This window comes from Porticoccus sp., assembly GCF_041592135.1.
Classification (GTDB): Bacteria; Pseudomonadota; Gammaproteobacteria; order Pseudomonadales; family Porticoccaceae; genus Porticoccus.
In genome coordinates, this window is record NZ_JBFHQR010000003.1 from 1 (window position 1) to 48,371 (window position 48,371).

49 protein-coding genes and 1 other RNA gene are annotated in these 48,371 nt (G+C 58.2%); 25 read left to right on the forward strand and 25 right to left on the reverse strand.

What is annotated here, in order from left to right; all coding sequences use genetic code 11:
* Window positions 1-323: 323 nt before the first annotated feature.
* Window positions 324-712, reverse strand: an RNA gene (gene rnpB, locus ABY948_RS00535) — RNase P RNA component class A.
* Between the two features lie 156 nt (window positions 713-868).
* Here rnpB and ABY948_RS00540 point away from each other — a divergent pair.
* Window positions 869-1,576: a ParA family protein gene (locus ABY948_RS00540; protein ID WP_461480543.1), complete on the forward strand. Its 708-nt coding sequence runs from the start codon at window positions 869-871 to the stop codon at window positions 1,574-1,576.
* Between the two features lies 1 nt (window position 1,577).
* Here ABY948_RS00540 and rsmI read toward each other — a convergent pair whose 3' ends face one another.
* Window positions 1,578-2,411, reverse strand: coding sequence for a 16S rRNA (cytidine(1402)-2'-O)-methyltransferase (gene rsmI, locus ABY948_RS00545; protein ID WP_461480544.1), 834 nt, complete (start codon window positions 2,409-2,411; stop codon window positions 1,578-1,580).
* A 15-nt stretch (window positions 2,412-2,426) separates the two neighbouring features.
* Here rsmI and ABY948_RS00550 point away from each other — a divergent pair, with 15 nt between their 5' ends.
* Window positions 2,427-4,265 (forward strand): penicillin-binding protein activator, encoded by a 1,839-nt coding sequence (locus ABY948_RS00550; protein WP_461480545.1) that lies wholly within the window; start codon window positions 2,427-2,429, stop codon window positions 4,263-4,265.
* On the opposite strand, the gene ABY948_RS00555 is transcribed toward ABY948_RS00550, so the two are convergent.
* The gene (locus ABY948_RS00555) at window positions 4,262-4,783 is read right to left on the reverse strand and encodes a hypothetical protein (RefSeq protein WP_461480546.1); all 522 of its coding nucleotides are present in this window, start codon (window positions 4,781-4,783) and stop codon (window positions 4,262-4,264) included. The two genes, ABY948_RS00550 and ABY948_RS00555, sit on opposite strands and share 4 nt — an antisense overlap.
* 171 nt (window positions 4,784-4,954) lie before the next feature.
* Here ABY948_RS00555 and ABY948_RS00560 point away from each other — a divergent pair, with 171 nt between their 5' ends.
* Genes ABY948_RS00560 through ABY948_RS00570 form a run of 3 tightly spaced genes read left to right on the forward strand, consistent with a single transcriptional unit; the run spans window position 4,955 to window position 6,516 of the window.
* Window positions 4,955-5,350 carry a YraN family protein gene (locus ABY948_RS00560; RefSeq protein WP_461480547.1) on the forward strand — a complete coding sequence of 132 codons (396 nt, stop codon included), beginning with the start codon at window positions 4,955-4,957 and terminating at the stop codon, window positions 5,348-5,350.
* Between the two features lie 6 nt (window positions 5,351-5,356).
* The gene (locus ABY948_RS00565; RefSeq protein ID WP_461480548.1) at window positions 5,357-5,944 is read left to right on the forward strand and encodes a D-sedoheptulose-7-phosphate isomerase; all 588 of its coding nucleotides are present in this window, start codon (window positions 5,357-5,359) and stop codon (window positions 5,942-5,944) included.
* Window positions 5,944-6,516: a BON domain-containing protein gene (locus tag ABY948_RS00570; RefSeq protein WP_461480549.1), complete on the forward strand. Its 573-nt coding sequence runs from the start codon at window positions 5,944-5,946 to the stop codon at window positions 6,514-6,516. Before ABY948_RS00565 ends, ABY948_RS00570 begins: the two co-directional genes overlap by 1 nt.
* 72 nt (window positions 6,517-6,588) lie before the next feature.
* On the opposite strand, the gene ABY948_RS00575 is transcribed toward ABY948_RS00570, so the two are convergent.
* The 8 genes from ABY948_RS00575 to zapE all read right to left on the reverse strand — a co-directional run bounded on the left by ABY948_RS00575 (window position 6,589) and on the right by zapE (window position 13,938).
* The gene (locus tag ABY948_RS00575; RefSeq protein WP_461480550.1) at window positions 6,589-7,767 is read right to left on the reverse strand and encodes an acetyl-CoA C-acyltransferase; all 1,179 of its coding nucleotides are present in this window, start codon (window positions 7,765-7,767) and stop codon (window positions 6,589-6,591) included.
* An 11-nt stretch (window positions 7,768-7,778) separates the two neighbouring features.
* Window positions 7,779-8,210 (reverse strand): ClpXP protease specificity-enhancing factor, encoded by a 432-nt coding sequence (locus ABY948_RS00580; protein WP_461480590.1) that lies wholly within the window; start codon window positions 8,208-8,210, stop codon window positions 7,779-7,781.
* Window positions 8,211-8,305: 95 nt separating this feature from the next.
* On the reverse strand, window positions 8,306-8,938 hold the full coding sequence (locus tag ABY948_RS00585) for a glutathione S-transferase N-terminal domain-containing protein (RefSeq protein WP_461480551.1): 633 nt from the start codon (window positions 8,936-8,938) through the stop codon (window positions 8,306-8,308).
* Window positions 8,939-9,009: 71 nt separating this feature from the next.
* Window positions 9,010-11,043 carry a ubiquinol-cytochrome c reductase gene (locus ABY948_RS00590; RefSeq protein ID WP_461480552.1) on the reverse strand — a complete coding sequence of 678 codons (2,034 nt, stop codon included), beginning with the start codon at window positions 11,041-11,043 and terminating at the stop codon, window positions 9,010-9,012.
* Window positions 11,043-11,645 (reverse strand): ubiquinol-cytochrome c reductase iron-sulfur subunit, encoded by a 603-nt coding sequence (petA, locus tag ABY948_RS00595; protein ID WP_461480553.1) that lies wholly within the window; start codon window positions 11,643-11,645, stop codon window positions 11,043-11,045. Before petA ends, ABY948_RS00590 begins: the two co-directional genes overlap by 1 nt.
* Window positions 11,646-11,830: 185 nt before the next feature.
* Window positions 11,831-12,223, reverse strand: coding sequence for a 30S ribosomal protein S9 (gene rpsI / locus ABY948_RS00600; RefSeq protein ID WP_461480554.1), 393 nt, complete (start codon window positions 12,221-12,223; stop codon window positions 11,831-11,833).
* Between the two features lie 13 nt (window positions 12,224-12,236).
* Window positions 12,237-12,665, reverse strand: coding sequence for a 50S ribosomal protein L13 (rplM, locus tag ABY948_RS00605; protein ID WP_461480555.1), 429 nt, complete (start codon window positions 12,663-12,665; stop codon window positions 12,237-12,239).
* Window positions 12,666-12,801: 136 nt separating this feature from the next.
* Window positions 12,802-13,938, reverse strand: coding sequence for a cell division protein ZapE (zapE, locus tag ABY948_RS00610; RefSeq protein WP_461480556.1), 1,137 nt, complete (start codon window positions 13,936-13,938; stop codon window positions 12,802-12,804).
* Between the two features lie 188 nt (window positions 13,939-14,126).
* On the opposite strand from zapE, the gene ABY948_RS00615 reads away from it, so the two are divergent.
* Window positions 14,127-14,639, forward strand: coding sequence for a Z-ring associated ZapG family protein (locus ABY948_RS00615; protein WP_461480557.1), 513 nt, complete (start codon window positions 14,127-14,129; stop codon window positions 14,637-14,639).
* A gap of 118 nt (window positions 14,640-14,757) precedes the next feature.
* Entirely contained in the window at window positions 14,758-15,909 is a 1,152-nt protein-coding gene (locus tag ABY948_RS00620; protein WP_461480558.1) for a trypsin-like peptidase domain-containing protein, read from the forward strand.
* A gap of 6 nt (window positions 15,910-15,915) precedes the next feature.
* Here ABY948_RS00620 and hisC read toward each other — a convergent pair whose 3' ends face one another.
* From hisC to ABY948_RS00650, 6 genes are all read right to left on the reverse strand, one after another.
* On the reverse strand, window positions 15,916-16,986 hold the full coding sequence (gene hisC / locus ABY948_RS00625) for a histidinol-phosphate transaminase (RefSeq protein ID WP_461480559.1): 1,071 nt from the start codon (window positions 16,984-16,986) through the stop codon (window positions 15,916-15,918).
* Window positions 16,987-16,995: 9 nt separating this feature from the next.
* Window positions 16,996-18,306 carry a histidinol dehydrogenase gene (hisD, locus tag ABY948_RS00630; RefSeq protein WP_461480560.1) on the reverse strand — a complete coding sequence of 437 codons (1,311 nt, stop codon included), beginning with the start codon at window positions 18,304-18,306 and terminating at the stop codon, window positions 16,996-16,998.
* Window positions 18,307-18,309: 3 nt separating this feature from the next.
* Window positions 18,310-18,936 carry an ATP phosphoribosyltransferase gene (hisG, locus tag ABY948_RS00635; RefSeq protein WP_461480591.1) on the reverse strand — a complete coding sequence of 209 codons (627 nt, stop codon included), beginning with the start codon at window positions 18,934-18,936 and terminating at the stop codon, window positions 18,310-18,312.
* 28 nt (window positions 18,937-18,964) lie between these two features.
* Complete coding sequence (gene murA / locus ABY948_RS00640) at window positions 18,965-20,230, reverse strand: UDP-N-acetylglucosamine 1-carboxyvinyltransferase (protein ID WP_461480561.1); 1,266 nt, start codon at window positions 20,228-20,230, stop codon at window positions 18,965-18,967.
* Between the two features lie 74 nt (window positions 20,231-20,304).
* A complete protein-coding gene (locus ABY948_RS00645; RefSeq protein ID WP_461480562.1) occupies window positions 20,305-20,535 on the reverse strand; it encodes a BolA family protein in 231 nt (76 codons plus the stop codon).
* Between the two features lie 8 nt (window positions 20,536-20,543).
* Window positions 20,544-21,179, reverse strand: coding sequence for an MlaC/ttg2D family ABC transporter substrate-binding protein (locus ABY948_RS00650; RefSeq protein WP_461480563.1), 636 nt, complete (start codon window positions 21,177-21,179; stop codon window positions 20,544-20,546).
* Window positions 21,180-21,481: 302 nt separating this feature from the next.
* Between ABY948_RS00650 and ABY948_RS00655 the strand changes: the two genes are divergently transcribed.
* The 12 genes from ABY948_RS00655 to yjgA all read left to right on the forward strand — a co-directional run bounded on the left by ABY948_RS00655 (window position 21,482) and on the right by yjgA (window position 30,289).
* Window positions 21,482-22,453, forward strand: coding sequence for a KpsF/GutQ family sugar-phosphate isomerase (locus ABY948_RS00655; RefSeq protein ID WP_461480564.1), 972 nt, complete (start codon window positions 21,482-21,484; stop codon window positions 22,451-22,453).
* Window positions 22,454-22,455: 2 nt separating this feature from the next.
* Window positions 22,456-22,989, forward strand: coding sequence for a KdsC family phosphatase (locus tag ABY948_RS00660; RefSeq protein ID WP_461480565.1), 534 nt, complete (start codon window positions 22,456-22,458; stop codon window positions 22,987-22,989).
* Between the two features lie 27 nt (window positions 22,990-23,016).
* The gene (gene lptC, locus ABY948_RS00665; RefSeq protein ID WP_461480566.1) at window positions 23,017-23,562 is read left to right on the forward strand and encodes an LPS export ABC transporter periplasmic protein LptC; all 546 of its coding nucleotides are present in this window, start codon (window positions 23,017-23,019) and stop codon (window positions 23,560-23,562) included.
* Window positions 23,552-24,058 (forward strand): lipopolysaccharide transport periplasmic protein LptA, encoded by a 507-nt coding sequence (lptA, locus tag ABY948_RS00670; RefSeq protein WP_461480567.1) that lies wholly within the window; start codon window positions 23,552-23,554, stop codon window positions 24,056-24,058. Before lptC ends, lptA begins: the two co-directional genes overlap by 11 nt.
* Entirely contained in the window at window positions 24,058-24,783 is a 726-nt protein-coding gene (gene lptB, locus ABY948_RS00675) for an LPS export ABC transporter ATP-binding protein (RefSeq protein ID WP_461480568.1), read from the forward strand. The genes lptA and lptB overlap by 1 nt, the downstream gene beginning before the upstream one ends.
* 120 nt (window positions 24,784-24,903) lie before the next feature.
* Window positions 24,904-26,358 carry an RNA polymerase factor sigma-54 gene (locus ABY948_RS00680; protein ID WP_461480569.1) on the forward strand — a complete coding sequence of 485 codons (1,455 nt, stop codon included), beginning with the start codon at window positions 24,904-24,906 and terminating at the stop codon, window positions 26,356-26,358.
* A 26-nt stretch (window positions 26,359-26,384) separates the two neighbouring features.
* Complete coding sequence (gene hpf, locus ABY948_RS00685; RefSeq protein WP_461480570.1) at window positions 26,385-26,672, forward strand: ribosome hibernation-promoting factor, HPF/YfiA family; 288 nt, start codon at window positions 26,385-26,387, stop codon at window positions 26,670-26,672.
* Window positions 26,673-26,678: 6 nt separating this feature from the next.
* Entirely contained in the window at window positions 26,679-27,137 is a 459-nt protein-coding gene (ptsN, locus tag ABY948_RS00690; protein WP_461480571.1) for a PTS IIA-like nitrogen regulatory protein PtsN, read from the forward strand.
* A gap of 12 nt (window positions 27,138-27,149) precedes the next feature.
* Entirely contained in the window at window positions 27,150-28,010 is an 861-nt protein-coding gene (gene rapZ / locus ABY948_RS00695) for an RNase adapter RapZ (protein ID WP_461480572.1), read from the forward strand.
* 23 nt (window positions 28,011-28,033) lie between these two features.
* Window positions 28,034-28,315 (forward strand): HPr family phosphocarrier protein, encoded by a 282-nt coding sequence (locus ABY948_RS00700; protein ID WP_461480573.1) that lies wholly within the window; start codon window positions 28,034-28,036, stop codon window positions 28,313-28,315.
* 89 nt (window positions 28,316-28,404) lie between these two features.
* Entirely contained in the window at window positions 28,405-29,763 is a 1,359-nt protein-coding gene (mgtE, locus tag ABY948_RS00705) for a magnesium transporter (protein ID WP_461480574.1), read from the forward strand.
* A gap of 10 nt (window positions 29,764-29,773) precedes the next feature.
* Complete coding sequence (gene yjgA, locus ABY948_RS00710) at window positions 29,774-30,289, forward strand: ribosome biogenesis factor YjgA (protein WP_461480575.1); 516 nt, start codon at window positions 29,774-29,776, stop codon at window positions 30,287-30,289.
* Here yjgA and pip read toward each other — a convergent pair whose 3' ends face one another.
* Window positions 30,290-31,249: a prolyl aminopeptidase gene (gene pip / locus ABY948_RS00715; RefSeq protein ID WP_461480576.1), complete on the reverse strand. Its 960-nt coding sequence runs from the start codon at window positions 31,247-31,249 to the stop codon at window positions 30,290-30,292.
* 74 nt (window positions 31,250-31,323) lie between these two features.
* Between pip and ABY948_RS00720 the strand changes: the two genes are divergently transcribed.
* Window positions 31,324-31,914 carry a DNA-3-methyladenine glycosylase I gene (locus ABY948_RS00720; protein WP_461480577.1) on the forward strand — a complete coding sequence of 197 codons (591 nt, stop codon included), beginning with the start codon at window positions 31,324-31,326 and terminating at the stop codon, window positions 31,912-31,914.
* Between the two features lie 24 nt (window positions 31,915-31,938).
* Here the strand turns inward: ABY948_RS00720 and typA are convergent, their stop codons facing one another.
* Window positions 31,939-33,753: a translational GTPase TypA gene (gene typA, locus ABY948_RS00725; RefSeq protein WP_461480578.1), complete on the reverse strand. Its 1,815-nt coding sequence runs from the start codon at window positions 33,751-33,753 to the stop codon at window positions 31,939-31,941.
* Window positions 33,754-34,135: 382 nt separating this feature from the next.
* Here typA and ABY948_RS00730 point away from each other — a divergent pair, with 382 nt between their 5' ends.
* Window positions 34,136-35,092, forward strand: a complete 957-nt coding sequence (locus ABY948_RS00730) for a sensor domain-containing diguanylate cyclase (protein ID WP_461480579.1) — start codon at window positions 34,136-34,138, stop codon at window positions 35,090-35,092.
* On the opposite strand, the gene ABY948_RS00735 is transcribed toward ABY948_RS00730, so the two are convergent.
* The 5 genes from ABY948_RS00735 to thiI all read right to left on the reverse strand — a co-directional run bounded on the left by ABY948_RS00735 (window position 35,089) and on the right by thiI (window position 42,755).
* Window positions 35,089-35,745 (reverse strand): DJ-1/PfpI family protein, encoded by a 657-nt coding sequence (locus tag ABY948_RS00735; protein WP_461480580.1) that lies wholly within the window; start codon window positions 35,743-35,745, stop codon window positions 35,089-35,091. The two genes, ABY948_RS00730 and ABY948_RS00735, sit on opposite strands and share 4 nt — an antisense overlap.
* Before the next feature lie 139 nt (window positions 35,746-35,884).
* Window positions 35,885-36,424: a manganese efflux pump MntP gene (locus tag ABY948_RS00740; RefSeq protein WP_461480581.1), complete on the reverse strand. Its 540-nt coding sequence runs from the start codon at window positions 36,422-36,424 to the stop codon at window positions 35,885-35,887.
* 78 nt (window positions 36,425-36,502) lie between these two features.
* Window positions 36,503-38,275, reverse strand: a complete 1,773-nt coding sequence (locus ABY948_RS00745; protein WP_461480582.1) for an SLC13 family permease — start codon at window positions 38,273-38,275, stop codon at window positions 36,503-36,505.
* A gap of 496 nt (window positions 38,276-38,771) precedes the next feature.
* The gene (locus tag ABY948_RS00750) at window positions 38,772-40,946 is read right to left on the reverse strand and encodes a glutamine synthetase III family protein (RefSeq protein WP_461480583.1); all 2,175 of its coding nucleotides are present in this window, start codon (window positions 40,944-40,946) and stop codon (window positions 38,772-38,774) included.
* A gap of 357 nt (window positions 40,947-41,303) precedes the next feature.
* Window positions 41,304-42,755 carry a tRNA uracil 4-sulfurtransferase ThiI gene (gene thiI, locus ABY948_RS00755; protein ID WP_461480584.1) on the reverse strand — a complete coding sequence of 484 codons (1,452 nt, stop codon included), beginning with the start codon at window positions 42,753-42,755 and terminating at the stop codon, window positions 41,304-41,306.
* 339 nt (window positions 42,756-43,094) lie between these two features.
* On the opposite strand from thiI, the gene glnA reads away from it, so the two are divergent.
* The 4 genes from glnA (at window position 43,095) to ntrC (ending at window position 47,902) form a co-directional block, all read left to right on the forward strand.
* Window positions 43,095-44,501 carry a glutamate--ammonia ligase gene (gene glnA, locus ABY948_RS00760; protein WP_461480585.1) on the forward strand — a complete coding sequence of 469 codons (1,407 nt, stop codon included), beginning with the start codon at window positions 43,095-43,097 and terminating at the stop codon, window positions 44,499-44,501.
* A 145-nt stretch (window positions 44,502-44,646) separates the two neighbouring features.
* Window positions 44,647-45,192 carry a DUF4124 domain-containing protein gene (locus ABY948_RS00765; protein WP_461480586.1) on the forward strand — a complete coding sequence of 182 codons (546 nt, stop codon included), beginning with the start codon at window positions 44,647-44,649 and terminating at the stop codon, window positions 45,190-45,192.
* A 224-nt stretch (window positions 45,193-45,416) separates the two neighbouring features.
* On the forward strand, window positions 45,417-46,484 hold the full coding sequence (gene glnL / locus ABY948_RS00770) for a nitrogen regulation protein NR(II) (protein WP_461480587.1): 1,068 nt from the start codon (window positions 45,417-45,419) through the stop codon (window positions 46,482-46,484).
* Between the two features lie 2 nt (window positions 46,485-46,486).
* Window positions 46,487-47,902 (forward strand): nitrogen regulation protein NR(I), encoded by a 1,416-nt coding sequence (ntrC, locus tag ABY948_RS00775; protein WP_461480588.1) that lies wholly within the window; start codon window positions 46,487-46,489, stop codon window positions 47,900-47,902.
* 59 nt (window positions 47,903-47,961) lie between these two features.
* Here the strand turns inward: ntrC and secB are convergent.
* Window positions 47,962-48,371, reverse strand: a 410-nt coding sequence (secB, locus tag ABY948_RS00780) for a protein-export chaperone SecB (protein ID WP_461480589.1), incomplete at its 5' end; no start/stop codon positions are given.

The window sequence follows — 48,371 nt, forward strand, 5'->3', positions numbered from 1 at the left end:
CAAGGGCAAAGTCAAGGCCCAAAAAGGGAAGAAAATCACGAAAAAAGTCTTAAAAACTCAATAAGTTGCGAGCATGTGCCGACACGGCGAAGGAGGCTTGAAAAATATCGTTTTCAGAAACAGCCTGATAGAAAACGCAGTTAAAGTATTACTTTAACTGACTGCGAAGAAAAACCGGAATTGATGCAAAAAAAGGCAGATTGGTTATATTTTAACCAGCAAAACAACATTCAATGGCAGCGCGCTGACGGGTCAGGCTCCCAGCGGCGGACGCCCAACAAAGCCAACTGCAGCCCAACCGGAATGCGCCAGCAGGAGAAAAAAATGGGAGTTGGCCTGTAAGCCGGGTTCTGTCGTGGGCAACCATTCGTCTAGGATGCATGTCACCATACACCTCAAGCGACCTACCCGAGTCCAGCGCGGGCCACGCCAATGGACTCCTATTTGGTCTTGCTCCGGATGGGGTTTACCGTGCCACAAACTGTTACCAGTTGCGCGGTGCGCTCTTACCGCACCCTTTCACCCTTACCTGATCCCGTCCGAAGACAGGCCATCGGCGGTCTGCTCTCTGCTGCACTTTCCGTAGGCTCGCGCCCCCCAGGGGTTACCTGGCACCCTGCCCTATGGAGCCCGGACTTTCCTCCCCCGCGCGCCCGCCATCACCTGCGGAGATAGCGAGAAACAAAGCGGCGGCGGTTGCCCGGCCAACTCCCGCGGCAAGGTTACCATGAAGTCTTTGAGGCGACGACCAATACCCTTGAAAAAAGATCACCCAGCTCGCTGGTTATTTTTTGACCTGATCGATGGTTCAATGCAGTATTGTTCGGTAGTATTGACAAATCCCAAAGATGGTCTAAGGCCAAAACACATGCAAAGAATTGTGGTGATCAACCCCAAGGGCGGCAGTGGTAAAACCATGCTGGCCACCAATCTTGCCAGTTACTTTAGTGCTCAGGGAAAGATCACGACATTGATGGACCTGGACCCCCAGGGATCGAGCGTCTTCTGGGCGCTGAAGCGACCGGATCAGGCGCCCCATGTGCAGCTGGTCGACGCCCACAACTGCCCACACAATGTCACCCGCAGCTGGGCCATCCAGCCCCCCAGAAACACGGAAGTGCTGATACTGGACACTCCCGCCCGGCCCGACCTGATCAACCTCAGCCCGCTGCTGAGGGAGGCGACAGCCATTTTACTGCCGGCACTATTGGCCGAATTTGATCTGCACGCAGTCGCCAACACCGTACAGCATCTGCGCAGGCTGCTGCCCTCGCAAGAAAATATGGCCCTGGTGGCCAATCGCGCACCGCAATCCACATCCGCTTCCCGACGCGGCACCGAACTGGACAGGGAACTGAAATTGCCCGTGATTGCCAGTTTGCGGGATTCGCGCACATTTCTTCAGGCGGCGGCGGACGGCATGGGTGTCTGGGAAATGAAAGGCAGTCACTACCGCGGCGACAAGCTGGAGATCGCCAAAATAGCCCAGTGGTGTTCCGAGACGGCCTCCGGCCGGCAAGAGCCGCTCGGCAAGCGCCTCAACCCGGACATCATCGCCCTGGCCACGACTGCCTGAATCAGGATTTGAGCGACAAGGCCATCTGGTAGAGGGCATTTTTCTGCCCGCCGGTCAGTTTTGCAGCCAGCGCCGCAGCCTGTTTCAGGGGCAGTTCTTCCAGCAGCACTTTCAACACCCGCTGCTGTTCTTCATCACTCACGTTCGAGGCCTCTGGCGCCCCCCGCAACAGCAGTACGATCTCGCCCCGCTGCTGATTGGCATCGCTGCGAACCAGCTGGCCAATTTCATCCAGCGTGCCCACCAGGAAGGTTTCAAAGGCCTTGGTCAATTCCCTGGCCATAACCGCCTCGCGGTCACCGCCAAAGGCTTCAGACAGATCCGCCAGGGTATCGAGAATGCGGTGGGGGGACTCATAGAAAATTAATGTCCGGCTATCATCTGCCAGCGCTGCAAACTTTTTCAGCCGCGCCGCGGACTTGGCCGGGGGAAACCCTTCAAACGAGAAGCGGTCACTGGGCAAGCCCGACGCACTGAGCGCGGCAATGGCGGCACAGGGCCCCGGCACCGGAATCACCTTCACCCCCAACTGGCGAACCTCCCGCACCAGGCGATAACCGGGGTCGGAAATCAGCGGGGTACCGGCGTCGGAAATCAGCGCCACCTTCCGCCCCTGCTCCAGGGCCTGGACAATGCGCCCCACCTGGCGGGCCTCACTGTAGTCGTGATAGGCCACCATGGGTTTATCGATGCCCAGGTGCTTCATCAGGCGTCCGCTGTGGCGGGTGTCTTCCGCGGCAATGAGATCTGCGGCATGGAGAACCTCGACGGCACGGGGTACCATATCCCCCAGATTGCCGATCGGCGTAGCCACCACATACAATTCACCAGCCATAAAGAAGCCACACCTATGTTCAAGTTTCGCATCACCGCCGCTGCCCTGCTCTGGCTGACCCTGTTGCTGGGCGGATGTACTCAGCAGGGGGGCCTGACGCCGGTCAGTCGGCACACCCCAACCCCTGCGGAACTGGCGGATCAGGAACTGGCACAGGCCGCGGGCAGCATAACACCCGAGCGACAGCTCCACCAATTGAACGCAGCCAGGTTTCTCGACCAGGCTGGCAAGCAGCAAAAAGCCCTGCAAACACTGGCTGCGATTGACGCCGCGGGCCTGCCGGATGATCGCTACGGTGATTTTGTCCTGCTGTATTCCGCACTGTCCCTGCAAGGGGAGCAGTATTTTGAGGCCCGCAGCCTGTTGATGGATGAACGGATGACCGCCATCGCCTATCGCCTGCCCCTCGAACAACAGGCCAGATGGCAAAAAATGCGCGGCGAACTGTTTTCCCTGCTCGGTGAAGATGAAAACAGCATCCGGGCATTCGCCGCCCTGTCCACACTGGCGACGACCCCGGCGGATCAGGCCTACGCCCACGAACAGCTGTGGCAGGTACTGTCACATATTTCCGATCCGTATCTGGCCTCTCTAACCGCCACCGAAACGGACCCGACGCTACAGGGCTGGTACAGTCTGGCCGGCATCATCCGCAATCATCAGGGCGATGTGAATCAGCAGCTCAGCCTCATCACGCTCTGGAAGAGCAAGTGGTCCACCCACCCGGCCGCGCTGACGCCCCCGACCAGCCTGGGTGCGCTGCAACAGATTGCCGACTCCCTGCCAACGCGAATCGCCGTGCTGTTGCCCTTCGAGGGATCGCTGGCCCAGGCGGGCAAAGCCATTCGCAGCGGCCTGCTGGCCGCCTGGTACGACGCCCGCAGCTACGGTGGCGAAACGCCACGGATCCGCTTTTACGATACATCGCTCGGCGACAATATCAGCCCCGTCTATCAACAGGCAGTGGCCGACGGCGCTCAGCTGGTCATCGGCCCGGTGCAGCGTGAAAAAGTCGAGCAACTGCTGGCCATGCCCGCGCTGCCGGTGCCCACCATTGCCCTGAATTACCTGGAAAACGCCGCCACGCCCATTCCTGACAATTTCTTCCAGTTCGGTTTGTCCGTCAGCGATGAGGCGCGACAGATCGCCGACCGGGCCTGGATAGAGGGCCAGCGCACGGCGCTCGCCATCACCCCCAACTCCAGCTCGGGAGAACGCGCCCTGGCCGCTTTCCGCGAACGCTGGAGCGAACACGGCGGCACCTTGATCGAAGCCCCCGCCTACGGCACCGCACAGAGTGATTTCACGCCGCTGTTGAAGCCGGTGCTGAACATCGAACAGAGTGAAGAGCGCAAAAAACGCCTGCAGCAACTGCTCGGCAAAACGCTCTATTTTACGCCCCGCCGCCGCCAGGACCTGGATATGGTTTTCCTGGTCGCCTACCCGGATCAGGCGCGCCAGGTGAAACCCACCCTCGACTTTCTGTTTGCCAGTGACCTGCAAATCTACGGCACATCCCAGCTCTACAGCGGGGTCCAGGATCCCGGCCGCAACCGCGACCTGGAAAATATCCGTTTCAGCGCCATGCCCTGGACACTGCCCGGCGCCAGAGACAACCAGCTGCAACCGGCTACCGACCTGCCACCGCTTTACCGGCACATGTTTGCACTGGGGATTGACGCCTATCACCTGCACCAGGGACTGCCACAAATGCTGTTGCTCCCCAACACCCGGCTCTCGGGTAGTACCGGCACACTGCAATTGGGCGAGCGGGGCACCATCACCCGGGAACAACCCTGGGCGCTGTTTCGCGGCGGCCGGGTCAGAGCCGCACAACAACTCAGCGAAAATTAATCTCCCCGCCCGGCATCCACCCCACTGCAGAATGGCAGCAGACCGGCCCTGAGCGCCTCAGCTGACGCGACGTACTCGACGCCGCCGGGCAACTGCTGTGAGTCGAGGGTCAACAGGGTCACTTGATCCTTGCGGGTCGGCAACCCGGCCGTCACTTGACCCGAATAATCGAGCCAGACGGGATAGCCCAGATCCCGCAACCGCGGGACGGCGATCAATTTGGATATCATCCTGGGCATCCCGCTGATATTCGCCAGATAGATGACCCGCCCCCGCTGTAAACAGTCGACATTTAATCCGGCCAGGGTGTCCCGCACCCTATTTTTGGCTTTCATGCCGTTCACCACCATCACCAACGCCATACCCTGCTGTTCGCTGAAGAACCTGCCAAACTGATCGACCAGGCTGCTGAAATCCATTTTGTCGGCTATCGGCGCCTCTGCGGCCCAGTTCGGCGCTGCGCACAGCATCCCCGCACAAAAAAACGCGATCAAACCAAAACGCTGAGAGAGTGACATGATGGGCTCCATGGTTGCACGGGCGGGGACACCGCATAGTAGGGCGCCCGTCGCGCTCCCGGCAAGTAGATGCGAACCCCGCGATAGCAGCAGTCAGCACGGATTGTTGAGATTGGCCAAAAAGCAGGCTAGTGTTCATCCAAACATTCCGCACAAAGGGACTTTGCCGGCATGAGGAATTTTTTTCGCGCAAAAACCACGCCTTTGACTCCGGGTATGGAGGCCGAGCGCTGGGCCAGGCACTACCTTGAACAACAGGGTCTGGCGACCCTCGAACAGAACTATCGAACCACCAGGGGTGAAATCGACCTGATTATGCAGCACGGTTCCACACTGGTGTTTGTGGAGGTGCGGTTGCGCCGCCATCCCGGTTTTGCCAGTGCGGCGCAGAGTATCGACGCCGCCAAGCAGAGGCGTATCGTTGCCACGGCCCGGCACTATTTACAGCACAAGCATCTGTGGGAAAAAATGCCCTGTCGTTTTGATGCACTCTGTCTCGGCAAAGACCACGGCAACAATGCAGCGTATCAGGTAGAATGGCTGCAAAATGCCTTCAGCCTGTCGTAGGGGACCATGGAATCAAGCGTTATTGAGCTGTTTCACCAGAGCATCGAAGCGAAGATGGCGGCTGGTGAGGCATTGGCTCCGCTGATTGCAAGAGCCAGTGTCAAAACTGTTGAGCAGTTGCTCCAGGGCCATAAAGTGCTCTGTTGCGGCAATGGTCTGTCCGCCGCACTGTCGAATATATTCACCCAGTCCCTGCTGTTGCAGTACAAACTGGAACGACCGGGGTTCCCCGCTGTCTGTCTCAATAACGACAGCAACCTGATCACCGCCATCGGCCACTACCACAGTGTAAGCGAGATGTTCAGCAAACAGGTGAAAACCCTCGGACAACCCGGCGACCTGCTGGTCATCTTCAGCCTCGGCACCAATCCCAGCAATCTGGTACAGGCGATTCATACCGCGCACGACCGGGGTATGTCCGTGATCGGCTTTACCGGCTGCGGCGACACGGATCTGTCAGCACTGCTCAGCGGTGACGATATCGAGATTTATGTGGATCACAACGAACGGCACCGTATCAGCGAGGTTCACCTGCTGAGCCTGTTCTGTCTTTGCGAGTTAATTGACCAACAACTTTTTGGAGGAACGTCTTAATGTTGCAACCCTTGGCCGCGCTGCTGCTCATCAGCATCGTCAGCCTGACCGGCTGTACCAGTGTCATCCACGCTACCACCGATAAGCCCATCCACCCGGATCCCACGGAAACCTCGTTGGGCACTGATATCGATGACTGGGAACTGGAGACCTTGATCGGCGTGAATATCAAGAAGGCTGACCCCTATCTTGAGCACGCCCACGTCAATGTCAACGCCTATAACGGTGTGATATTGCTCACCGGGGAGGTCGCTTCCAATGACTTGCGCACCCTGGCCGGCAATACCGCCCGGAACTTCCGCGGCGTGCGCCAGGTCCACAATGAATTGCAGGTGATTGGGTCAACCACCCTGGTCTCGCGCAGCAATGACGTGTGGCTGTCGACCAAAGTCCGCGCCAAGCTGATCGCCGAGAAGAGCATCAAGTCCACGCGGATCAAGGTGGTCTCCGAGAATGGCGTCATCTACCTGATGGGACTGGTCAAGCGCAGCACCGGCGATCAAGCTGCGCGGGTGGCCAGCACCACCCGCGGCGCGCGGCGGGTGGTAAAAGTGTTTGAATACATAGACTAGACCGGTAGCCACATAAAAAACGGCCCTCAGGGGCCGTTTTTTATTCACTATTACCGCTCTAGAGTGCTGCGGTTAAAGCAGTTCAACCGCCAGCGCAGTAGCTTCGCCGCCGCCGATACAGATGCCGGCAATACCCTTGGTTTTGCCATAGGTCTGCAGCGCTGCCAACAGGGTGACAATAATGCGGGCGCCGGAAGCGCCGATGGGGTGGCCCAGGGCACAGGCGCCGCCGTGCACATTCACCTTCTCATGGGGCAGGCCCAGCTCTTTCATGGCGGCCATGGTCACCACGGCAAAGGCTTCGTTGATCTCGAACAGATCGACGTCATCCTTGCTCCAGCCCACTTTGGCCAGCAATTTATTGATCGCGCCCACCGGTGCGGTGGTAAACCACTCCGGCTCCTGGGAGTGCACGCTGTGCGCGAGAATCCGCGCCAACGGCTTGAGGCCCTGCTGTTCCGCCACGGACTGGCGGGTCAGCACCAGTGCAGCTGCGCCGTCGCTGATGGAGCTGGCATTGGCTGCAGTGACCGTACCGTCCTTGATAAAGGCCGGGCGCAGGCTGGGGATTTTCTCAGGGCTGGATTTGCCGGGCTGCTCATCAATGGCGTATTGCACTTCACCCTTGCGGCCGGCGACGGACACCGGGGCAATTTCACCTTCGAACTTGCCTTCGGCAATGGCCTTGCTGGCGCGCTCCAGGGAAGTGATGGCAAAGGCGTCCTGATCCTCGCGGGTAAAACCGTATTTTTCTGCGCACTGCTCGGCAAAGATGCCCATGGCCTGGCCATTGTAGGCATCTTCCAGACCGTCCATGGTCATATGGTCAAAGATCTGGGCATGGCCGAAGCGGTAACCGCCGCGCCCTTGCAACATCAGGTAGGGAGCATTGGTCATACTCTCCATGCCACCGGCTACCGCAATGTCGACGTGACCCAGGGACAGGCTGTCGAAGGCATTCATCACCGCCCGCATACCGGAACCACAGACCTTGTTGAGGGTGGTGGCGCTGACACTACTCGGCAACCCCGCTCCCAGCGCGGCCTGCCGCGCTGGCGCCTGGCGCAGCCCGGCAGTGAGAACACAGCCCATATCCACAGAACCAACCTGCTCTGGCGCGACACCGGCTCGCTCTACCGCTGCTTTAATGGCTGTAGCGCCCAGATGGGTAGCGGGCACACCGTTAAACTGGCCTTGCATGCTGCCGATAGGCGTACGTGCCATACCGACGATTACGATGGGATCAGACATAATTTAAACCTCTATTTAACAACTCTCAGAGAGGGTTTCCTGGTCTTATCGCCGGTCCCTCCGGTTACTCCCTCTTTCACTGCAACAGGTTTCGTTGGACCCGGTCCCTGGGGATCTGGATCAGTACTCTTCTCGGGCTGAAACACCATGCCCTGACCATTTTCACGCGCGTAAATACCGGTAATGGCTTGGATTGGCAGGCGAATGCTGCTCGGTACACCACCAAAGCGCGTGGTAAAAGCCACTTCGTCATTGTTCATAACAAACGTGGCGACGGCCCGCGGCGCCACGTTGAGGACGATTTGCCCGTCGTTGACGTACTGCTGCGGCACCTCGACCCCCTGGAAATAGGCATCCACCACCATGTAGGGGGTACACTTATTATCCACGATCCAGTCGTAAAAAGCCCGGATCAGATAGGGTCGATTGGATGTCATGCTCATAGCTGCCATAGGTTCCGGCTTCAAGGGGTCGTATTGTACAAAAAAAAGGGACATGCTAGTCCCTTTCCATGCCAACTATGCCAAAACGAATGGCGTCAGAATGCCATTTCCTTTTCCAGCTCAGACAGGCTTTCCCGAAAGGAGGGTCTGTCGAACAGGCGCTTCATATAGTCCTGCAACGGCTTTATCTGGCGATTGGCGGGGAGCTTGATCCCGAGACTGTCCAGGCGCCACAAAATCGGCGCCAGACAACAGTCCACCAGGGTGAACTCCTCGCTCATAAAGTAGGGCAAGTCTGCGAAAATGGGGGCAATGCTGCACAGGCTATCGCTCAGCTCTTTGCGCGCCTTGTCCGCCACAGCACCTTCGGGATTGCTGATAATCGTATCAATCTGGCTGCTCCAGTCCCGCTCGATGCGGTGCATAAACTGGCGGCTCAGGGCACGGGCCACCGGATAAACCGGCAACAACGGGGGATGGGGGAACCTTTCATCCAGGTATTCCATCATCACCTTGGTTTCATAAAGTGCCAGATCCCTGTCGACAAGCGTGGGCAGAGAAGCGTAGGGATTCAGTTCCAATACGTCTTCTGGCAGATTTTTATCATCCACTTCCTCAATTTCTACCGTGACGCCTTTTTCAGCCAGTACGATGCGTACCCGATGGCTGTAATGACAGGACGGATCAGAAAAAAAAGTCATCGAAGATCGTTTTGCAACAACCCCCATATGAAAACCTCAATAGTTGTTTACAAGTTACGGAAACTAGATGGCCGCCCAGCGGCGGCCATCCATGACGATCAGTGAAGGCCCTTCCAGTATTCCCTGTTCAGCAGCCACACCCAGATAAACAGGAAGGCCAGGAATAACAAGACATAGGTGCCGATGCGCTCCCTGTCCTCGGCCATGGGCTCTGCCTCGTATGCGAGGAAGTTAACCAGGTCGTAGACAGCCACATCAAACTCTTCAGGACTCATGCTACCTTTTTTCACCAAGCTGTAGCGGCCGCAATCATCCTCGAGAATTTCCTCTCGGGTCAGCGGATCGCGCTTGATGCCACCATTCTCGGCGTGAACCGGGCCGGGGGCACATTCCTGCAGTCCCTGCAGGTCCATCAGGGCGTGGGGCATACCCACATCCTTGAAGACCTTGTTATTCACGCCCACCGGGCGGGTGGGGTCAACATAGAAGTTGCGCAGGTAGGTGTAAACCCACTCTGGCGAACGGGCGCGGGCGACCAGGGTGAGGTCCGGTGGCGCGGCGCCAAACCACTGCTTGGCATTGGCCTCGGGCATGGAGATACCCATCAGGCTGCCGATTTTTTGATCGGCGAACACCAGGTTATCCATCACCAGTCCGGCGGGCATCTTCAGGTCATTCGCCACGCGCTCCCAACGGGAGTATTTGGCAGAGTGGCAGCCCATACAGTAGTTCACAAACAGCTTGGCCCCGTGCTGCAGTGATTCTTTGTCCGCCAGGTCGGCCTCGAACTCATCACAGGCGATGGTGCCGCAGTCGTGTTCAGCCTCGGAGCCCACCGCCTTCAGCGGCAGCCAGGTCAATAGAACCACTACCACAAATGCCGCCAGCGACTTCCAGAAACCAAATCCGCCATGGGTGGTAACACGCTCAGGCTGAGGAGTGGTCTTTTCCAGCTTCGTCCAAATGGGCATAGCCAGGAAGAACAGGAAATAAATAATGGTACAAATCTGTGCCAGCAGTGTGCGCTCCGGGGTCGGCGCTCTCACACCCAACACACCCAGGACAATGAACGATGAGGCGAACACCAGAATCGCTGCGCGGCTGAAGGAGCCCTTGTAACGGATCGACTTGACCGGGCTGCGATCCAGCCAGGGCAGCACAAACATGATGGCGATCGCCGCCGCCATCACCAGGAAGCCAGCAAACTTGTCGGGTACCGCCCGCAACATGGAGTAGAACGGGGTGAAGTACCAGACCGGCGCAATGTGCGGCGGCGTCTTCAGCGGGTTGGCAATTTCAAAGTTGGCATGCTCCAGGAAATAGCCGCCCATTTCCGGGACGAAGAACAGAATGAAACAGAACACGAACAGGAACACCACAATCGGCACCAGGTCGTGCACGGTGTAATAGGGGTGGAACGGAATGCCGTCGCGGGGAATGCCGTTTTCATCCTTGTTCTTCTTGATCTCGACGCCGTCGGGGTTGTTGGAACCCACTTCGTGCAGCGCCAGGATGTGCAGTACCACCAGCGCCAGCAGGATAATCGGCACCGCCACCACGTGCAGGGACATGAAGCGGTTCAGGGTGATACCGGAAATCAGGTAGTCGCCGCGCACCCACTGGACGATATCTTCGCCCACCACCGGGATCGCACCGAACAGGGAGATGATCACCTGGGCGCCCCAGTAGGACATCTGGCCCCAGGGCAGCACGTAGCCGAGGAAAGCTTCCGCCATCAGCGCCACGTAAATGGTCATGCCGAAGATCCACACCAGTTCCCGCGGCGGCTTGTAGGAGCCGTACAGCAGGCCGCGGAACATGTGCAGGTAGACCACAATAAAGAACGCGGACGCGCCGGTGGAGTGCATGTAGCGAATGATCCAGCCGTAATCCACATCGCGCATGATGTATTCCACGGAGGCAAACGCCGCTTCAGAAGACCCCTGATAGCTCATCAACAGCCAGATGCCGGACAGCAGCTGGATGACCAGTACCACCAGTGACAACACGCCGAAGAAATACCAGAAGTTGAAATTTTTCGGGGCATAATACTTGGCCATGTGGGTGTCCCAGGCCCGCTGGACGGGGAGGCGGTCGTCGACCCAACCCCACAAAGAAGCTAACCAGTTCATTACGCGCCCTCCTGGTCTACACCGATAACAATGACCGTATCACTCTCATAGGAATACGGAGGAACTTCCAGGTTGGTGGGAGCGGGCACCCCGGTAAACACCCGGCCCGACAGGTCGAACTTGGAACCGTGACAGGGGCAGAAGAAGCCGCCGAACCACTTATCGCCACCCAGATCCTGGGCGCCCACATCCGGCCGGTACATCGGCGCACAGCCGAGGTGGGTACAGAGGCCAACCAGCACCAGATACTCTTCCTTGCCGGCAATGGTACGGGTTACACCATCCACATAGGTCGGCTGTTTTGACTGCTGGGAGCTGGGATCCCTGAACATATCGTCGTGACCATTGAGTCCGTCGAGGACTTCTTTGGTGCGGCGAACAATATAGACCGGCTTACCACGCCACTCGACGGTCACCATTTGACCGGATTCGATTTTGGCGATATTGGCCTTGACCGGCGCACCCGCGGCTTTCGCCTTGGCACTCGGGTTCCAGGAACCCACAAAAGGAACGGCAGCTCCAACTACCCCGGCAGCGCCCACCACGCAGGTGGCCCCTGTCAGGAAGCGTCGGCGCCCCTGATTAACACCGTCATTGCTCATGACGCTCTCCCGTTAACAGCAAAGGTTGGCAAATTTTTTATGTGTGGAAAATGGCGTGCAATAGTAAAGAAGTCCACCCTTCTTTACAAGACAAACACCCACAAAAAGTAGGTAATTTATTGTTTTCAAAAACAAAAAAACCCGGCATTGAAAACCGGGTTTTTTGCGACTCAGCGAGTAACGAATTAGCGCTTGGAGAACTGCGGGCGCTTGCGGGCCTTGTGCAAGCCAACCTTCTTACGCTCCACCTCACGGGCATCGCGCGTCAGGAATCCGGCTTTGCGCAGGTTGCTGCGCAGGCCTTCGTCGTACTGGAGCAACGCACGGGCAATACCGTGGCGGATCGCTCCCGCCTGACCAAAGCTGCCACCGCCGGCAACCGTGATTTTCAGGTCAAATTTATCAGCGCTACCAACCAGCTCCAGCGGCTGACGAACAATCATTCGCGCCACCTCGCGACCAAAATACTGGTCGAGGGAGCGGTCGTTGACCGTAATGTTGCCAGCGCCGGACTTCAGGAAGACGCGCGCGGAGGAAGTCTTGCGGCGACCGGTACCGTAGTATTGGGTGTCTGCCATAATTAGCTATCCGTCAGATATTCAGTTCTTGCGGCTGCTGAGCAGTATGGGGATGCTCAGCGCCAGCGTACACTTTCAGCTTCTTGAACATGGCGCGCCCCAGCGGACCTTTCGGCAGCATGCCTTTAACGGCGCTCTGGATGGTGCGCTCAGGAGCCTTGTCGATCAATTTTTCAAAGCTGATGGACTTCAAACCACCCGGGTAACCGGTGTGGCTGTGGTAAATCTTGTCTTTAGCCTTGTTGCCTGTCACACGAACCTGCTTGGCATTAACCACGACAATATAGTCCCCGGTATCAACGTGGGGAGTGTATTCGGGCTTATGCTTGCCACGCAAACGTGACGCAACTTCGGCAGCCAAACGACCCAATGTCTTGTCAGCAGCGTCCACGACAAACCAATCGCGCTGGACAGTTTCGGGTTTCGCAATAAATGTTTTCATCTTTTCCTGCCTGAACTTTTTGGCCTTCCCAAAAGGAGGGCGCATTTTACAGATCGCGTATAGCCTTTTCAAGGATATTTTTCAGCCAACCCGCCGACGCTCCGAACAGCTCTGATTTGCAACAAAATTGTGCTGTTCAGGGCCGGTGCGGCCGAGCCAGATACTCGTGGGACTGCATCTCCAACAGCCGGCTGCGGGTGCGCTCAAACTCAAAGTTGAGCTTGCCCTCCGTGTAGAGCGCCGCCATCTCCACCTCGGCCGACACGACCAGCTTCACGTTGCGGTCGTAGAACTCATCCACCAGATTGATAAAACGCCGCGCCTGATCATCATTCTTGCGGCCCATCTGCTGCACGTTGCCCACCAGCACAGCGTGGAACTCCCGCGCCAGTTCAATATAGTCGTTCTGACTGCGCGGGATGTTACAAATGATGTCAAAGTCGAACCAGATGACATCCTCGGCGACAAAGCGGCAGGGAATCCGGCGCCCCTCCACGTCCACCTCGACCGCTTCTTCCACCTCGCCCGCAGCCGGAGCCAGGCTGTTGAACGCCTGCAGCATGGCCAGCTCCGCTCCGGCACCCAACGGCGCATGGTAGAGCTCCGCCTGCTCCAGTGCCCGCAGCCGATAATCCACCCCGCCATCCACATTCACCACCCGAGTATGCTGGTTGAGCAAGGCGATGGCCGGCAGAAAGCGCTGGCGCTGCAAGCCGTTTTCATAGAGGCGGTCCGGCACGAGGTTGGACGTCGCCACCAGGGTCACCCCCCGGGCAAACAACAATTCCAGCAGGGTGCCCAGCAGCATGGCGTCGGTGATGTCGGCCACGAAAAACTCGTCAAAGCAGATCACCCGGGCTTCCGCGGCAATATTGTCCGCCACTTTCTCCAGGGGGTTTTTCTCCCCCTTAAACAATTCCAGCTCCCGGTGCACCCGCCGCATGAAGCGGTGAAAATGGGCGCGCAGCTTTTCCGGGAAGGGCAGCGACTCGAAAAAATTATCCATCAGGTAGGTTTTGCCCCGTCCCACACCACCCCAGAAATAGAGCCCCCGAACCGGAACAACGGGCTCAGGCTGCTGAAAACGGCGCTTGAACCCGGCCAGCAGTCCCCTGCCCGTCAGGGGCGCCGGCATGACGAGCTGCTCATGCAGGGATTGCAACAGCGCAACGGCCTTTTCCTGGGAGGGATCGTAGTTGAACCCCTGCTGCTGCAAGTCGTGCTGGTAGCGCTGTTGCGGTGACAGGCGAACGCTGGAACTGGCCCGATTCATAAGCTGAAGTGTTGTCGAAGAGGACTGGGAAACGGTAGGCGGGGAACTGTAGCCGCGCACGCGCCGTTTAGCAACCGGTGCCGCCGCCGTACTTCGCGACTGGATTCCCCCCAAAAACGGTTGCCTAGCGTCCCGCCTTCTTTCAGACTATAAGCTCAGAGACTGAAATAACCCCGGGGGATCGACGCTTGGACACCAACACGTTACTACTTACTGGCCTGCTGGGCCTGGCCGCCGGTCTGGTTGTTGGCCTGCTACTGGGTCGCTCGCTCAACCCCAGGGAGCAACAGCGCAAGGACACCGAGAAGCAGTTGAACGAAGCACAAAACCAGCTGAAGGATTACCAGCACGAGGTGACCGAACACTTTGCCAAAACCGCCAAGCTGTTTAACGATCTTTCCCACAGCTACCGCGATGTACACGAACAGCTTTCGTCCAGCGCGATGCTCCTGACCAACCCGGAAACCAGCCGCAAGATGGTGGATGCCGGCTTTGGCCAGCTGAAAGATGGGGCGCTCCCCATCACAGAGCTGCCCGCCCCTCCCAAGGACTACGCACCCAAAGTGCCTGGCGGGATTCTCAGCGAGGAATATGGCCTCAGGGACGAACGCCCCTCCTTCGAAGGCCGTCACCTGAAAGTGGCCAATGATGTGGCCAAAGAAATTACCGACGAAGACGACCCCACACTCAAGGTCAGCTAGACCGCCACGACAGGGCACCCACCCCCGGGTGCCACAGTCTCCGCTGTACCACCCTCAGCATCTCGAATCTGGCCGGTTTGTGCCATAATGGCTGACCCGCCAGCGAGAGGAGAGGTGAGTGTCCGCCCTATACCGATTTTTGCGCTACATCAGTTGGCCCACCATTGCCGGGCTACTCATGGCCGCACTCGCGCTGCTGCTGTTTCCCCAGGCACTCAATCACCACAACGACATGGAAACCGGCGGCCTGTCTCCGGATGTCAGCAACAGCTGGGAGGGCCCGGTCTCCTATTCCTCCGCCGTGCGCCGGGCCGCCCCCTCCGTGGTGAACATCTACACCCAGAAGACGCTGGAACGCCCCCGCCACCCCCTGCTGGACGACCCGTTTTTTCGCCGCTTCTTTAACAGCAGCAATTTGCCCCAGCAGCAGCGCATGGAGTCCTCCCTCGGCTCCGGTGTCATTCTCTCCAGAGAGGGCTATATCCTCACCAACAACCATGTGGTGGCAAGCGCAGACGAGATCGTCGTACAGCTCCAGGATGGCCGCGAGACCATGGTGAAAGTAGTGGGCAGTGATCCGGACACGGATTTGGCCGTACTCAAGGTTGACCTGGACGGGCTGACCCCGGCGAAAATCGGCGACCCCGCCCGGGCCCGGGTCGGCGATGTGGTGCTGGCCATTGGCAACCCGTTTGGCGTGGGCCAGTCGGTGACCCAGGGCATTATCAGTGCCACCGGTCGCAATGGGCTGGGCCTCAACACCTTTGAAAACTTTATCCAGACCGATGCCGCCATTAATCCCGGCAATTCGGGGGGCGCACTGGTGGACGCACACGGCAACCTGCTGGGGATTAACTCGGCGATTCTGGATCGCACCGGCTATTCCGTGGGCATCGGCTTTGCGATCCCGGCCAACACCGCCATGAAAGTGCTGCAGGATATCGTCGCACACGGCTATGTGATTCGCGGCTGGCTCGGTGTCGAGGCCAGTCCCCTGACCCGGGAAGCGGCACTGCAGCTGGAGCTCGACCCGCCCGCGGGACTGGTTATCACCAACATCTATATCAACAGCCCCGCCCACCTGGCGGGCCTGCAGCCCGGAGACATCATTACCCGCATCAACGACTACTGGGTGGTGGACAACGAGCGCAGCATGACCCTGATCGCCGATCTGTCGCCGGGGGATTCGGTAAAACTGGAAGTGGTTCGCAACGGTGAGAAAAGCACCATCATGGCCGTGGCCGGCACCCGACCGGCCACCGGCAGCTAATCGCCCTCAGCCGATGATTTGCTGAAGCGCCATCACCAGTTGCGCATTCTGCTCCGCGGTGCCAATGGTGATACGCAAATACTGCTCGATACGCGGCTGCTGGAAGTGCCGCACAATGATGCCCCGCTGGCGCAGTTGCGCCATCAGTTCCGCCGCAGCCTGTTGCGGATGGCGCGTCAGGATAAAGTTGGCGGCCGACGGCAGCACCTCAAACCCCAGCCCGGTCAGCTCAGCCACCAGCTGCTGGCGGCTGTCGATAACACGACCGCACACCTCCCGAAAATAGGCCTCATCGGCAAAAGCCGCCACGCCACCAACTATGGCAAAGCGGCTCAGGGGATAGGAGTTGAAACTGTTTTTCACCCGCTCCAGCGCCTCGATCAAACCGGCGTCGCCAACGGCGAAGCCGATGCGCAGCCCCGCCAGGGAGCGGGATTTTGACAAGGTCTGCGTCACCAGCAGGTTGGGGTAGCGATCCACCAGTGCGATGGCGGTTTCACCGCCAAAATCGATATAGGCCTCATCGACCACCACCACCGACTGGCGATTGTGCTGCAGCAACCACTCGATATCGGCCAGCGGCAACGGTTTGCCAGTGGGCGCGTTGGGGTTGGGGAAGATAATGCCGCCATTGTCCCGGCCGTCGCGGCAGTAATCCGCCACGCGGATGCTGAAATCCTCCGTCAGCGGTACCCGCTCGAACGGCACCTGGTAGAGACCACAATAGACCGGGTAAAAGCTGTAGGTAATATCGGGGAACAGAATCGGGCGGGCGTGTTTCAACAGGCCCTGAAAGATATGTGCCAGCACCTCGTCGGAGCCATTGCCCAGAAAAACCTGCTCCGGGCTGACCCGGTAATACTCGGCAATCGCCTGTTTCAGTGCTGAACCGTTGGGGTCGGGGTAGAGGCGCAGGCTGTCGCCGGACTCGCCCGCAATCGCCTCCAGCACCTTTGGCGAGGGCCCATAGGGGTTCTCGTTGGTGTTCAATTTGACCAGATTGGCCAGTTTCGGCTGCTCCCCCGGCACATAGGGCTCGAGGTCGCGAACAATGTCACTCCAGAAGGGGTTGCTCACCTCGCCACCTCAATCCCGGATGCGGTATTCAGCGGAACGGGCGTGGGCGGTAAGACCTTCCCCCCGGGCCAGGGTCGAAGCGGTTTTACCCAGCGCCGAAGCGCCCTCGGCGGAACACATGATCACCGAGCTGCGCTTCTGGAAATCGTAGACCCCCAGCGGCGAGGAAAACCGCGCCGTCATGGAAGTGGGCAACACGTGGTTGGGTCCGGCGCAGTAATCCCCCAGTGCCTCGGCGGTATAGCGCCCCATGAAAATGGCACCGGCGTGGCGGATGCGCGGCAGCAATGCCTCCGGATCGGCCACGGACAGCTCCAGATGCTCAGGGGCGATGCGGTTGATCAGCGCCACCGCTTCATCCATGTCGGCCACGGCGATCAGGGCACTGCGGTTTTCCAGGGCGGCGCGGATCATCGGCGCCCGCTCCATGGTGGGCAGCAAGCGGTTGATACTGTCGGCGACCCGCTCGAGGAACCCTTGGTCGGGGCTCACCAGAATGGCCTGGGCATCTTCGTCGTGCTCGGCCTGGGAAAACAGGTCCATGGCAATCCAGTCGGGATCGGTCTGCCCATCGCAGACCACCAGGATTTCCGAGGGCCCCGCCACCATGTCCAGGCCGACGGCGCCGAATACCGCCCGCTTGGCGGTGGCGACGTAGATGTTGCCGGGACCGACGATTTTATCCACCCGCGGCACGGTTTCGGTGCCGTAGGCGAGGGCGGCGATCGCCTGGGCCCCACCCAGGGTAAACACGCGGTCGACACCGGCGATTGCTGCCGCAGCCAGCACCAGTGGGTTCAATTCACCACCGGGCGCCGGTACCACCATAATGATTTCCGCCACCCCTGCCACCTTGGCGGGCAAGGCGTTCATCAGCACCGAGGAGGGATAACTGGCCTTGCCGCCGGGCACGTAGATTCCCACCCGGTCCAGTGGGGTAATCTGCTGCCCCAGCAGGGTGCCGTCCACCTCCCGATAACTCCAGGACTCCTGATACTGGTGCTGGTGATAACGGCGAATGCGCTCCGCCGCCAACTCCAGCGCCTGGCGCTCGCTGTCGCCAATCGCTGCCAGCGCCGCTGCCAGCGCCTCGGCCGACAGATCCAGCTCGGACACAGCACTGACATCGCGGCGATCAAAGCGATTGGTATATTCCACCAGCGCCCGGTCGCCGCGCTGGCGAACAGCCCCCAGCACCTCCGCCACAACCTGCTCGACCTTGCTGTCCGAAACGGTTTCCCAGGCCAACAGCCCTTCCAGACGGGTATCAAAATCCCCATCGGTCACCGCCAGTCGTTTAATGTTAATCCCGTCGCTCATGGCTTATCCGGCCACCGCCTGACGCAGGCTATCGATAATGCCCTGCAGTTGGCGGTGTTTTACTTTCATGGCCGCCTTGTTGACGATCAATCTCGAGCTGATCTCGGCAATGGTTTCACGGGACTCGAGACCGTTGGCGCGCAGGGTGTTGCCGGTATCGACGATATCGACGATTTCATCGGCCAGCGCCATGATCGGAGCCAGCTCCATGGCACCGTAGAGTTTGATGATATCCGCCTGTCGCCCCTGTTCCGCATAAAAGCGCCGGGCGATGTTCACGTACTTGGTGGCCACGCGGATGCGCCCGGGGGCGGGGGGGGCGCCGGCCACGGCGGCGGTCATCATGCGACAGCGGGCAATGCCCAGATCCAGCGGCTCGTAGAGTCCGTCGCCTCCGTGCTCCAGCAACGTGTCCTTGCCGGACACGCCCAGATCGGCGGCGCCGAACTGTACGTAGGTGGGCACGTCCGAGCCCCGCAGCACCAGCAGCCGCACCCCCTCGCGGGAGGTATCAAACACCAGCTTGCGACTGGTCTTGATGTCCTCGACGGGCTCGATGCCGGCCTGCGCCAACAGCGGCAAGGTCTCTTCAAGAATGCGCCCCTTGGTCAGGGCAATGGTAATCTGCATAGCGCTCACATGCTTTTCCGTGACGGGGTCATCGGCCGGGGATACGGCGGATATTGGCACCCAGCTGCTGAAATTTTTCTTCGATACATTCGTAACCGCGATCGATATGGTAAATGCGATCGACCAGGGTTTCACCATCGGCCACCAGACCGGCGATCACCAGGCTGGCGGAGGCGCGCAAATCAGAGGCCATCACCGGTGCCGCCTTGAGGCGCTCCACCCCGGTCACGATGGCGGTGTTGCCCTCCAGACTGATTTTGGCACCCATGCGGTTCAGCTCGTGGGTTTGCACCAGGCGGTTTTCAAAAATGGTCTCGGTAATCGTCCCCACCCCCTCGGCGACGGCATTCACCGTGGTCAGCTGGGCCTGCATATCGGTGGGAAACGCCGGATAGGGGGCAGTTTTAAAGTTCACCGCCCTGGGCCGCCGCCCCTCCATATCCAGTTCGATCCAGTCCGGACCGAGGGTAATCTTGGCGCCGGCTTCCTCCAGCTTCAGCAATACCGCCTCCAGTATATGGGGGTTGGTATCCTTCAGCTTGATATGTCCACGGGTCGCCGCGGCAGCCGCCAGGTAGGTACCGGTTTCAATGCGGTCGGGCATGATGCGATAACTGCCGCTGTGCAGGGTTTTCACACCCTCGATGGTCAGCGTGGCAGTACCCACCCCAGTGACTTTCCCGCCCAGGGTATTGATACAGTTGGCGAGGTCAACCACCTCCGGTTCCCGGGCAGCGTTCTCGATGATCGTCGTGCCCTCGGCCAGTGCAGCGGCCATGACCAGGTTTTCCGTGGCGCCCACCGACACCATATCCATCAGGATATGCGCGCCCTTCAAACGACCCTTGGTCCTGGCATTGATGTAGCCACCGGCAATGTCAATTTCGGCACCCATCATCTCCAGACCGCGCAGGTGCAGGTCTACGGGGCGGCTGCCGATGGCGCAACCACCGGGAAAGGACACACTGGCCACACCAAATTTTGCCAGCATCGGTCCGAGCACCAGAATGGAGGCGCGCATGGTCTTGACCAGGTCATAGGGGGCGACGTGGCTGTGCAGGGTGGTAGCATCCACTTCCACCTGCATTTTTTCATTCAGCACCACGGTCACGCCCAGACAACCGAGCAATTCAAACATGGTGGTAATGTCATTGAGGTGGGGAACGTTGGAGACCATGACCGGGCCATCTGCCAGCAAGGTCGCCGCCAGAATCGGCAGCGCCGAGTTCTTCGCCCCAGAAATGCGGATTTCCCCGGAAAGTGGTCCACCCCCGGAGATCAACAATTTATCCATTCAAGACCCTTGATGATCGATTAGACAGACCGGATAGCACGGAGGCGGCGGGGCAAACCGCTACCCCGCAGGCTTCACTCCTGCTCGTCGGGGGTGGCGGCGTTAACATTGACCGCGTGGATTGCGCCACCGGTGATCTGCTCGTGCAACACACCCAACACTTTTTGCTGGCGCTGCACCTTGCGCAGCCCCTGGAATATTTCACCCACCACATGGATATTAAAGTCGTGACCGTCGTAGTCGACAGACACATCACAGCCTGGCAACCCCGCCAATAGCAGGGCTTTAACGTCATCCGGATTCATCGCTTTCCTCAGGCCTCGGTTTCCGATTTGCTGGTCCAGCTATCGATCACCTGATCGATATCGCCACCATACTTCTGGGCGCGCTGGGAAAACTGATTGCGGAATGTCTTGCCCAGGTTGATGCCGTTGATCACCACATTGGTGATTTTCCACTCACCCTGCTTGTTCAGCGCCATGGAATAGTAGAGCGGAAAAACGCCATCCGCACCGCGAATTTCCTGTTGCACGGTGGCCTTGCGCTGACCGCTCAGGTCGCCATCAGGGGGCAGGACAACGATGGTCTCGTCACCGTAGGAAACCAGGCCGCGACCATAGGTTTCAACCAAATCGCGACGGAAAGCGACAGCAAAGCGCTGCAGTTGCTCATCAGTGGCCTGAGCCCGGTAAGGCCCCATCACGTTATAGGCAATCCAGCGGAAATCCACCGCCTTGCCAAGCAGGCAATCCAGTTCAGTGAAGAACGGCTCGGGATCCTGCTCAAAGGAATCGCGATGAGCGGCAATCGATTTCAACAGCTCAGTGGTAATCGATTGCACCAACTCATGGGGAGGCTGAACCGCTGACTCAGCAGCCACCTCGCCGGTATCGGCGACGGCCGCGCCCGCCAACATCAGGAACAGGAACATTACGATGGTTTGTTTCAATCTGCCGCACATCACAGATACCCTCTCTTTATTTGTTAAGTAACACCACCAACCCCAACAGGCCTTTCGATAGCTGTTGGACTGCGACTTTCCCGCCAAGTGCCAAAAGTCACCTGCTAAAAAGGCCTGCACTATACCATTGAGCCCCGCTTTACGAAACATGCCGCACCCGCTCCCGAACTCCGCAGCGGCGCTATTGATCCGGCACACTTTATCTCCGACGCCGACGCAATTCCGGTCACCAGACCTTACGACAACCTCGGGTTGCCGCTATACTTGCGAAAATTTTTTCCTGGTAGAAAATGACCCACCATAATTTTGCAGAGGCCGCGCGCCGCACCATTCGCCTCGAAGCCGAGGCCGTCAGCCTGTTAGAGGAACGCATTGGCGAGACCTTTGATTGCGCCTGCCGACTGGCGTTGCAGTGCAAGGGCCGCGTGATCGTCACCGGCATGGGCAAGTCCGGCCATATCGGCCGCAAAATTGCCGCCAGCCTCGCCAGCACCGGAACCCCGTCTTTTTTTGTCCACCCGGGGGAAGCCAGCCATGGCGATCTCGGCATGATCACCGAAAACGATGTGGTGCTCGCCCTCTCCAACTCCGGCACCACCGCAGAGGTCATCACCCTGCTGCCCCTGATCAAACGAATGGGAATACCCCTGATCAGCATGACCGGCAATCCGGATTCCATACTGGCCCAGGCCAGTGAGGCCCACCTGGATGTGCGCGTCCCCAGCGAAGCCTGCCCTCTCGGGCTGGCGCCGACCACCAGCACCACCGCTACGCTGGTCATGGGCGACGCACTGGCGATCGCGCTCCTGGAAGCGCGCGGCTTTACCGCAGAAGATTTTGCCTTCTCCCATCCCGGCGGCGCGCTGGGTCGCAAGCTGTTACTCAAGGTGGAAAACATCATGCACAGCGGCGATGCCCTCCCCCAGGTCAGGGAAGATACCCCGCTCAAACATGCCCTGCTGGAAATGACCACCAAGGGCTTCGGCATGACCACCGTCATCAACGAGGCCGGCACGCTACTGGGTGTTTTCACCGACGGCGACCTGCGCCGGGCGGTCGACAACAATATCGATATCAACCACACCCAGATTGGCCAACTGATCAAGCACCGCTGCCAATCGGTCCACCGCGAATTGCTCGCCGCGGAAGCGCTGAAAATCATGGAAGACAATAAAATTACCGCACTGGTTGTGGAGGATTCCACCATGCATCCTATCGGCGTATTGCACATGCACGACATCTTGCGTGCCGGGGTGGTGTAGGCATGCCCATCGTAAACCAGAGAATCATTAGCCGGGCCAGACAGATCCGCCTGCTGCTGCTCGACGTGGACGGGGTGCTGACCGATGGCCGCCTGTATTATGGCAATAACGGCGAGGAGCTTAAGGCCTTCAACATCCAGGACGGGCTGGGCATAAAACTGCTCCAGAAAAATGGCATCAAAGTGGGCATTATTACCGGTCGCAGTTCCGCCCTGGTAGCCCGGCGGGCCAAGGAACTGGGCATAGAACTGGTGGTACAGGGCCGCGAGGACAAACTCAACGCCCTCAATGAGGTATTGGCCAGCGGTGATTACAGCCTAGAGCAGATTGCTTTTCTGGGCGACGACTTGCCAGACCTGGCGGTAATTCGCCGCGTGGGCCTGGGGGTTGCCGTTGCCAATGCCAGCGCCCTAGTCGCCACACAGGCACTTTGGCAAACCACCGCCTCTGGAGGACAAGGGGCGGTTCGCGAACTGGCCGAGCTGATTCTGCGGGCTCAGGACAAACTGGAATCCATCTTGGCTGACTACCTCTAGGTTATGCGCAATATACTGATAATGGTCATGCTGATTGGCTCTGCCGGCATTTTCCTGTTGTTCTGGCTGTCGCCTCCGGAGATATTTTTGACCAGGCCCCCCAGCGACGGTGAAGAACTGCCGAAAGCGGACAGCTATATGCTGAACATCAGTATGTTGAACTACAACAAGGCCGGGGCAAAATCCAGCAGCATGCTGGCCACCGAAGCTCGCCATTACAACCGCGGCAATCGACTGGAGGCGGAAAACCCCAAGATGGTGTCCTACGGCAAGCAGACCGAGGAACAGCCCTGGCACATGAGTGCCGATAAGGGCACTGTTTATAAGGGCGGCGAGCGCGCTGTCTTTGTTGGCTCGGTTTACGCCTGGCAGCAAGCCACGCCGGCCACCAAGAAAGAAATGCACACCGACAAATTAACTCTGTATCCAGATACTCATATTGCCGAGACCAACAGCCGGGTCACCCTGATCACCGAGCAGGAAAAAACCACCGGCACCGGCATGTGGGCGGACTTGAATGCCGAAATCTTCAAGCTGCTAGCCAATGTAAAGGGAGTCCACCGTGCGCCGTAGGTTGTTGCTAATCATATTGCTGGCCCTGCCGGCCCCACTGAGTTTTGCCTTGCCGAGCGACGGCAGCCAGCCGATCACGATTGAATCTGACCGCGCCGAGCGCAACGACAAGAAGAGAACCACCGTGTACGAGGGATCCGTTGTTATCGTCCAGGGCACCATCAAGATCCGGGCTGACAAGGTCACCCTTTACAGTGACGCAAACAACCAGGTGTCCCGTATTGTCTGCATCGGCAAACCGGCCCATTACCAGCAACAGCCCAAACCGCAACAGGGCCTGCTGTTCGCCAGCGGTGACACGATCGAATACCACCTGGCAGCCGACCGCATTGATCTGTTGAAAAATGCCAGCCTGGAACAAAACGGCACCACCATTACCGGCGACAAAATCCACTACGACCTGAAAGCGGAGGTGGTCAAAGCCACTGCGGGCGACGATCCGAAAAAACGTATCCAGATGGTGATTCCGCCAAGCAATCAGAAGGAAGGGAATTGATGTCGATTCTCAAGGCCTCCAGCCTGTCAAAAAGCTACAAGAAAAGACCGGTGATCCGCGATGTATCGCTGACGGTTGAAAGCGGCGCTATTGTCGGATTACTCGGCCCCAACGGCGCCGGGAAAACCACCTGCTTTTACATGATCGTCGGCCTGGTCGAACAGGATGGCGGCACCGTCCACATCGACGATAAAGATATCACCCATTTACCCATGCACGGACGAGCCCGCATGGGTGTTGGTTATTTGCCCCAGGAAGCGTCGGTGTTTCGCAAAATGTCCGTGCAGAACAACATCCTCGCCATCCTCGAGACCAGAAAGGACCTCGACAGGGATCAGCGCATGGAGAAGCTGGAACGACTGCTCCAGGATTTCCATATCACCCATATCCGGGACACCCAGGGCATGAGCCTGTCCGGCGGCGAACGCAGACGGGTTGAGATTGCCCGCGCCCTGGCCATGGAGCCCGCCTTCATTCTGCTCGACGAGCCGTTTGCCGGCGTGGACCCCATTTCCGTCAATGACATTAAACAGATTATCCGCTTTCTGCGCGACATGGGCATCGGTGTACTGATCACCGACCACAACGTTCGCGAAACCCTGGACATCTGCCAACACGCCTACATCGTCGGCGAGGGACGGGTCATCGCCCAGGGACAACCGAGTGAGATCGTGGCCAACCAGCAGGTGCGCGACATCTACCTCGGCGAAGACTTCACCCTGTAAAGGAACCGCCACGCACAGACTTGGGGCAGAGCGGCACACAATTTGCTTGTCACACCACCTTTCGGCAGTCTACACTTTCACCGTAAGCATCCATTTCCGCAAACCACACGTTGTAACTAGATGAAAGCCAGCCTGCAACTGAAAATTGGTCAGCAGTTGACGATGACCCCTCAGCTGCAACAGGCTATTCGGTTGCTGCAATTATCATCACTGGATCTGCACCAGGAAATTCAGCAAAACCTCTACGACAACCCGCTGCTGGAGTTGACCGAAGAATCGGAAAACCAGCTCGAGGCCAGCGACACCAAACCCCAGAAAGACGCTCCGGAAGTGGAAACCACCGACCTCAACGGTGACGACTGGGAAAATAAAATACCCACGGAATTGCCGGTGGATGCCAACTGGGATGATATCTATCAGCCATCCCCGGCTCCCAGGCTCTCCAGTGGCGATGCCCACGACTTCGACAGCGTGCACAGTGTCACGGACTCCCTGCAGGACCACCTGCTCTGGCAACTCAACCTGACACCCCTGACCCCTACGGACCATCTGATCGGCGAAAACATCATTGACGCCATTGACAGCCGGGGCATGCTGATACTCCCTGTCGAGGAAATCTGGTCAGCCCTGGATGATGAGATCGAATTGGACGAAGTGGTTGCCGTACTGCACCGCATCCAGCAATTTGACCCGCCGGGGGTCGCCGCCACCAGTCTTGCGGAATGCTTGCTGATCCAGCTCAACCAGTTCTCACCGGAGACCCCCTTTCTCCAGGAAGCCAAAAAACTGGTGGCCAACCATCTCGAGCTGGTTGGCCAGAGGGATTACCGCCAGATCGAGCGCCTGACCGGTTTTAGCCAGGAGTCCATCGCACAGGCGGTCCTGTTGGTCCAGACCCTTTCCCCCAACCCCGGGGATATCATCAGCAATGACGACATCGAATACGTGGTGCCGGATGTGCGCGTGATCAAGGCCAACAACCATTGGCAGGTATCACTCAATGAAGACATCACCCCGCGGATCAGCATCAACCAGCATTACGCCCAATTGATTCGACGGGCCGACTCCAGCCAGCAAAACACGTTCCTGAAAAACCACCTGCAGGAAGCCAAGTGGTTCCTGCGCAGTATCGAGAGCCGCAATGACACCCTGATGCGGGTAGCCTCCTGTATTGTGCAGATGCAACAGGGGTTTCTGGAGCAGGGTCCGGTGGCCATGAAACCCATGGTACTGGCTGATATTGCCGACCGACTGGAACTGCACGAGTCCACTATTTCGAGGGTGACCACCCAAAAATATATCGATACGCCCCAGGGTGTGTTCGAGCTCAAATACTTTTTTTCCAGCCACGTTTCCACTGCCAGCGGAGGGGAGTGCTCTTCCACGGCTATTCGCGCTATCCTGAAGAAGATGATCAGTGCAGAAAATCCCGGCAAGCCGCTCAGCGACAACAAACTGACCACCCTGCTGCAGGACATGGGCATTCAGGTGGCACGACGCACCGTGGCAAAATACCGAGAGGGGATGGGTATACCGTCCTCCAGCGAAAGGAAGCGCTACCACCCCAATGTTTAATCCCACAACTAAGTAAGGAGTACCGCATGCAAATGAATATCAGCGGACATCATCTCGACATTACCGATGCCATTAAGGACTATGTCACCAGCAAACTCTCCAAACTGGAGCGTCACAACGATCGCATCACCACCACCAACGTCATTCTCTCGGTGGACAAACTGATCCAGAAAGCCGAAGCCACTGTGCATGTGAGCGGCGGTGAATTCTTTGCCGACTCCGAAAACGAAGATATGTACGCGGCCATCGACATACTTGTGGACAAACTGGACCGCCAGCTTATCAAACACAAGGAAAAGAACCGCGGTAGATAATTGCTGATGAAACTCAACGACGTACTAGTCCCGGAAAACATTGTCGCCAATGCCCCGGGAGGCAGCAAAAAAAAAGTGCTGGAAAATCTCTCCGATTTCCTGGCCGAAAGAATGGTCGGCGTCACCGCGGATGAACTCTACCAGGGTCTGCTGTCCCGCGAGCGGCTGGGCAGCACCGGCATTGGCGAGGGCGTGGCCATTCCCCACTGCCGCCTCGCCAGCTGCGATAAAATCACCGGCGCACTGATCAAGCTTCAGGAGCCGGTGGATTTTGACGCCATTGACGGCGAGCCGGTGGACCTCATTTTTGCCCTGATCGTCCCCGAAGAACAAAACGACCAGCATCTACAGGTTCTGTCCGCCATTGCCGAGCTGCTCCAGGACGAAAGCGTCCGCCAGGAGTTGCGCCAGGCCGGCTCGAACGATTCCCTGTATCAGGTCGCCATTGCCAACCGGGCCGCCTGAGGATATCTCCCCATGAGACTGGTGGTCGTCAGTGGGCGTTCCGGTTCCGGTAAAAGCACCGCGCTGAATGTTCTCGAGGATGTCGGCTTTACCTGTATCGACAACCTCCCCGCCAGCCTTCTCCCGGGGCTTTTTCAGCTGGCCAGCGACCCCGGCAATCGCCGCTGGCTGGAAAAAATCGCCATCGGTATTGACGTTCGCAACCTCTCCAGCGATTTGGGGCAGCTGCCGCAACTCCTCGACCAGCTCAAGGCCTCCGGGGTCAACTACGAAGTGGTGTTCCTGGACGCCGGCGATGGCGTGCTGATTCAGCGCTTTAGCGAAACCCGCCGCAAGCACCCGCTGAGCTCCGATCGCCTCGACATCAATGAAGCCATCGCCCTGGAAACCAAACTGCTGGATCCAATTGCCTCCATCGCCAATCGCCGGATCGACACCAGCACCATGACATTCCATCAGCTGCGCGATGTCATCAAGAAACAGATCGTCCCGGACAGCACTGATGACATGGCCGTGCTGTTCGAGTCCTTTGCCTACAAGCGGGGCATTCCCGCCAACGCCGATTTTGTTTTCGATGTGCGCTGCCTGCCCAATCCCCACTGGAAACAGGAACTGAGACCCTTTACCGGCAACCACCAACCGGTGATCGAATTTCTTGAAACACAACCTGAAGTCGCCAGGATGATCGGCGATCTCAAGCAATTTTTTACGCACTGGATACCCTCTTTTTGCGCCAACAACCGCAGTTACCTGACCATTGCCATCGGTTGCACAGGGGGACAACATCGCTCTGTTTACATCTGCAATGAACTGGGTAACCATTTCACCTCCCTGCACCCCAATGTGCAGGTTAGGCACCGCGAGCTGTCCTGACAGCCCCGAGACCAAGGACACCTATGTCGCAAGCTATTCGCACAGAATTCACCATCATTAACCGCCTGGGGCTGCACGCCAGGGCTGCCGCAAAACTTGCCTCCACGGCGGGCAAATACGGCTGCATCATCAAAACGGGCCGAGACCCGGAAAAACTTGTCGATGCCAAAAGTGTCATGTCACTGATGCTGTTGGCCGCGACCCAGGGAACCACCCTGCATTTCCACTTTGACGGCGGCGATGCCGAGCGCGCCCACCGCGACATCGAACAGCTGATCGCCAATCGCTTCGACGAGGAACAATAGCCCCGCGCGGATGCGACTTCACTGTAATTTTGTAACGCCCCCCTATACACTATCGGCCATCCAACCGAGAGCCAGGGATTACTCATCACATGCAGGCGCCCAGCGAAAAAGTCAGCCGATTGTCACGGCTCGCCAGCATCGATGAACTGATGCATTCCAGCAATGTTCGGCTGTTGCGACACATGCTGAACAACCTCACCCCCGCCGATATCGCCGACCAGATTGAATCCGCCCCGCCCAAGGTGCGCCGGGTACTCTGGGATCTGGTAGATACTGAACTCGAGGGGGAAGTCATCGGCGAGCTCAATGAAGAGCTGCGCGGTGAAATCCTCAGTGAGATGGAAAGTCATGAAGTGGCGTCGTTGACCGAGGGATTGGACCCGGACGATGTCGCCGACATCCTGCAACAATTGCCCGACCAGGTGATTCCGGAAGTCCTGCAAGCCATGAGCATTCAGGACCGCCTGCGTGTAGAGCGAGTACTCACTTACGATGAGGATACCGCCGGCGGCCTGATGAATACGGACACCATCACGGTTCGTCCGGACATCACCATCGATGTGGTGCTGCGCTACCTGCGCCGCCATGAGGAAATCCCCGAGGTCACCGACAGTCTCTTTGTGGTCAACCGTGAAGATACCTTCCTCGGCATGCTGCCACTCACCAAGTTATTGACCGCCAGTCCCAACATCACCGTGCGGGAAATCATGGTCACCCAGGTGGACGCCATTCCCGCCGACATGCCGGACTCCGAAGTGGCGCTGCTGTTCGAAAAGCACGACTGGGTTTCCGCCCCCGTCATTGGCGTCAACAACAAACTGCTGGGCCGGATTACCATCGATGACGTGGTGGACGTGATCATGGAAGACGCCGCCCACTCACTGCTGGGTCTCGCGGGCCTGAGTGACGAGGAAGAAACCTTTGCTTCGGTGCGACGCACCGCCCCCCGCCGCGCCGTGTGGCTGGGCCTGAACCTGATGACCGCCATTCTCGCCTCGGCCGTCATCAATATCTTCGAGGCCACCATCGACAAGGTGGTGGCACTGGCAATTTTGATGCCCATTGTCGCCAGTATGGGCGGTGTCGCCGGCAGTCAAACCCTCACGGTGGTGATCCGCGGCATGGCCCTGGGGCAGATCAGCCGCAACAACATGCGCTGGCTGATGAGCAAGGAATTTGCGGTGGGCGCCCTCAACGGCATGCTGTGGGCGCTGGTCATGGGGGCGGTGGCGGCACTCTGGTTCCAGGATCCGTTGATCGCCGTGATCATCGCCGCCGCCATGACCATCAACCTGGTCGCGGCTGCCGTTGCCGGGGCCGGCCTGCCGATCCTGCTGAAAGCCTGTCGCATCGACCCCGCCCTGGCGGGCAGTGTCGCCCTCACCACCGTGACGGATGTGGTGGGTTTTCTCTCATTCCTCGGGCTTGCCACCCTGTTTTACGGTTAACGACTGAACCATGAGCATTGACGACGATTTTCCCGAACTGACACCGGACGAAGAACAACCCAAAAGCAAATCCGCCGTAAAACGCGAGATGACCGCCCTGCAAAAAATGGGTGAAGAACTGGTAAACCTGTCGCCGGCGAAACTGGCGAAAATCCCCATGCCCGAAGAGCTGGAGGAAGCGGTGATGCTGGCGCGACGCCTAAAAAACCGCGAGGGCAAGCGACGCCAGCTGCAATATATTGGCAAAATCATGCGCGTCATCGACAGCGATGCCATCCAGCGGGCGCTGGACAGCTTTCACCACGACAGCCTGGCCTTCCGGCAGCACTTCCACCGCCTGGAGAATTGGCGGGAGCGACTGGTCAACGAGGGCGATCGGGCGATGGAGGAGCTGCTGGTTGAAATGCCGGAGCTGGACCGCCAACACCTGCGCCAATTGATTCGCCAGGCGCAAAAAGAGGCTTCACAAAACAAGCCCCCGGCGGCGGCGCGCAAACTGTTCCAGTACCTGCGGGACAACAGTTAGTCAGGAGACATCCTGCAGGGTTTTGGCGAGGCTGTCGGTGGCATCGACCAGCGCCGCCAGTGTCGCGGGTTCCGAGGAGGCGTGACCGGCATCCCGGATCACTTCCAGCCTCGCCTCCGGCCAGGCCCGGGACAGGGCAAAGGCCTGATCCACCGGACAGACCATGTCGTAGCGACCGTGCACGATCACCGCAGGAATACCCCGCAATCGCTCCACATTGGCAATAATCTCGTTCTCTTCCAGAAAGGCGCCATGGGCAAAGTAGTGCGCCTCGATCCGCGCCATGGCCAATGCGGTGTGCGGACTCCCCAGGTATTCCACCAGCTCCTGATTCGGATGCAGGCTGGCACAGCGACCCTCCCAGATCGACCAGGCCTTGGCCGCGGCCATCCTCTCAATCTCGTTGTTGCCGGTCAGGCGCCGGTGGTACGCCGCCAGCATGTCGCCTCTTTCGGCGGCCGGGATCGGCAACACAAAATCCTGCCAGTAATCGGGATAAACATGACTGGCGCCATCCTGGTAAAACCAGTCGATGTCCTGCTGCCGGCAGAGGAATACACCCCGCAGGATTATTCCCAACACCCGCCCCGGGTGGCTCTGGGCATAGACCAGACTGAGTGTAGAGCCCCAGGAACCGCCGAATAACACCCACTGCTCCACCTTGAGAAGCGCGCGGATTTTTTCCATATCGGCCACCAGCTCCGGCGTGCTGTTGTGGCGCAGTTCTGCATGGGGCTTGGAGCGGCCGCTGCCGCGCTGGTCAAACAAAATGATGCGGTATTTTTCCGGGTCAAAGAAGCGGCGATCATTTTCCGTACAACCGCCGCCGGGGCCACCGTGTACAAATAGTACCGGGATGCCATCGGGATTGCCCACTTCTTCAATGTACAGTTTGTGCAGCGCGTCCACCGCCAGCCAGTGGCTCGCATAGGGTTTAATACGCGGGTAAAACGTTCTCATCAGCGGGTCCATTTGACTCGTCAAAACGTCGGCTTACAGTACCTTCATACGCCGGGATAATCTACAGTAACCCTATGCCAACCAACCGAGCTGTACAACCGACCCGCTGCCCCTGGTGCCAGGGTGACGATCTCTATCAGCGCTATCACGACACCGAGTGGGGATCCCCCTGCCGGGACGATACAACCCTGTTCGAGTTTCTGGTGCTGGAGAGCGCCCAGGCCGGCCTGGCGTGGATTACCATTTTGCGAAAACGGGAAAATTATCGGCGCGCTTTTGCCGGATTCGACCCGCAAATGGTGGCAAATTTCGATGAGCTGGAGATGGCCAGACTGATGGGCGATTCGGGCATTGTCCGCAACCGCCTGAAAATTGCCAGCGCCGTTAACAATGCACGCCAGTTTCTGCGGGTACAGCAACAACTCGGCAGCTTTGCGAATTACCTGTGGGGGTTTGTGGACGACCGACCGATCCAGAACAGCTGGCAGCAGATGGGCGACGTACCCGCCTGCACCCGGCTATCGGACCAAATCAGCAAGGACATGAAACAGCGCGGCTTCCGCTTTTTCGGCGGCACCATCTGCTATGCCTATTTGCAGGCCACCGGGGTGGTCAACGACCACCTGGTGGCGTGCTTTCGACACCGGGAATGCGCGGCAACTTAACGGCCCGCGGTCCCGGCAAGGGGATCAGACGTTTTTACCGGCGCGTTTGCGCTCGTTTTCGGTGAGCAGTTTCTTGCGCACACGGATGTGGTGGGGCGTCACCTCCACCAGTTCATCTTCGGCAATAAACTCCAGCGCCTGCTCCAGGGTGTGGCGGATCGGCGGCGACAGCACCAGGTTTTCATCGGTGCCCGCGGCACGGATGTTGGTGAGCTGCTTGGCCTTGGTGGGGTTCACCGGCAAGTCATTGTTGCGCGAGTGCAGACCAATGATCTGCCCCTCGTACACTTCAGCACCGTGCCCCAGGAACAAGCGGCCGCGATCCTGCAGGTTAAACAGGGCGTAGGCCAGGGTTTTGCCCTTGGTCATGGAGACCAGTACACCGTTCTGGCGACCGGCCATTTCACCGGCCTTGACCGGACCGTAGTGGTCAAAAATGCTGGTCATGATGCCGGAGCCGCTGGTCAGCGTCAGGAACAGCGAGCGGAAGCCGATCAGGCCGCGGGACGGCACGATAAATTCCAGTCGCACCCGGCCCTTGCCATCCAGTTCCATGTTGGCCATTTCCGCCTTGCGCAGTCCCAGCTCTTCCATCACGGCGCCCTGGTGCTGCTCTTCAATGTCGATCACCACTTGCTCGTAGGGCTCATGGATTGCGCCATCGACTTCCTTCTTGATCACTTCGGGGCGGGAAACGCCCAGCTCAAAGCCCTCGCGGCGCATGTTTTCGATCAGCACCGACAAATGCAGTTCACCGCGACCGGAGACCACAAATTTGTCCGGGCTGTCGCCCTCCTTGACCCGCAGGGCCACGTTGTGAATCAGCTCCTGCTCCAGTCGCTCCTTGATGTTGCGGGAGGTCACGAACTTGCCATCCTGCCCGGCAAAGGGGGAATCATTGACCTGGAAAGTCATGCTCACGGTGGGCTCATCGACGCTCAACGGCGTCATCGCCTCCGGTTTTTCCGGGCTGCAGATGGTGTCAGAAATATTCAGCTTGTCGATACCGGTGATACAGACGATATCGCCCGCCTGGGCCTGCTCCACTTCGAAGCGCTCCAGACCGCGGTAACCCATCACCTGCAATACGCGACCGCGGCGGCTTTTGCCCTCGCGATCCACCACCACCACCTGCTCGTTGGTCTTCAGTTTGCCGCGGGTGATGCGGCCGATGCCGATAACGCCCACGTAACTGCTGTAATCCAGGGCACTGATTTGCATTTGCAGCGGACCTTCACGGTCCACTTCCGGCGCTTTCACCTTGTCCACGACCATCTGGAACAGCGGGGTCATATCCTCCGCCAGCTCATCCGGCTCATTGCCGGCCACCCCATTGAGGGCGGAGGCGTAGATAATCGGAAAGTCCAGTTGCTCGTCGGTGGCGCCGAGTCGATCAAACAGATCGAACACCTGATCCACCACCCAATGGGGACGCGCTCCGGGGCGGTCCACCTTGTTGACCACCAGAATCGGGTTCAAGCCCTGCTCAAACGCCTTCTGGGTGACGAAACGGGTCTGCGGCATGGGGCCGTCCACCGCATCCACCAGCAACAGCACACAGTCCACCATGGACAGCACCCGCTCCACTTCACCGCCAAAGTCGGCGTGACCGGGGGTATCCACAATGTTGATGCGGTAGCCATTCCACTCGATGGCAGTGTTCTTGGCCAGGATGGTAATGCCGCGCTCCCGCTCTTGATCGTTGGAGTCCATGATGCGTTCTGCGCCCATGGCCTTGCGATCCAGGGTACCGGACTGCTGCAGCAGTTTGTCCACCAGGGTGGTTTTGCCATGGTCAACGTGAGCAATAATGGCGATATTGCGGAGTTTTTCGATCACAGGATTTCTCGGCAGGTGTAAAAATAGGCGCGGATTATAGCGGTTGTGCCAACTGAAAGCAGATTTTTCTTCAGCGCCCGCCTTTCGCGCCTAACGCTTTGCTGATCCCCGCTAAAAAACCGCACCGGCAAGATCAATAGCAGACGCCCACACCCTGAAACACTGGTCGGCTGCGCCCTGCCTTGGGCAAAGTCATTGCGCGCATTAATCTCAAATCGGCCACTCAACGCATCACGACAGCGTTCGGCACCAGCCACTTCACACCGGGAAATGTCACCCCAACAGCTTACAACCTTTGGTTGTGTGGCTTGACCATATCGAATAGCATGTGATACAGAGCACAATAATAATTACATGACTAGACGCCGCACAGGTCTCACCCTTGACAGATCATCCGCAACAAAATGATTTTGCAGTTAACCTGCTGGAACACCTTGTTACAGCAACCTTTGTTCTCGACCGGGACGGTAAAGTCGCCATCTGGAACAAGGCCTGCGAACGGTTAACCGGTATCGCTGCCGATGAGGTCATCGGCACCCGCGACCACTGGAAGGCCTTCTATGCAAAGCAGCGTATGTGCCTGGCGGACGTGCTCGCCCAAGGCCGCACCAGCGAACTGGGCGAACTGTATGCCGTCCACGCCCGGCCCTCGATCTACGGCAATGGCTACAATGCAGAAAACTGGAGTGTCCTGCCGCGCATCGGCTCCCGGCTCTACCTGGCAGTTGATGCGAGCCCGGTCTATGACGAGCAGGGCAAGCTGATTGCGGTGGTGGAAACCGTTCGCGATATCACCGAACAGAAGAAAGCCCAGGCCACCCTCGAAGCCATGGCCGTCACCGATGAATTAACCGGTCTCTACAACCGCCGCCACTTCAACGAGCACCTGGACCAGGAGTGGCGGCGCGCCATGCGCAACCGCGAACCCCTGTCGCTGATTCTTTTGGATATCGACTACTTCAAACAATACAATGACCACTATGGCCACATAGCAGGGGACGAGTGCCTGAAGTCCGTCGCCGGCTCACTGCAACGGAGCCTGTTGCGCTGCAGCGACCTGGCCTTCCGATACGGCGGTGAAGAATTTTGTATTTTGCTGCCGAACACCTGCCTCGAGGGGGCACACAATATTTGCCAGCGGATTCGCGCCAACATTGCCAGGCTGGCGATTCCCCATCAAACCAGCAGTGCATCCGACCTGGTCACCCTGAGCGACGGCATCGTCTCGACGATTCCGTCTTCCGAAAGCAGCCCCTTGCAACTGGTCGCCCTGGCGGACGAGGCACTGTACGAGGCAAAAGCCCGCGGGCGCAATCAGAGCGTCAAGGCACCGACCTAATCACCGGGATGAGGTGCCCCCCCTTCCCCGCGACTCGCTCTTCCGAAGCCCTCTTCACCCGGGTAGGGGTACTCCATATAACTCGCCGTGAATCTCGCCACGTCTTCACCGAAATAGCGGGCCAGAATGTCCAGGGACAAATCGATGCCTGCGGCAATGCCGGCCGAAGTCATCACCTTGCCATCCAGCACTACTCTCGCCTGGCGGTCGACATCAATACCGGGAAATAACTCGTGTAACAGTTGCAGTGAATGCCAGTGGGTAGTCGCCGTCAGGCCGTCCAGCAAGCCGGCGCTGGCGAGAATCAAGGCACCGGTACAGACTGAGGCCAGCAATTCTAGCTGCGGCGCCCGCTGCCGGACAAAGTCCAGCAGCTTTTCATTGTGCATTTCCCAACGGGTACCCAGCCCCCCCGGGACAATCAACAGATCCAGCGACGGGCAGTGCTCAAAGGTGGTATCGGGTATTACCTTCAGCCCCCCGGTGGCCATCACCGGCCTGTCGAATTGGGCTATCAGTACCACCTCGAATGGCGACGGCTCCGAACGACGACTTTCCTCATTGAGGCGCGCCACGGAAAATACCTCGAAGGGTCCGCTGAAATCCAGCACTTCGACTTCATCAAAGATCAGAATACCGAGCTTCTTGCGCATCGACGGATTACCCCTTTACCAGGTTTGGCCCTATCCATAGAGCGCAAAGGCAGCGATGCCCGAACGCCTCCCCGCCCCATGCTCGCAAACCCGCCGCGCCCCGGCAACCCTTTCGAGCCCCCGAGCCGGTTGGATAGGGCTAATCCAGCAATATCTTCAGGCCGATCAGGATCAGCACCACGCCGCCAAACAGCTCCGCCTTGCTCTCCAGCCAGGTACCACTCTTGGCGCCGATAAAAACACCCAGCAGGCTGAACAGATAGGTGGTGACACCAATGACCAGGCAGGCGATAAGCGGCCCCACCTCCAGCAGAGTCAAAGCAAAGCCCGCCGCCATGGCATCGATACTGGTGGCGATGGCCAGTATCAGCATCACCCGATGGGTAATATTGGCAATGTCCTCCTCCACCCCTTCGGCAAAGGATTCGTAGATCATTTTGCCGCCGACCAGCAGCAGCAACAGGAAGGCCACCCAAGGTGCAAAGGCCTCGATCCAGCCGAGCACCCCCCTGCCGCCCAGATAACCGATCATGGGCATCAGCGCCTGGAACAGGCCAAAATACACCCCTGACATCAGCGCCAGCGACAACGTCCGGCGTTGGTGTTTGGCGCCCAAGCCAATGGAAACGGCAAAGGCATCCATGCTCAGGGCCACCGCCAACAACAACACTTCAACCATGGTTCTTCCCCTTCACGGATACAGCGTGGCACTTTAAAATCATCATGGCAGCACAGCAAGTATTCGCAGCCCTGATACCTACTGTAACGGCCAGCCAACCAACAAGACGATCAATGTTACCGCCCCGACAAAGGCGTTCATCGGCAGGCCCACCCGCAGAAAATCGCCAAACCGGTAGGCGCCCGGCCCGTATACCATCAGGTTGGTCTGATACCCCAGAGGCGTGGCAAAACTGGCAGAGGCCGCCATCATCACCGCGAAGAGAAAGGGCTCCACGTTAAGGCTGGCCTTTTCCGTCAGTTCCAGCACGATCGGTAACGCCAACACAGCGGCAGCATTATTGGTAATCAACTCAGTCAGCAAAGACACCAACACATAGCACAGAATCAGTAGCAGCCAGGGCTTGCCAGCACTCAACTCGATTATGGCCTGCGCCAACAGGCCGGCAACGCCGGTTTTCTCCAGCGCCATCCCCATGGCAAAGGATGCGGCAATGGTCACGATCACCATCAAATCAAGACTCTTCTCTGCCTGACTGACCGAGCAACAGCCGGTGGCAATCATCAGGACCGCACCAGCCAGTGCAGCATTCAACATACTGGTGATACCCATTGCGGCAGCGCACACCAGGCCAAACAAGATAGTCCAGGCGAGATAAGCGCGCTCATGCCGAGGTGTGCGGGTATGGAGTTCGTTGATCAACAGAAAATCCCGGTTGTAGCGTTGTCGGCTGACAAAGGCCGGCCGCGCCTCCAGCATCAACGTGTCGCCCGCTTCCAAACGGATATTGCCCAGACTGCCCTGCAACCGCTCACCATGACGGGCCACGGCAAGCACTACCGCACCATAGCGGTTACGGAATTTAGCATCGCGGATAGCGTGGCCCACAGCATCGCAGTGGGGAGACACCACCGCCTCCACCAAGCACCGCTCCGCCCGCCGGATATCGAGCGCCGGCTCATCCCCGGCCGCCGTGGAGGGCACCAGCCCATTGATCCGCAGCAAGTCGGCAATGGCTTCCGTCTCACCGGCAAACACCAAGCGATCCCCGCCATGGAGTCGCTCTTCCGATGACACCGCCGTCACCACCGTATCGCCGCGCTCAATCTCCACCAGATAAACACGCTGCAAATGTCTCAGGCCGGCATCTGCAACCGTTTTGCCGACCAGGGGACCGTCCTTGGCAACCGCCACCTCCAAAGTAAATTCCCGAACGCTGCCAAACAACTGTTTGTCGTCCCGCGCCGGCAGCCAGCGGGGGAAAAACAGCCAGATGAACGCCATCCCCGCCAGCGCCACGGGCAACCCCACCGCGGTAATGGAAAACATCGACAACCCCTGCTCTCCCGTCAACGCTTGGTATTGCCCGTTCACCACCAAATTAGTACTGGTGCCGATCAGGGTCAAGGTGCCGCCGAGAATCGCCGTATAGCTTAGAGGAATCATCAGCTTTGAAGGCGGGATATTAATGCGCTTTGCCCAGGTGTTGATTGCCGGGATCATGGTGGCGACCACCGGCGTGTTATTGAGAAAGGCACTCAGCGCAATGACCGGCACAAAAATCCGGGAAAATGCCCGCCGCAACGTGCGCGGCTGTCCCAGCAGCCGGTTAACCAACAAATCAATACCACCCGTGTCATAGATACCCGCCGCCACCACGAACATGGCCGCCACAGTGATGACGCCACTATTGCTGAAACCTGACAGGGCCTCGCCAGCAGTCAGAATGCCGCTGATACTCAGGATACTCAGCACCACCATCATCACCAAATGCGGCCCGATACGGCTGAATGCCAGCACCAACAACGCCCCCAGCGTCAGCGCCAGAGATAGATAGCCCTGCCAACCCATGATTTCCGCCTTTCACCACGAAACAGGAGCGCAGAATAAGGCCGCCCACTAATTCTATTAAAGAATATATTTTGATATATATCACTTATTGATATAAAAAGAGCGCACTGAATCCAGCGGTATGCCATGGCCGGAACAGTAGCTATAGATTTCCCCGGCTAAAGGCTGGCTGCTACTTGATTACGGCCCGCAACGGACCAAAGAAAGCCTCTAAATTTTGTCATGAGATTTGCAACTGGCATTCATCCGCGGGCAACTCCGTGATGTTCTGTCGCCACGCGATTTCGCCATAGATTCCCCCGGCTAAAGCCGGGGTTCTATGGTGCTTCGACCCTCTGCGGGTCAAAGCAAATCTCAAAACTACGTAATGAGATTTGCAGATGGCATTCATCCACGGGTAAATCCGTGGTGTTCTGTCCGCTTCGCGACCGCGTGCATAAAAAGGCCGCTTTACCAAGCGGCCGGGGCTCTCTCGACGCAGAGTTCAGGACAACATTTAACGGAAAAATAACAGCTCCCGGTATTTGGGCAGCGGCCACAATTCATCCGCCACTTCCGTTTCAAGCCTGTCCGCATGCAACCGCACCTCGTCCATCAGGGGGCGGACTGTATTGGCACAGAATTTCATGTGCTCCTCGGTGGAATCAAAATCATGCTTTCCGATGATCGCTGACAGCTCTGCCACCGCCAGCATCATGGCGTTGACCTCGGTCGCAACCTTGCCGGCCACCGCCGCGTCCAGCTTGACACCCACCTCCCCGGCAGCCGAAATCGTCGCCGCCAGGTCCGCTATATAGCCCATAGCCGCCGGGTAAATCAGGGTTTTTGCCATCTCCACCGTCAGCTTGACCTCAACCTCGATGGAGAGGATGTACTGCTCGGCATACACCTCGTAACGACTGGCCAGTTCCACCGGGGTCAGCACACCCGTCTTTTTAAACAGCTCGACCACCGCCGGATCCAGAAACGCCGGCAGTGCGTCAGCCGTGGTGGGCAGGTTTTTCAACCCCCGCTCCTCTACCGCCATCCGGTGCCATTCCGGCGAGTAGCCGTTGCCGCCAAACACCACGCCGCCGTGCGCTTGCATCAATTCCTGCAGCACCAGAATCACCGCTTCCGTCTGGCTAGCGGTGGCGGCAAGGCTGCTTTCCAGGCGCAGCGCAATCCATTCCAGTGAATCCGCCAGCATGGTGTTCATGGCCACCAGCGGCCCCGACACCGATTGCGATGAGCCCACTGCGCGAAACTCAAAACGGTTGCCGGTGAAGGCAAAGGGCGAGGTGCGATTGCGGTCACCGGGGTCCCGTTCGAATGTCAGAATCTGCGTCAAGCCCAGATCCATCATGCCACCCTTGGCGGTCTCATTGAGCTTGCCCGCCTTGATATCCATGAACAGTTTTTCCAACTGATCGCCGAGGTAGACCGAGAGAATGGCCGGTGGCGCCTCGTTGGCCCCCAGGCGATGATCGTTTGCCGCAGAGGCAATCGCCGCGCGCAGCAGTGGTCCGAACACATGTACACCGCGAATCACCGCACCGCAAAAAAGCAGAAAGATCAGATTGTCATTGGGGGTGCTGCCCGGATCGAGCAGGTTGCCCTGGGTGGCATTGCCCACCGACCAGTTCACGTGCTTGCCCGAACCATTCACACCGGCAAAGGGTTTTTCGTGCAACAGGCAGAGGAAGCCGTGTTTTTTGGCGGTGATCTTTAACAGCGTCATCAGCAATTGCTGGTGATCTGAGGCGACATTGGCCGATTCAAAATAGGGCGCTATCTCGAACTGCCCCGGGGCCACCTCGTTGTGGTGGGTTTTGGCAGGGATTCCGAGGCGATAGAGCCTGTCCTCCAGATCCTGCATAAAGACCTGAACCCGCTCCGGGATAGCCCCGAAATAATGATCGTCGAATTCCTGGCCCTTAGCCGGGGGCGCGCCGAACAAACTGCGCCCAGCCAGCAACAGATCGGGGCGACTGCTGGCAAAATTGGCATCGACCAGGAAATATTCCTGCTCGGCGCCACAGCTGGAACTCAGGGTGGCTATCTCTTTTTCTCCCATCAGCGACAGGACTTTTTTTGCCGCCTTGTCCAGGGCCGCATTGGAGCGCAACAGCGGAATCTTTTTGTCCAGCGCCTCACCCGTCCAGGACATGAACACACTGGGAATCATCAGGGTGGCACCGTTGTCCGTGTGCATGATATAGGCCGGACTGGTGGGGTCCCAGGCGGTATAGCCGCGGGCGGCATTGGTCATCCGCAGGCTGCCGTTGGGAAATGACGAGCCGTCCGGTTCGCCCTTGATCAACAGGCTGCCGGTAAACTCGGTGATGGCACCGCCGTCGGAGTTGGTAATGATAAAGCCATCGTGCTTTTCAGCGGTGGCATTGGTCATCGGATAGAAAATATGGGAGAAAAACTTGACCCCTTTGGCGATGGCCCAGTCCTTCATGGCAGCGGCCACCACATCTGCGGTGCCGGGATCCAGTGCGGCGCCGGTCTGCACGGTGTTCTTCATCGCCTTGAAGGCATTTTTGGATAGCGCTTCTTCCATGGTCGCCAGGTTGAACACATCCGTAGCCCAGATTTTGCTGAGCGATTCCGGCATTTCAACGGCAACAGGTTCGCGGTTATTGATTTCCGTAATGGCAAGCATGCGGGGCTGGTTTCCACTCATGGGTTGTTCCTCAGCTTCTGGATGGAGAGATCGTCCACTGCCTCCGCGCAAATATCACAGGAAACCAATTCAGGAAGAACATGGAAGGGGGATCCCGCTCGAAGTGCTCTGGCAACAGAATGTGTTTACGAGCTTTTCGTCTGTACCGATTACTAGGCAATAATCAGTCCAGTTTTTGCGGAGAGCGGGTAATGGGGGCTGGGTTCGCCCCTCAGGCCACCAGAAAGGGGCATGGTGATGACCCCGTGCGCGGATTGGCACCTGAGCAATGTTGTTTTTTGACCCGAAACAGGGCGCAGCTCATCCCGCTATCGCCCGCCTTGCACAACTATGGCTGTTTTGATGCGGCGGGCCTGGTCAGCCGGGACGATAAACCGCGACATTCTTGAAACCCTGTTCCACCAACAGCTCGGCGTGCAGGCGACTCATCACCCCCTTGTCACAATAGAGCAGGTAATGGGGGCCCTGCTCAAAGTGCTTGAAGCGGGTCTGCAGGCTGAAAAACGGCACCGCTTGCACCACAGAACCCGCCACCTTCAGGGGGCGGACATCCACCTCATCCGGGTGGCGAATATCCAGAATAATGGCATCCGGCTGGGGAATGGCAAAAATTTCCACCTCCGCCAATGGCGTATCATCTTCCATGACATTGTCGATATTCTGTATCCGCTTATTGGCCACCGCCTGGTCGAGTACGGCAAAGTCGAAATTCGCCTCTTCTGCGGCAACCTTGTCCTCCCGGGCACGGGTCGTGGGCTTGACGGAAATCACCCCACAGTATTCCGGCATGCTGGCGGCAAACTGCTCCGTGCCAATAGCCCGGGCAATATCGATGATGTCGTTTTTGTCCGAGGTGATCAGCGGCCGCAGCACCAGCATGCTGGTCACCGAATCAATCACCGCCAGGTTGGCCAGTGTCTGGCTGGAGACCTGAGCGACACTTTCACCGGTCACCAGCGCCTGTACCTCCATATCCCCGGCAATTTGCGTGGCCGCCCGCAGCATCATGCGCTTCAGCACCACCCCCATTTCAGCGTTGCGCACCTTGCCGAGGATTTCTCCCACCACGGCCTCAAACGGTACCGTGATAAAACGCACCCGGTGGGAACTGCCAAATTTGTTCCACAGGTAGAAGGCGACTTCCTTCACCCCCACCTCGTGAGCGCGACCGCCTAGATTGAAGAACAAGTAGTGGGTGCGCAAGCCGCGCCTGGTCATCAAATAACTGGACACGGTGGAATCGAAGCCGCCCGAAATGAGGGAGATCACCGTATCCTGGCTGCCGAGCGGAAAGCCACCCAATCCCCTGCTCGTCTCTTCGATGACAAACAACTCGTCCTGCCGAATCTCCAGACGCACGGTGACATCGGGATTTTTCAGGCTCACACCAACGGCCTCCGACTGCTGCAACAAGCCGCCGCCCACCTGCCGCTCCACCTCACTGGAGCTGAAGCTGTGCTTGCCACTTCTTTTAACCCGCAACACGAACGTATGCCCGGCGAGTTTTTCTCGCCACACCGCTAGGGTGTTGGCCAGGATGTCGTCGAAGTCCCCCAGGGGAAAATGCTGCACCCGGGAAAAATTGGCAATCCCCGGTGTCCGCGCCAACAGGTCGGAGACCTGAGCCGTCAGCGCAGCGTCATCCGGGCCCATGACCTGCAGCTTTTCCCAATCCTGATCCACCTGAATACTGGCATCCAGATCGCGCAGCAGCCTGCGCAGGTTCTCCCGCAACTGGCGGGTCATACGCTTGCGAACAGGCGTGCTTTTTATGGTGATTTCGGGAAACAGTTTGATGACAAAATGCATGGCAGAAATGATTCACTACAAGGGAGCTTCGAAGGCGTCAGATTATATTACAAAAGCGAGCGAATTCCGCTTATGATGGGCATTCTGCGCAAAGGCACGGCAGGGCTGGCACCATGTTAGAGCATAAATTCAAATATATGCACCACAAAGGTGCATAAAAACAGTCAATACGCCGACTTATGCAGGTAACTTACTGAATTTATTATGCACCATCACTGGCATATCTTTTGCTTCAATTTGGCACACTGATTGCTAAAAAACCAATCAATCTGTCTTAACACGACTTCAATGTTTTTATCGCCGTGAACCGGCTCTGGATATCCACAACTGGAGGAGCTAATGTCCAACAAAACCCTCACCCTGATCAAAGAAAGCGAAGCCCAATGGGTCGACCTGCGCTTCACAGACACCAAAGGCAAGGAACAGCATGTCACTATCCCCACTGCGGCAGTTGACGAAGAGTTCTTTGAAATCGGCCAAATGTTCGACGGCTCCTCCATCGCGGGATGGAAGGGTATTAACGAATCCGACATGGTGCTGATGCCCGACGACAGCACATCGATTCTCGACCCCTTCTCTGATGCTCCCACCGTCATTGTTCGTTGCGATATCCTCGAACCCTCCACCATGACCGGCTATGAGCGCGACCCCCGCTCTGTCGCGAAGCGCGCGGAAGAATACCTGCAGTCCACCGGCCTCGGCGACACCGCCTTCTTTGGCCCGGAGCCCGAATTCTTTATTTTTGACGACATCAAATGGGGCGCCGACATGAGCGGCAGCTTTGTCAAAATCAGCTCCGAAGAGGCCGCCTGGTCCACTGGTTCAGATTTTGCCGAAGGCAATATGGGTCACCGTCCGCGCGTCAAAGGCGGTTACTTCCCGGTTCCGCCGATCGACTCCCTGCACGACATCCGCGCCGCCATGTGCGACGCCATGACGCAAATGGGTCTGTCCATCGAAGTGCACCACCACGAAGTGGCCACTGCCGGTCAGTGTGAAATCGGTGTGAAATTCAACACCCTGGTGAAAAAGGCTGACGAAACCCAGATCCTCAAATACTGCGTGCACAATGTGGCCCACGCCTACGGCAAAACGGCTACCTTCATGCCCAAGCCCATCGTTGGCGACAACGGTTCCGGCATGCACTGCCACCAGTCCTTCTGGAAAGGCGGTGAAAACCAGTTTGCTGGCGACGGCTATGCCGGCCTGAGCGAAACCGCCCTGTATTACATCGGCGGCATCATCAAGCACGCCAAGGCGTTGAATGCCTTCACCAACCCCGGCACCAACTCCTACAAGCGTCTGATCCCGGGCTTCGAAGCACCGGTTATGCTGGCCTACTCCGCCCGCAACCGCTCCGCTTCTATCCGCATTCCGTACACCGCTTCCCCGAAGGGCAAGCGCATTGAGGCTCGCTTCCCCGACCCGATCGCCAACCCCTACCTGGCTTTCGCAGCCATGCTGATGGCTGGCCTGGACGGTGTGCAGAACAAGATCCACCCTGGCGATGCCGCCGACAAGGATCTGTACGATCTGCCCCCGGAAGAAGCAGCAGCCATTCCACAAGTCTGTGGCAGCCTGCGCGAAGCCCTGTCATCCCTGGATGCAGACCGCGAGTTCCTCACCAAAGGTGGCGTATTCACTGACGATATGATTGACGCCTACATCTCCCTGAAAATGGAAGATGTTTACCGCGTTGAACACACTACCCACCCCGTTGAATTCGACCTGTACTATTCCGTATAAGTCGCTTCAGCGGATTGAAATACCGGGCTGGATCTTTCAGTCCGGTATTTTAAAAATCAAAAAAAGCCCGCTATTTTTGAATAGCGGGCTTTTTCTTGGGTCAAAGGAAGACTAGTCTTTACCACTTCGGCAAGGAGAATCTAACGTGAGCACAGGATACCGACTGTTTTTCGCATTTTTTTTGTTGTGCGCAACAGCCTTACCGGCTGCCGCACAGGTCTACAAAACTGTAGATGAACAGGGCAATGTGACCTACACCGACAAGCCGCCCTCGGATGACAACACCGCCGAACCGGTAGATCTGCCCGCCATCAACACCCAACCCGCCCTGCAGCCCCGCCCCGCCGAGAGCAAAAAAACCGCCGAGATCGGTTACAAGGAGGTCTCTATCCTGGCGCCGGCACAGGATGCCACCATACCCCCGGGGCAACTGAACGTGGTGGTGCAAATTTTCCTCGAACCCGCCCTGAAACCCGGGCACCGGGTACAACTGCTCCACAATGGCAGCCCCTACGGCGAACCCGCCTACGCCACCTCTTTCTCAATCGACTCACTGATCCGCGGCGAACACAGCCTGCAGGCACAGATAATAGACGAAAATGGGGCCGTGGTCGCCCAATCGGGCAGCAGAACCATTCACGTTAAACGCGCCTCCGCCCTGAACAATCCCGCCAAGCCGGGTAAAAAATAGGGCCGCCGCCCACCATTCAATCAAGCCATCACAGCCTGCGCACCATTATGGTGCGCACCTGCTATAATTAACTTACACTTTTTTCAATAAAACCCGTCAGTTGTGGGTTTTCTGGCGCGCCCTAAAACTGGCCCACTATTTGCTACTTCTTTCATTATTACTGAACCATAAAAGGGCAGTGCTCGCTCCAAAGAGTGCAAGCCACTACGCAAAACTGAAACCAGATGACTGACGACCAACTTCACCACTTGCTATTAGATAACCTGAGCACCGCTGTCCTGTTGCTGAATGACGGATTGGAAATCTGTTATCTGAATCCGGCCGCTGAAAATATGCTGGCGGTCAGCGCGGTGCGGCTGTGCGGCAGCGCCGTGGATATGCTGTTTACGGAAGACGAGGCCCCCATGGCTTCACTGCACGAAGCCTTGGCATCGAACCACCCCTTTACCCAGCGCCAGGTCCCCATGACGCTGCCGGACCACTCCCATATCACGGTCGATTTCACCGCCACGCCGGTGCAGACCACGGCGGCGCGCATGCTGGTGGTGGAAATGCAATCCATGGACCGACTGATGCGCATCAACCGCGAAGAGGCGTTGATCACTACCCATGACACCACTCGCAACCTGGTGCGCGGCCTGGCCCATGAAATCAAGAACCCGCTGGGAGGTATCCGCGGCGCGGCCCAGCTGCTCGCAGAAGATCTCGATGAGCAATCGGAGCTGCGGGAGTACACCGAGATCATCTCGGCCGAGACGGATCGGCTCTGCAACCTGGTGGACCGCCTGCTCGGACCCAACACCATGCCCAAGTTTTTACCGGTCAATATTCACGAAGTGCTGGAACATGTGGCGGCACTGGCTGAGGCGGAGACCCGCGGCAGCATTGCCATCCGACGCAATTACGACCCCAGTATTCCGGAACTCCAGGGCGACCGCGGCCAGCTGGTGCAGGCGCTGCTCAACGTGGTTCGCAATGCCATTCAGGCATTGAAAAATAGCAAGCAGAAACGCCCGGCGATCCAACTGATCACCCGCATTCAGCGGCATTTCACCATTGGCAAGGTGCACCACAAGGTCATCTGTCGTATCGACATTATCGACAATGGCCCCGGCATTCCCGACCACCTCATCGACCGCATTTTCTTCCCGATGATCAGTGGACGGGCCGATGGCAGCGGCCTCGGCCTCCCCATTGCCCAGTCCGCCATTAATCTGCACCACGGCCTGATCGAATGTGAAAACGAGAAGGGACAAACTCGTTTCACGATATACCTACCTTTGGATACCTAAACATGGAAAAGCGCACTGTCTGGATAGTCGACGACGACCGATCAATACGCTGGGTGATGGAGAAGGCCCTGAGCCGGGCTGAGTTACATGTCAGCAGTTTTGAGGACGCCAGTGAACTGCTGGCACAGCTGGACAAATCACAGCCGGATACCATCATCAGCGACATTCGCATGCCCGGCATCGACGGGCTGCAATTATTGCAGAAAATTCACGTCGCCAATCCGACGCTACCGGTGATCATTACCACGGCCCACTCCGACCTGGACAGCGCTGTAGCAGCCTACCAGGGCGGCGCCTTTGAGTACCTGCCCAAACCGTTCGACCTGGAAGAACTGATCGCCGTCACCAATCGGGCGATCAACTTCGCCAATGAGCAGGATCGGGAGCGACTCCCCGTCGAAGAGGGGGTGAGCGGGGAAATCATCGGTGAAGCGCCGGCCATGCAGGAAGTGTTTCGGGCCATTGGCCGCCTGTCCCACTCCAACATCACCGTCTTGATCAACGGCGAGTCCGGCACCGGCAAAGAACTTGTCGCCAAGGCCCTGCACGACCACAGCCCGCGCAAGAACAACCGTTTTGTGGCCCTCAACATGGCAGCCATCCCCCACGACCTGATCGAATCAGAGCTGTTTGGCCACGAGAAAGGCGCCTTTACTGGCGCCACCCAGCGCCGCGAGGGTCGCTTCCAGCAGGCAGATGGCGGAACGCTGTTTCTCGATGAGATCGGCGACATGCCTCCGGAGGCGCAGACCCGGTTATTGCGAGTCCTGGCCAACGGCGAATTCTATCTGGTCGGGGGACACACCCCGGTCAAGGTCGACGTGCGCATTATTGCCGCCACCCACCAGAACCTCGAGCAACTGGTGGCCGAAAACCGCTTTCGCGAAGACCTGTTCCACCGGCTCAACGTGATCCGCATCCATTTGCCGAAACTGGCCGACCGGCGCGAGGATATTCCGAAGCTGATGCAGCATTTTTTCCAGCGTGCCGCCAAGGAGCTGGAGACAGAGCCCAAAACCCTGTCCGCCGAAGCCGAGCAGTATCTCAGCATGTTGCCCTGGCCCGGCAATGTCCGCCAGCTGGAGAATATTTGTCGCTGGCTAACGGTCATGGCCTCCGGCCGCGAGGTGCATATCGAGGACCTGCCCCCGGAACTGCGCGACAGCCCGGTGGAAAAGAACAACGTCGTCGGGAGCTGGGAACAGCAATTGCGCAGCTGGGCCGACAGCGAACTCAGCGCCGGCCGCCACGACATCCTGGCATCGGCCGTACCCACCTTTGAGCGTGCCCTGATTGACACCGCCCTGAGCCACACCCACGGTCGCAAGCGGGATGCCGCGGAACTGCTCGGCTGGGGGAGAAATACCCTGACGCGCAAGCTGAAAGAGTTGGGCATGCACGACGAGGATGATCTTTAGGGAATCCGGAAGAACCCGGGCCATTGCGCGCCCGGGTTCACACCCTGAATCACCAGCCGCTAGTGGGTGACCTCGGCACTTTCCTGCTCTTTCTTGGCTTTTGCCTCGGCCAGCGCCTGGGTAAACAATGCCTCAAAATTGACCGGCGGCAGCATCAGCGCCGGAAATGAACCCTTGATCACCACATTGTCCACCACTTCGCGGGCATAGGGATACAGGGTGGAGGGGCACAACACGTTGATCACTTGGGTCATCTGGGCTTTTTCCAGCCCCTTCACCAGGAAAATGCCCGCCTGGTGAACCTCAATCAGGTAGATGGTTTCCTCCCCGTCTTTAACCGTCATGGTCAGGGTCAATACCACCTCAAAATGGGTTTCATCCAGCTGGTTTACCTGGGTGGAAAGCTCCTGTCCGATTTTCGGCTTCAACTCACGCTGAAAGGCCTCCGGCCCCATCGGGGTCTCAAAGG

Bases quoted from the DNA above. Each gene is read 5' to 3' on its own strand.
- ABY948_RS00540 (WP_461480543.1), top strand. From the start codon at position 869: ATGCAAAGAATTGTGGTGATCAACCCCAAGGGCGGCAGTGGTAAAACC.
- rsmI (WP_461480544.1), bottom strand. From the start codon at position 2,411: ATGGCTGGTGAATTGTATGTGGTGGCTACGCCGATCGGCAATCTGGGG.
- ABY948_RS00550 (WP_461480545.1), top strand. From the start codon at position 2,427: ATGTTCAAGTTTCGCATCACCGCCGCTGCCCTGCTCTGGCTGACCCTG.
- ABY948_RS00555 (WP_461480546.1), bottom strand. From the start codon at position 4,783: ATGTCACTCTCTCAGCGTTTTGGTTTGATCGCGTTTTTTTGTGCGGGG.
- ABY948_RS00560 (WP_461480547.1), top strand. From the start codon at position 4,955: ATGAGGAATTTTTTTCGCGCAAAAACCACGCCTTTGACTCCGGGTATG.
- ABY948_RS00565 (WP_461480548.1), top strand. From the start codon at position 5,357: ATGGAATCAAGCGTTATTGAGCTGTTTCACCAGAGCATCGAAGCGAAG.
- ABY948_RS00570 (WP_461480549.1), top strand. From the start codon at position 5,944: ATGTTGCAACCCTTGGCCGCGCTGCTGCTCATCAGCATCGTCAGCCTG.
- ABY948_RS00575 (WP_461480550.1), bottom strand. From the start codon at position 7,767: ATGTCTGATCCCATCGTAATCGTCGGTATGGCACGTACGCCTATCGGC.
- ABY948_RS00580 (WP_461480590.1), bottom strand. From the start codon at position 8,210: ATGAGCATGACATCCAATCGACCCTATCTGATCCGGGCTTTTTACGAC.
- ABY948_RS00585 (WP_461480551.1), bottom strand. From the start codon at position 8,938: ATGGGGGTTGTTGCAAAACGATCTTCGATGACTTTTTTTTCTGATCCG.
- ABY948_RS00590 (WP_461480552.1), bottom strand. From the start codon at position 11,043: ATGAACTGGTTAGCTTCTTTGTGGGGTTGGGTCGACGACCGCCTCCCC.
- petA (WP_461480553.1), bottom strand. From the start codon at position 11,645: ATGAGCAATGACGGTGTTAATCAGGGGCGCCGACGCTTCCTGACAGGG.
- rpsI (WP_461480554.1), bottom strand. From the start codon at position 12,223: ATGGCAGACACCCAATACTACGGTACCGGTCGCCGCAAGACTTCCTCC.
- rplM (WP_461480555.1), bottom strand. From the start codon at position 12,665: ATGAAAACATTTATTGCGAAACCCGAAACTGTCCAGCGCGATTGGTTT.
- zapE (WP_461480556.1), bottom strand. From the start codon at position 13,938: ATGAATCGGGCCAGTTCCAGCGTTCGCCTGTCACCGCAACAGCGCTAC.
- hisD (WP_461480560.1), bottom strand. From the start codon at position 18,306: ATGAGCGACGGGATTAACATTAAACGACTGGCGGTGACCGATGGGGAT.
- hisG (WP_461480591.1), bottom strand. From the start codon at position 18,936: ATGCAGATTACCATTGCCCTGACCAAGGGGCGCATTCTTGAAGAGACC.
- murA (WP_461480561.1), bottom strand. From the start codon at position 20,230: ATGGATAAATTGTTGATCTCCGGGGGTGGACCACTTTCCGGGGAAATC.
- ABY948_RS00645 (WP_461480562.1), bottom strand. From the start codon at position 20,535: ATGAATCCGGATGACGTTAAAGCCCTGCTATTGGCGGGGTTGCCAGGC.
- ABY948_RS00655 (WP_461480564.1), top strand. From the start codon at position 21,482: ATGACCCACCATAATTTTGCAGAGGCCGCGCGCCGCACCATTCGCCTC.
- ABY948_RS00660 (WP_461480565.1), top strand. From the start codon at position 22,456: ATGCCCATCGTAAACCAGAGAATCATTAGCCGGGCCAGACAGATCCGC.
- lptC (WP_461480566.1), top strand. From the start codon at position 23,017: ATGCTGATTGGCTCTGCCGGCATTTTCCTGTTGTTCTGGCTGTCGCCT.
- lptB (WP_461480568.1), top strand. From the start codon at position 24,058: ATGTCGATTCTCAAGGCCTCCAGCCTGTCAAAAAGCTACAAGAAAAGA.
- ABY948_RS00680 (WP_461480569.1), top strand. From the start codon at position 24,904: ATGAAAGCCAGCCTGCAACTGAAAATTGGTCAGCAGTTGACGATGACC.
- hpf (WP_461480570.1), top strand. From the start codon at position 26,385: ATGCAAATGAATATCAGCGGACATCATCTCGACATTACCGATGCCATT.
- ptsN (WP_461480571.1), top strand. From the start codon at position 26,679: ATGAAACTCAACGACGTACTAGTCCCGGAAAACATTGTCGCCAATGCC.
- rapZ (WP_461480572.1), top strand. From the start codon at position 27,150: ATGAGACTGGTGGTCGTCAGTGGGCGTTCCGGTTCCGGTAAAAGCACC.
- ABY948_RS00700 (WP_461480573.1), top strand. From the start codon at position 28,034: ATGTCGCAAGCTATTCGCACAGAATTCACCATCATTAACCGCCTGGGG.
- mgtE (WP_461480574.1), top strand. From the start codon at position 28,405: ATGCAGGCGCCCAGCGAAAAAGTCAGCCGATTGTCACGGCTCGCCAGC.
- yjgA (WP_461480575.1), top strand. From the start codon at position 29,774: ATGAGCATTGACGACGATTTTCCCGAACTGACACCGGACGAAGAACAA.
- pip (WP_461480576.1), bottom strand. From the start codon at position 31,249: ATGAGAACGTTTTACCCGCGTATTAAACCCTATGCGAGCCACTGGCTG.
- ABY948_RS00720 (WP_461480577.1), top strand. From the start codon at position 31,324: ATGCCAACCAACCGAGCTGTACAACCGACCCGCTGCCCCTGGTGCCAG.
- ABY948_RS00735 (WP_461480580.1), bottom strand. From the start codon at position 35,745: ATGCGCAAGAAGCTCGGTATTCTGATCTTTGATGAAGTCGAAGTGCTG.
- ABY948_RS00740 (WP_461480581.1), bottom strand. From the start codon at position 36,424: ATGGTTGAAGTGTTGTTGTTGGCGGTGGCCCTGAGCATGGATGCCTTT.
- ABY948_RS00745 (WP_461480582.1), bottom strand. From the start codon at position 38,275: ATGGGTTGGCAGGGCTATCTATCTCTGGCGCTGACGCTGGGGGCGTTG.
- ABY948_RS00750 (WP_461480583.1), bottom strand. From the start codon at position 40,946: ATGAGTGGAAACCAGCCCCGCATGCTTGCCATTACGGAAATCAATAAC.
- thiI (WP_461480584.1), bottom strand. From the start codon at position 42,755: ATGCATTTTGTCATCAAACTGTTTCCCGAAATCACCATAAAAAGCACG.
- glnA (WP_461480585.1), top strand. From the start codon at position 43,095: ATGTCCAACAAAACCCTCACCCTGATCAAAGAAAGCGAAGCCCAATGG.
- glnL (WP_461480587.1), top strand. From the start codon at position 45,417: ATGACTGACGACCAACTTCACCACTTGCTATTAGATAACCTGAGCACC.
- ntrC (WP_461480588.1), top strand. From the start codon at position 46,487: ATGGAAAAGCGCACTGTCTGGATAGTCGACGACGACCGATCAATACGC.